Source organism: Pseudomonadota bacterium, assembly GCA_023229365.1.
Lineage (GTDB): Bacteria > Myxococcota_A > Polyangia > JAAYKL01 > JAAYKL01 > JALNZK01.
The window spans coordinates 1-56,088 of record JALNZK010000022.1 but is presented as its reverse complement, the minus strand read 5'-3'; the positions used below and the strand labels follow the sequence as shown (position 1 = coordinate 56,088).

Genomic DNA, 56,088 nt, shown 5'->3' with positions numbered 1-56,088 from the left:
CCGTGTCGGTGTCGGCGTCGGTGTCCGAATCCGAATCCGTGTCCGAATCCGTGTCCGAATCCGTGTCCGAATCCGAATCCGTGTCGCTGTCCGTGTCGCTGTCGGCGTCGCTCGAGCCGCCGCCGCCGTCGTCGGCGCATGCCGCCGAGAGCAGGGTCACTGCGAGAAATGTCATGAGAATCAACCGTTGCGTGTTCATGTTCCGTCTCCTCTTGTGGTGGAAGGTTCGGCCCGCATGAGCAGGCCTGAGCATTGTCAGCTTGAGCTTCAGGTTGAAATCGAGCTCGAGTTTGCAAAGAACGGTGCGGTCGCCGTTCCTCTATAACAGAATTTCACGGCGTTGACAGGGCAAGAATTCTGGCTCTTTCGGTCTCGGCCGGAACGTATGCGGGATCGTGCTCCGCCGGCAGCCTGCCGTAGACCGGATCCTGGAACGCCTTGAGCCGCGCGTCGCTCCTGACCGCGGCGTCGAGGTACACGCCGGGGAACCCGTCTGCCTCACCCCACCACCGCGCGATTCGCCTCGCGCAGGCGGACCGAGAGGATCCGCCCGAGGTAGCGCATCACCTTGAAGCCCGCCCTGGGCTCGGTCGCGAGGTGGGTCACGAGCCGATCGAGCCGGAAGCGAAACGCGTTGCCATCCTCGATCGCGGTGACGCGCGCGGACGTGGGCGCCTCGTCGACCATCGCCATCTCGCCGAGCGCCGCGCCCGTCCCGAGCGCCGCGACCTGCCTCGGCGGCTTCCCTTCGGCGAGCACCTCGACCTTCACCCGACCGGACGCGAGGATGAACAGCGCCTCGCCGGTCCTCCCCTGCTCGATGAGGACGTCGCCCTTCGCGAACGCGACGCGGTCGGCGAGCGTGTGCATCGACTGGAGCTCCTCGAGGGTGAGCTCGCCGAACATCGGCAGCTGGCGCAGCACCTCGAAGTCGACACGCACCGCCGCGACCTCCCGTCGCGGGGCGGACGGCGCCGCCCGGACGGCCCCTTCCTCTCCGGGCAGGACGAGGAGCCGGACGGCGTCGCCCGCTCCCTGCGCCACGCCCCCGGCGCCGAGCAGCTTCATCCCCTCCGTGGCCCCCGGGTGCCTCGGATCGACGCCGAGCACTCCGCCCCACAGCCGGTTCGCCTGGTCCACGCGGCCGCTCCCCGCGAGCAGCAAGGCGAGCCTGTGGTGAACCTCGAGCGTCGTCGCGTCGACGGGGCGGCTGCGCACGACGTCCGCGTAGTGCGCCATCGCGATCTCGGCGTTGCCGGTCCTCTCGAAGAACCGGCCGAGCAAGGCGGACGACTCGGCGAACCACTTCTGCATCCTGTCCACGCGCTGCAGGACCTCGACACCCTTCTCGTATCGCCCGAGCCGCATGTAGAGATGCCCCGCGTGGTAGTAGGCGCCGGCCCGCGCGTAGCACTCCGCGGCGCGCAGGTGCTCGCCGGCCTCGAGGTACAGGGCGGCGGCCTTGTCGAAGGCGAGCGATCGCTCGTACATCTCCGCGGCCTTGCCGGATCTCCCCGCGCGCTGGTACTGCTCGGCCGCGCGCTGCCAGTCGTAAGCCGCCTCGTAGAACCCGGCGGCCAGCCCGTGATCGCCTATCGCCTCCGCGCATTTCGCAGCCCGCCCGACGTCGCGCGCGGCGGCGAACAGCGCGGCGAGCCTGCGCCACAGCTCCTGGCTCGCGCCGATCTCCGCCTCGCGGACAAGGCGATCGCCGACGTCGGCGCCCGACGCCGCGAGCAGCGACGCGGCCCGCTCGGTCTCGCCGCGCCGGACATGGTCGAACACGACCTCGACGACGTTGCCCGAAGGCCTGAACTCGCCGCCGCTGTCTTCCGCGAACTCGAACTCGATCTCGCGCGTGCCGAACGCCGCCATGCGGCCCTCCTTAGCGGTTGCGCCGCGGGAGCGCGCCGAGCGCCTCCCCCGGGACCGTGATGCCGTGCTGCAGGAGGAACCCGAGGTACCTCGACAGCGGGACGAACGCACCCTTGGACGCGGCGGCCAGGATCTCGTCCGGCGGCGCCTGCGCCGCTATCGCCGCGCGCACCTGCTCGGTCGCCACCAGGATCTCGAGCGCCGCGACGCGGCCGATGTACCCCTGGCCGCCGCACCGCTCGCAGCCCTTGGATCGGTACAGCTGCGGCACCTGCTCGCCGATCACCTCGGCGGCCCGCAGGTTCTCGATGATCTGCGGGTAGTACTCGAACGGGACGCGGCAGTGCGGGCAGAGCCGGCGCACGAGCCGCTGGTGGATCACGCCGACCAGCGCGTTGGCGAGCGCGAACGGCTCCAGCCCCATCTCGAACAGGCGCACGACCGCGCTCACGCAGTTGTTCGTGTGGAAGCTCGTGAAGACGAGGCGCCCCGTGAGCCCGGCCTGGAACGCGAGCTTCGCCGTCTCGGCGTCGCGCGTCTCGCCCACGAGGATGATGTCCGGATCCTGGCGCAGGAACGCGCGCAGCGCGGAGGCGAAGTCGAGCCCGGGCGTCGCGCCGATCTCCACCTGGGCGAGGCCGTCCATGTGGAACTCGACCGGATCCTCCACCGTGACGATGTTGAGCTCCGGGTTGCGCCGCTCGAGCAGCGCCGAGTACATCGTCGTCGTCTTGCCCGATCCGGTGGGGCCGGTGACGAGCACGACGCCGTGCGGCGCGTAGAACATCTGGCGCACCGCCTGACGGACCTTCTCCGCGAGCACGAGCTTCTCGAGCTCGACGAGCGACGCGCCGGAGTCGAGGATGCGCATCACGAGCTTCTGGCCGAGCTTCGTCGGGATGAGCGACAAGCGGAGATCGACCGCGCGCCCGCCGGCCTCCATCGAGATGCGCCCCTCCTGCGGCTTGCGCGCCTCGGTGATGTCGAGCTTCGCGAGCACCTTGAACCGCGAGACGAGCGTCTTGTGCGCCTCGGACGGGATCCGCGGCAGCTTCGTCTCGAGGGATCCGTTGATCCGGTACCGCACGAGAGTTCCCTCCCTCGACGGCTCGATGTGGATATCCGAGGCGTCCGACACGATCCCGAGGGAGATGATCTGGTTGACGAGCTTGAGCACCTCGGGGCCGCTCATGGCGCCGGCGCGGTCCGCGTCGTCGGCGTCGGAGAGGAAGCGCAGCGGCAGCTCCGTCTTGCGCGCCTGCGCCGAAGCGCCCTTGTCGGCCGAGCCGAGGCGTCCGAGGAACCGCTCAAAGTCCTCCGCGCTCGCGGCGACGGGGCGCACGCGGACGCCGCGCAGGTAGCGGCGCACCTCGTCGAGCCCGCTCGAGTCGGCCGGGTTCACCGCGGCGAGCACCACCGCGCCTTCCTCAAACGCGACCGGCACGACCTGGGTCCGCCGCGCGACCGCATCCGGCACGAGCGCCGCGAGCTGCGGATCCGGCTCGTACCTCGAGAGCGACACGAACGGGACGTACTGCTTCGCGCTCACCGCGGCGAGCCGCCGCGCGAGCACCTTCGCCAGATCGCGGAGCACCGCCGGCGACTGCGCGATGACGGCGTCGAACACGGCCCGGTCGAGCCTGTGCGCCACGACGTCCACGAGCGCGGTGCACGTCGCGGTCCGCGGCGCGCCCGTGAGCAGCGCGAGCTCGCCGACGCAGTCGCCCGGGCCGATCTGCGCCACCTCCATGCCGAGCCCGAACTCCGGATCTCGCACGAACACGCCGACGCGCCCCGACTCGATCACGTAGAGGGCGTCGCCGGGCTGACCCTGGACCACGAGATCGGCGCCCTTGGCGATCTCCAGCCGCTCGAGCCGGGTCGCGATCTGCTGGATGTGCTGCGCCGGGAGCGAAGAGAATATCTCTGTGGAGCCGAGCATCTCCGCGGGCGTCATCGCGTCACCTCCTTCGGAAACACCGAACGATATCACAAAAATCGGCGTGGGGGGTTGGGCAGGTCGGAAGGATCAGATCAGATCAGACCAGATCAGGAAGGAGAGGAGCCGGACGAGGCCCGAGCGCGGCACGCTCGCCCCCGCGGTCCGGCAGCCGCACCCGCCGTCCCCGGGATCCCAGACCGGGGGCACGCCCGTGTCGGTCTCCGTCTCGGTGTCGGTGTCCGAATCCGAGTCCGAGTCCGAGTCCGAGTCCGAATCCGTGTCCGAGTCCGAATCCGAGTCCGAATCCGTGTCCGAATCCGAATCCGTGTCCGAATCCGTGTCCGAATCCGAATCGACATCCGTGTCCGTGTCCGCGTCCGTGTCCGTGTCCGGCGTCCCGCCGTACACCCGGACCGACGGATCCCCGAACACGTGCCAGGTATTGAACATGTCCACGCCGTCCGAGCCGTACTCGTCCATCATGAGCGACGACCCCGCGAAGCAGAGCGCGCCGAAGCTGAAGTACGCCTCGGCGACCAGGAGATCGTTGAGCTCGTCCTGCGAGGCCATCGGCGGGTTCCACGACTGGTTGACGCTCGACGCGTACATGGCGATGGCGCCCTTCGGGTTTCCCGAGCTCTCGGCGCGCAGCCACGCCTCGGCGAAGCAGGTCCCGCCGGAGAAGTTCCCGTTGACGCACGCCACGCTCACGATGAACGGCAGCATGCCGACGTTCGTGAGCGCGTTGACGTTGGACGTCGAGAACCCGGTGGTGCCCCACGATCCGTCGGAGCCGTGGCCGCAGTAGTTGATGATCCCCCTGCCCTCGTTGACGGCCGCGCTGACCGCGCTCGCGCTCGCGCCGGGATCGTAGATCTCATCGACCTCCGTGTACCCGTAACCGATCAGCTTGTCCTTGATGACGTCGATGTGCTCGTAGTCCATCTCGTCGTCGTCGCCCGGACCCTCGGCCGATCCGATCCCGATCCCCTTCTTGAACCACGCCTCGGCGGTGGCGGGCGCATTCTCGTAATCGATCGTGCGCTCGACCTGCGTGTCGACCTGCGCCGCGGTCTCCGCCGAGAACCGGCCGATCAGGAGATCCGGGTAGTCGTCCGCGCCCGCGACCTTGGCGTAGCTCGGATCCGAGCTGCCGCCGGACGCCGCCGTCGACGTCGGGGTGGCGACCTGCGCCGCGTCGCCAACGAGCAGGACGAACGCGAGGTCGGAGGCCGCGTAACGCTCGGCGATGTACGCCGCGATCGCGGTGCTCGTGTTGCCGATCGTGGAGACGCCCACCGCGGTGGTCGGGATGCCGAGGGCGGTCTTGTGCTCGACGAGCGGCGCGACGTTGGCGAGCCACGCGTCGTGCGCGATGATCAGCATCTCGCCGGCCTCGCCCAGAGGATCGTACTTCGAGAGTTCGCCGTACGTCGCGAAGTTGATGAAGTGATGTTCGTAGATCTTGTCGAAGTCCTCGGACGGCCGCAGCCCGTCGCGCACGAGCGGGTTCACGTCGCACGGCCCGGTCGGCGCGATCAGGACGTCGACGCGCGTGTAGACGCGGAGTGTCCGGGTCACGGGGTTGTACCGGAACGGCCGGACGTCCACCGTCGCCCCGCGCACGTCGCGCATGACGTACGGCGATCCGACGACGACGAGCTGCTCGGGGTAGAAGGCGTCGGTCTCGTACTCCGTGCCGTACTCGTAGGGCACGGACCCCGGATCCACCGTGCGCGGGAGGTTCCCCTTGGACGGCGCGAGATCGACGCCGGCGACGTCCGTGTGCTCCGTGCCGATCACCGTCGCGGCGACGCAGGCGTCGTCGGGGATCGCGATGCTGCGCACCGCGCTCGGGAGATCCGGCGCTCCGGCGGCGAGGATGGGGCGCTCGCGGCCGGCGACGACGCGGTAGGCGTCCGTGCCGTCGGCGTCGACGTAGTCGAGCGAGTAGTCGGCGACCTCGAACCTGAGGAAGAGCCCGTCACCCGTGTCGAGCACCTCGACGGACACGCCGTCCGCAGCCGCGCCGAGCGGCAGGAGGAGGAGCGCGGCGAGGGCCAGCGCGGCGATCCCGGCGTCGTGAAGCGGCAACTGCTCGAGGCGGGTGTTCTCGGACCGGCGCTTGTCCATCTTCGCGGCTCCTTTGTGACGACGTGTTCCTCGCCCCCCGGTTTCTCCCGTTTCTCTATTTGTAGCCTGGAGGCGTCCGCCCGGTTCGAAAAATCTGCCGCGTCGATGCGGTATTCCGAAGATCGCGTACCGCACCACGGCAGTTTTCCATCCGGACAAGCTCAGGAGCGCGGCAGCAAGCCGACGGCACGCCGCAGCCCCAAACCCCTGGCCATTCCGCGCGCTTTGTGTATATTTCCCCTGCCGCGCAGGGCGCGCGGCCAACTCTTTGGGATTGAGCGGATGTTCACCGGGCTCGTACAGGACGTCGGCACCATCGCCCGGCTCGAGCGGCGCGGCGACGAGGCGCGCCTCAAGGTGAAGACCGCCCTTCGAGATTTCAACACAGGAGAGAGCATCGCGGTCGACGGCGCCTGCCTGACGGTCGATGGCTTCGGCGCTTCCGAGTTCACGGCGTTCGCCTCGCGCGAGACGCTCTCGCTGACCGGCCTCGGCTCGCTCTCGCTAGGAACGCGGGTCAACCTCGAGCGCGCGAGCCGTCTGGGCGATCCGATGGGCGGGCACCTTCTGACCGGCCACGTCGACGCGCGGGTCTCGCTCCTCGCGAAGGATCGCGCCGGCGAGGCGGAGCTGTGGACGCTCGCCCTGCCACAGGACGAGAAGCTCGCGCGGCAGATCGCCCGCAAGGGATCGGTCGCGCTCGACGGCGTGAGCCTGACCGTGAACGGCGTGGGCGCGGGCTCGTTCGAGGTGACGCTGATCCCGCACACGCTCGCGTCGACGACCCTCGGCGGCCGCGCGCCGGGAGCGCGGCTCAACCTCGAGACCGACGTGCTCGCCAAGTACGTGGCGCGCCAGCTCGACCGCGAGGGCGGCGGCGGGGTCGACATGGAGCTCCTCGTGCGGAGCGGATTCGTGAGGTAGCGGAGTGATCGAGCAGCTCAAGGCGATCGAGCGGGCGGGGCGCGCCATCGAGGAGATCAAGGCGGGGCGCATGGTGATCCTCGTCGACGACGAGGACCGCGAGAACGAGGGCGACCTCACGATGGCCGCCGAGCTCGTGACGCCCGAGGCGATCACGTTCATGGCGACCAAGGGGTGCGGCCTCATCTGCGTGACGCTCACGGCCGAGCGCGTCGAGGCGCTCGGGCTGCCGATGATGGTGCAGTCGAACCGCTCGCCGCTGCAGACCGCGTTCACCGTGTCGATAGAGGCCGCCGAGGGCGTGACGACCGGCATCAGCGCCGCGGATCGCGCCCACACGATCAAGGTCGCGTCCGATCCCGGGCAGAGCGCCAAGGGGATCGTCAGCCCCGGACACGTGTTCCCGCTGCGCGCCATGCCGGGCGGCGTGCTCCAGCGCACGGGGCAGACCGAGGGCTCGGTGGATCTCGCGCGGCTCGCCGGGCTCACGCCGGCGGGCGTGATCTGCGAGATCATGAAGCCCGACGGCACGATGGCGCGGATGGACGACCTGCGCGGCTTCGCGAAGGAGCACGGGCTGCACATCGTGAGCATCGCGGATCTCATCGAGTACCGCCTCCAGCACGACCGGCTCGTCGAGCGGATCGACACGCGCGAGATGGAGCTCGGCGGCGAGACGCGGCGCGCGGTGTTCCAGGTCCACGCCTACAAGGCCGCCCCGGGCATCCGCCGCCACGAGTACGTCGCCCTCGCGCTCGGCGACGTGGCCGACGGCGATTGGGTCCCGGTGCGCGCGCACGTGTCGACGCTGCTCGAGGACGCGCTCGGCGCGCGGACGCGGAAGGCGAGCCCGACGTTGCGCCGCGTCATCGACAGGATCATCGAACGGGGCCGGGGGGTCGTCCTCTACCTGCCCTCGAACGACACGATCGCCGAGGAGCTCGCGGCCGGGACGAACGGCGCCAAGGCCGTGCCCCGGGACGATCGGGGCGTGCTGCGCGAGTACGGGATCGGCGCGCAGATCCTGCTCGACCTGGGCGTCCGCAAGCTGCAGGTGATCTCCAACAACCCGCGGAAGATGGTCGGCCTCGAGGCGTGGGGCTTCGAGGCGACCTCGCAGATCGGCATGGAGGAGGTGTGATCATGGAAACCAAGCGCAGCGGCGGGCCGGCCGCGATCGAGGGTGTCCTCAACGCGTCGGGGCTGAGGTTCGCCATCGCGATCTCGCGCTTCAACAGCTTCATCGTGGACAGGCTCGTCGAGGGTTGCCTCGACGCGCTCGCGCGCCACGGGTGCGATCTCGACAAGTGCGTGATGGTCAGGGTCCCGGGCTCGTTCGAGCTGCCCGCGGTCGCCCGCAAGCTCGCGGCGCGCAAGAACGTCGACGCCGTCATCGCGCTCGGCGCGGTGATCCGCGGCGACACGCCGCACTTCGACTTCATCGCCGCGGAGGTGACCAAGGGGCTCGCGCAGGTGGCGCTCGAGTCCGGCAAGCCGGTCGCGTACGGCGTCCTCACGACCGACACGCTCGAGCAGGCGATCGAACGCGCCGGCACGAAGGCGGGCAACAAGGGCTACGAAGCGGCGGTTTCCGCGATCGAGATGGCCGACCTGTTCCGCAAGATCTGAGCCGCTCGATGTCCACGCGCCGCCGCGCACGCGAGGTCGTGCTCCAGATGCTGTACCAGCTCGAGGCTTCCGGGCAGGAGCCGCAGCGCGTCGTGGAGTCCTACCGCTCGAGCTTCGGAGAGGGCCCGTTCCCGGACGACTTCGCGCGCGAGACGTTCCTCGACGTGGCCGCCCGTGTCGGCGAGCTCGACGAGATGATCGTGTCGGCGAGCGACAATTGGCGCCTCGTGCGCATGAGCCTCGTCGACAGGAACATCCTGCGGCTCGGCGTGTTCGAGCTCCGCTTCCGCCCCGACACGCCGCCGCGCGTGGCGATCAACGAGGCGGTGGAGCTCGCGAAGCGGTTCGGCACCGAGGACTCGCCCGCGTTCGTGAACGGCGTCCTCGACAGGATCGCGCGCGACCTGAGCAGGCTCACTTGAACGTCGCGTTCGTCACGCCCCGCCTCTCGAAGCTCGCCGACCACGCGGGCGCGCGCTTGGTCCTCTTCACGTTCGAGGAGCGCCACCCGCTCGCCGGCATCACCGGCGCCGTCGACTGGCGCCTGCACGGTCACCTGTCGCGGCTCGTGATCCGAGGCTTCCTCACCGGGAAGGCCGGGGAGAAGCTGCTCGTGCCGCTCGACGACCGGCTGGCGCCGTCGCACCTCGTCGTGCTCGGGCTCGGCCCGCGGGACGCGCTCGACGCCGCGCGGACAGAGGGGGCGCTGCGGCGGATGTTCGACGCGGCGCGCGCGCTCGGCGAGGCGGAGCTCGTCGTCGCCCTGCCCGGCCGCCCGGAGCAGCTCGTCGATCCGGTCGAGGCGATCTCGCTCTTCCTCGCGGTGTACGGGGCGCTGGAGCGCCCGCCGAAGGTCGCGATCGTCGAGGCGGCCGCGGCGCAGAAGGCGATGCTCGCGGTGCTCGAACGGCACCGGCTCAAGCGGAGCATGCCGACGACGTGACCTACCCCCTCGATCCCCCTTCCGAAGCGGAAGGGGGAAGCATCTGTTCTGATCAAAACAGCTGCTCCCCTTCCCGCATCGGGAAGGGGGCGGGGGATGGGTTTCACACTCCGAGGTGCTCGCGGATGGCGCGCGCGACCTCGAGCCTATCGAACAGCCGCTCCACGTAGTCGAGCCGATCCGTCTCGATGACGAGCGTCGGCGAGAGATCGTACCGCGCGAACCACTCCTCGTAGAGGCGGTCGAGCGACGCGAGGTAGGCGCGGGGGATCTTCCGCTCGTACTCGCGCCCGCGCTGGCGGATGCGTCGGACGAGCGTCTTCATGGGGCAGCGCAGGTAGATCATGAGGTCCGGCGGCCGGATCTCGTCGCGCAGCGCCCGGTAGAGCTCCTGGTACGTCGCCCAGTCGCGATCGTCGATGCAGCCCTGGTCGCGGAGGTGCGCGGCGAAGATCTCCGCGTCCTCGTAGATGGTGCGATCCTGCACGATCGGGCGCGGATCGAGCGCCGCCCGGGCGAGCACGTCACGGTGAATCTGGAAGCGGCGCACGAGGAAGAACAGCTGCGAGCTCATCGCCCAGCGCCGCATGTCCGCGTAGAAGTCGGCGAGGTAGGGGTTCTCGTCGTGCGGCTCGAAGAACGGCGCCATCCCGAACTCGAGCTCGAGCCACTCGACGAGGCTCGACTTGCCCGCGCCCATGTTGCCTGCCACGGCGATCACGCGCGGCGCGCGCGAAGTGTCGGGGGGGTCGTGCATGCTCGCGTCGCCCGCGCCCGCGGCGCTCAGTGCGCGTCGTGCGGCGGCGGCGGTGCCGGCTGCCCGCCCTGCGGCTGGTTCGCCATCTTCGCCTTGAGCTGCTCGAGGATCTCGGGGGGGATCGACTGGCCGGCGGCCTCCCGGGCGGCGCCCGCCTGGGCGTGATCCTCGTGCATCCGGGTGTGATCCTCCGCCTCCTTGCGCCGCTTCTCCTCGTCGGCGACCTGCTCGTCGGTCCGCGCGAAGTCCGCGGCCTTCGTCTTGAACCGCGACACGATGTGCGACGCGACGAGGAACACCTGGTCCGAGAGCGAGGTCTTGACGTAGGTTTCGCGCTCCTTCTCGAGCGTCTTGCCGATCAGCACCGTGAACGTCCCCTTCACGCCGTCCTTCGCGGCCTCGAACACGACCCGCATGGCGCCCTCGCCGAGCCCCGAGACGTCGTCGGTCACGGGCGCGTCGACGAAGTCGCGCGCCGAGAGCCCGGTGAGCGCGTTCGCGAGCCCGTCCGCCTTGCGCGTGTCGAAGTTCTGGATCGGATCGCCGACCGGCTCGAACTTCGCGTCCTTTCCGTCGCCCTTCTTCGCCATCTCGAAGACGCCCTCCGGCCCCGTGATCCGGACGCGCACCACCGACCCGCGGTCGAGCTTCGTCACGGTGTGGTCGCGCAGGTTCTTGACCGACTTGTTGAACGTCGTGCGGATCGCGCCCTTCACGCGGTAGACCTCGTCCTTACCCGGCAGCCGCACCATCGTCATGTCGCCGCGCGAGACACCGACGATGAAGCCCGCGAGCTGCTTCTCCCCGTCGAACGCCTTCACCTCGATGCCGAGCGCGTCGTCGACCTCGAGCACCGCGTGCTTCGCCTTGTTGTCGCTGATCACGTCGATCGTCTTCAGCGCGCCGAGCGCCTCGACCATCTTCGCCACGGAGGTCGCGTTCACCGGGTACGCGACGGGCTTCGTCATGCTCCAGACGTCGCCCTCGCGCTCGAGCGTGATGAACTCGTCGTCCATGGGATCCTGTGACGGCTCGTGGCGCTTGATCTCGATCCGGCTCAGGCGCTCCGCGGGCAGCGGCACGAGGGCGCTCTTCGCCGACTGCCTCGCGGCGTCGGGCTCCTCGCGCAGGGCGAGGAACGCGGCCGCGCCGAGGGCGGCCAAGACGACGACGGCGATGATGATCTTACGCATTCGGCTTCGCCTCCTTCGTGGGGCGCCTGCGCACACGGATCCTCCAGCGGACGACCCCGAACAGGATGAACAGGAGCGGCACGCCCACGATGTTTCCCCACTTCGCGATCGCCTTCGCGCTCTCCTCGCCGCGCTCGATGGGCGGGTCGTTGACCGTCTTCATGCGCACGGCGATGAGGTCGTCCTCGTTGGTCATCCAGTCGAGGGCGTTCTGCATGAACATGAAGTTGTTCGCCGCCCGCCGTTGATCGGCGCGGGCGATGTACATGAGCGACTCGTCGAGCGGCAGCCCCGACGTGCCGATCACGATGAGCCGTCCCGGCTCGAGGCTCTCCTTCAGCCGCCGCCCCTCCGGCCCGGCGTCGGGCTTGGGCTCGACGGGCGCCTTCTCGCCCTGGAAGTAGCTCCGGAACCGGCCCGAGATCGCGGCGGCGACCGGCAACCCGCTCTCGAGGTTCGGCGGCTCGGCGATGCCGCACGGATCGACGATCGCGGAGTCGCCGCCCACGGTCCACGAGCTGCCGGACGAGAACGCGAGCTCCGCGGCGTTTCGCGCCTTGTCGGCGGCCGCCTCCTTTGAGACGCGGACCTCGGTCGCGTACGTCATGGTCAGGCTGCCGAGCCGGAAGGTCACCGGGTGCTCGTCGTCGAACGCGGTCACGACCGGCCACGCGGGGTACGGCCGCGGGAGCGGCAGCGGCAAGGGCGGGCACTGCGCCGAGAAGCTCGCGGCCTGGCTGTCGAAGACGAGCGCGCTCCCGAGCTCGACCCCGTACGCCCCGAGCAGCTCGCGCAGCCTGGAGCCGTTGACCTTGGTCTCGTAGGTCGGCGGGAGCATCGGGAGATCCTGCTGTTGCTTCCCCACCACGTCGACGCCGCTCAGGATCACGGCGAGCGACCCTCCGCGGAGAAGGAACTGATCGAGCCTGTAGAGCTCCTTGTCGTCGAGCGGCTGGCTCGCGCCGACGATGACGAGCGCGTCGACGTCCGGCGGCACGTCGACCTCGCCCTTCTTCAGGTCGACCTGCCGGTAGTTGTAGATCTCGAGGTTGTTCCGGATGTTGCGGTACGCGCCGCGGTTCTTCTTCTCCTCGGGCAGGAGCGGCCGCTTCGGGTCCTCCGGCGGAGGCTCGACCTCCGGCTCGCCGTGCCCGACGAGGAAGCCGATCGTCGACTTGCGGCCGACCGCCTTCTTGATGGTCGTCGTGATGAGGTACTCGAGCCCGACCGCCGAGTCCACGGCGCGGATCGCCTCGGTCTCCTGGCCGTAGCTGAGCGAGATGCCGCGGTAGCCCTCCTTGATGGTGGTCTGATCCTTCTCGATGTCGGGGTTCGGCATCTTCTGGATCCCCAGGCTCTTCGCGGTCGCCTCCTCCTCCTCGTCCCCGGTCGGATCCAGGAACTCCACCGTCATCCTGCCGCCCGAGTGCTGGCGGTACTCCTCGAGCACGTCGCGCACGTTTCGCTCGAGCGACGCGAACCGCCCGGGGAGGTTCTTGGTGAAGTACGCCTTCACCACGAGCTTGTCGTCGAGCTGCTCCATGAGCGAGATCGAGGCGCCGGAGAGCGTGAAGACGTCGTCGCGGGTGAGATCCGCCCGCCCGAAGAACCGCACGCCGAGCACGTTGACGAGCACGAGGATGCCCAGCAGCACGAGCAGGAACACCGTGGACTGGCTCTTGAGCTTCGTTTTCTCGCGCATGGCCCTACCTCCACCGCCGCGACTCGAGCGATCGGAACGCCAGGAACAGGCACAACACCGCGAACGAGCAGTAGAAGACGACGTCCCGCGAGTCGATCACGCCGCGCGACGCGTTCCGGAAGTGGTAGTCGAAGCTCAGGTACTCGACGACCGCCGCCGCGGTCGAGGGCAGGAACGTGAGGAACCTGTCGACCATCATGAAGGCCATCGACGCGAACAGCGCGATGACGAACGCGATGATCTGGTTCTCCGTGAAGCTCGACGCGGCGACGCCGATCGCGAGGAGCGCGCCGCCCATGAGCAGGAGCCCCACGTAGCCGCCCCACACCGGGCCCCAGTCGAGCGGCCCGAACGCCGATATCGTGAACGCGTAGGGCAAGGTGAGCGCGAGCGCCACGGCGAGGAGGCTCACCGCGGCCAGGTACTTGCCGAGGATGACGTCCACGTCGCGCACCGGCATGGTGATGAGCAGCTCCAGGGTGCCCGTCCGCCGCTCCTCGGCGAGGAGGCGCATCGTGATCGCGGGCGCGAAGAACGTGAACAGGAACGGCGCGAGCCCGAAGAAGCCGCGCATCGAGACCCGGTCCTGGGCGAAGAACGGGATGAAGAACAGGATCCCGACGAGCGCGAGGAAGACCGTGATGACGAAGTACGCGACGGGCGAGTTGAAGTACGCCTTGAACTCGCGGCGCCAGATGGCCAGCATCGTGCTCATGGCGCCACCTCCTCCTTCCCGGCGGAGCGCCCGGGCTCGTCCGCCGTCGTGAGCCGCCGGAAGATGCTCTCGAGGTCGACGTGCTTGCGCGCGAGGCCGAGCAGCGTCCACCCGTTCGCGACCGCCGTCCGGAAGATCTCCGCGCGGAGGTCCGCCGCGCCCCGGCCGCGCACCGTGACGCGCAGCTCCTCGCCGCCCTCGGCGTTGGCCGCGGCGACCTCCACGACGCCTTCGATCGCGCGCAGCGCGCCCTCGACCGCGCCGAGCCCGCCCGCCTGCGCGGCGATCGCGACGTCGTAGATGGCGCCCCCGCGCTGCCGCTCGAGCTCGTCGAGGCTGCCGTCCGCGACGAGCCTGCCCTGGTGGATGATGACGACGCGATCCGCGGTCATCTGCACCTCCGCGAGGTGGTGCGTCGAGAGGATGACCGTGCGCTCCTTCCCGACGTGCTTGATGAGCGTCCGGATCTCCGCGATCTGGTTCGGATCGAGGCCGGAGGTCGGCTCGTCGAGGATCAGGATCGCCGGGTCGTGGATCATCGCCTGGGCGAGGCCGGCCCGCTGCCGGAACCCCTTGGAGAGCGTGCGGATCTCCTGGTCGACGACGTCGCCGAGACCGCACTGCTCGATCACGCGCCCCGCCGCCGCCCGCCGGGCGGCCTTCGCGAGCCCGCGGATCTCGCCGACGAAATCGAGGTACTCTCTGACGCGCATGTCGCTGTAGAGCGGCGCGTTCTCCGGCAGGTAGCCTATCGCCCGCCTGACCTCAAGCGGGTGCGTGAAGGTGTCGAAGCCCGCCACCGCCGCGCGCCCCGCGGTCGGGGCGATGAAGCAGGTGAGGATCTTCATGGTCGTCGTCTTGCCCGCGCCGTTCGGCCCGAGGAAGCCGAGCACCTCGCCGCGGCGCACGCCGAACGACACGCCGTCCAGGGCGCGGATCGCGCCGTACGACTTGGCGAGATCGTGGACCTCGATCACGGTTTCGGCCGTTATCATGTTGGAAAACCTCTCTTGCACTTGCCCCGCGCGCGAAGGTGGCGCGGACGACCACTTTCGTCAACGAACAAACGAAATGCGCGGGTATTCCCGAAGCGGAAGGGGCCCTCTCCCGCCGCCGTCAGGACGCCCACTCAAGCGACAGCTTCCTCTTGTTCGCGGCGCAGTCGCGCAGGTAGAGGTTGATCAGGTTCTGGTACGGGATCCCGAGCTCGCCCGCCAGCTCCTTGAAGTACTCGATCGACGCCTTATCGAGCCGGATCGTGACCGGCTGCTTGAGCGCCTTGACGTAGGGGTTCTTCTCCCCCTTCATTCTGGAAAAATCGTAGTTTGATCGCATGGAACTCCCATAGATCCCATGATTCCAATGATTCCCATTCCCAGTCCTCAGGTCGGGATGTTGTCGTTGCGGCGCTCGGGGCGGACCTCGACCTTGTTCAGGTTCGACTTGAGGTGGCGGTACAGCTTGGCGCGGGTCTCGCTCGGCTTGATGACCGCGTCGACGTACCCGCGCTCCATGGCGCGGCTCGGGTTCAGGAACTTGGTCTCGTACTCCTCGACCTTGCGCTCCTTGTCCTCGCTCGTCGCGATCTCCTTGGAGAAGAGCACCTCGACCGCGCCCGCGGCACCCATGACGGCGACCTCGGCGGTCGGCCACGCGAGGTTCACGTCCGCGCCGACGTGCTTCGAGCTCATGACGATGTAGGCGCCGCCGTAGGCCTTGCGCAGGATCACCGCGAGCTTCGGCACCGTCGCCTCGCAGTACGCGAACATCAGCTTGGCGCCGTGCGCGATCACGCCGTTGTGCTCCTGGCCCGTGCCGGGCAGGAACCCGGGCACGTCCACGAACGAGATGATCGGGATGTTGAAGGCGTTGCACGTCCGGATGAAGCGCGCGGCCTTGCGCGACGCGTTGACGTCGAGAACGCCGCCCATCATCGCGGGCTGGTTCGCGACGATCCCCACCGAGTAGCCGCCGAGACGCGCGAACCCGACGACGATGTTCTTCGCCCAGTTCTTCTGGATTTCGAAGAAGCTCCCGCGGTCGGCCACGGACAGGAGGATCTTCTTCACGTCGTAGATCTGCCGGGAGGACTCGGGGATGATCGCGTCGAGCTCGCTCGCGTCGCGCTCGATGGGATCCGCGGTCTCGATGTACGGCGGCCGCTCGAGGTAGCTCTGCGGCAGGTAGCCGAGGAGCTCGCGGACCCCGGAGATCGCCTGGATCTCGTCGCTGTACACAAGGTGCGAGATGCCCGTGGTCCGGCCGTGGACGTCCGCGCCGCCGAGCGCCTCCGCCGTCACCTCCTCGAACGTGACCGTCTTCACGACCTTGGGGCCGGTGAGGAACATGTAGCTCTGCTTGCGCACCATGACGACGAAGTCGGTGAGCGCCGGCGAGTAGACGGCGCCCCCTGCGCACGGCCCGAGCACCATCGAGATCTGCGGGCACATCCCCGACGCGAGGACGTTTCGGTGGAAGATCTCGCCGTAGCCGCCGAGCGAGTCGATCCCCTCCTGGATGCGAGCGCCGCCGGAGTCGTTGATCCCGACCAGCGGGGCCTTGGCGCGCATCGCGAGATCCTGGATGCGCGTGATCTTCTTCGCGTGCGCCTCGCCGAGCGAGCCGCCCATGACGGTGCGGTCCTGGGAGAACGCGAACACGATCCTGCCGTTCACCTCACCCGAGCCGGTGATGACCCCGTCGCCAGGGATCCGCTTGTTCTCGAGCCCGAAGTCCGTGGATCTCCCGACCACGCCGGCGCCGATCTCCTCGAACGTGCCCTCGTCGAACAGCATGGCGATGCGCTTGCGCGCCAGGCTGACGTCGTTGGCCTCGGCGACCTCGACGCGGGGCGCGCCGTTCTCCTTCTCGCCCTCTTCGCCCTGCTTCTTCCGCAACTCCGTCGACGGGACATCGAACATCGGGCACCTCCGGATGAAAACGAATACAATGGCCCACCGCGCGTGCCAGCAAGTTTCGAACCATCGTCCTCGGCTATTTCGTGCGCCGCGCAATTATCGACTTTCGCACTTGTTTTCAACACGTTCGTTGATCGCTGCTCGTTCGGCTCGTGTTGCGTCAGGCCCTTCCAAGTGCGGCGCCGCGTTCGCGGTCGGCAAGATCGTTCGCACCTCGTCCCTCGAATTGCGGATTGACAGGGCCGCGACGCGAGGGCTTGATTTCGCCATGACGGGTCGGATCCTGATAACTCTCGCGGCGCTCGCGCTCGCCTGCGGCGCGCCGAAACCCCCGCCGTCGCCACCCGCGCCGCCACCGCCGCCGGTCGACGAGAACCTGCTCGCGCTCGCGCCGGCTGCCTACAGCCAAGTCGCGCGCGTCGATGTCGCGTCGCTCCGCGCCTCGCCGTTGTGGGGGCTGAGCGAGCTCGCGATGACCGACCCGACCTTCGCCGCGCTTCGCGGATTAGCCGAGTCCGATCCGCTGCCCGCGATCGACGAGCTCCTGATCACGGGCGGGAACCCGGACGGCGACGGCGCGGACGAGATCCTCGTCGTCGCCAAGGGGCGGATCGACGCCGAGTCGCTGGCGGCTCGGATCGCCGCGAGCCCGGCGGCGAAAGGCGGCGGCGGGGAGGCGCCGCTCGAGGCCGTCGCGCTGACCAAGCGAACGATCGGCCTCGGGACGAAGGCGATCGTAGCGGAGGCGGCGGCGCTCGCCCGCCGGGAAGGGCGCTCCCTGCTCGAGGACGACGCGTTCGCGGATCTCGCGATCGGCGAGGGCCTCTCGGCCGTGTACCGCTTCCGCCGCGGCACCGAGTCGCTCGCCATCGACAGGCTGCGCGCGGGCCCGTTCAAGGGCTTCGGCTGGAGCCGCAGCGCCGCGTCGGCTGAAGGCACCCTGAGGCTCGGCGAGGGCGCCACGGCGGAGATCGCGTTCGTCCTCGACGATCCCAAGGTCGCCGCGCGGGCCCGACGCGATCTCAAGCGGACGATCCGGCAGCTCGCGGGCAACGCGATCGTCCGCCTCATGGGCGTCGCGGCGCTGCTCGGGCGCATCGCGATCGCCGGCGAGAACGAGCGCGTCGAGATCCGCGCCGAGCTGGACGCGGCGGACGTCGGCCAGCTGCAGACGCTCGTCGAGCGCTTCGCGCAGATCCGCGAGCTGATGTCGGAGAACGGCGACGATGGCCCCGTGGAGCTCGAGCCGCCGATGCTTGAGAGGGACGAATGACGCGCGCCCGCCCGGTCGTCGCCATCGACGGGCCGTCCGGGGCCGGCAAGAGCACCGTCGCGCGGGCGCTCGCCCGGGCGCTCGGCTTCCACTACGTCGACACCGGCGCGCTCTACCGCAGCGTCGCCTACCTCGCGGATCTGCACGGCGTGGCCTGGGACGACGGGGAGCGGCTGGCGGAGCTCGCCGGCGCGCGCGAGTTCTCGTTCGCCGAGGACGGCGGGCTCGTCGTCGACGGCGAGGCCATCGGCGACGCCATCCGCACGCCGCACATGAGCCGCGGCGCGTCCGAGGTCGCGCGGCTCAAGGAGGTCCGGCGGGCGCTCCTCGAGGTCCAGCGCCAGCTCGGACGAGGGGGCGGCGCGGTGCTCGAGGGCAGGGACATCGGCACGGTGGTGTTCCCGGACGCCGAGGTGAAGATCTTCCTCACGGCGACCGCGAAGGAGCGCGCGCGGCGCAGGTTCCTCGAGCTCGAGGCGCGCGGCGAGGCCGTCACCCCCGAACAGGTCGAGCGCGACCAGGCGGAGCGGGACCGCGCCGACAGCGAACGCGAGGCATCGCCGCTCGTGCGGGCCGAGGACGCGTTCGAGCTCGTCTGCGACGGGATGTCCGTGGACGAAGTGGTCGCGGCGATCTCGGCGCGCGTGGCCGCCGTTTTCCTTTGACATCGAAGAAGAAAGACAGTAATTAGCAGCCCGCGTGCCTTCCACAGCCACAACCCGTTGTTATTTCAACGATTTTTTCTCTAGTGGCCGATAGCGGGCACCCGAAAGGAGAATGGCGCACAGCCTACCAGAAGCATGAGCGAGATGAAAACCATGAACCAGAGCAGCGGCACGGACGATTTCGAGGCGCTTCTTTCCGAGCACTTCGAGACCGACAACTCCCTCAAGGAGGGACGCATCGTCAAGGGGCACGTGGTCAAGGTCGGCAAGGACTTCGTCGTCGTCGACATCGGCCACAAGTCCGAAGGCGAGATCCCGATCTCTCAGTTCGCCGACACGACCGGCTCGATCAAGGTCGGCGTCGGGCAGGACGTCGACGTGTTCCTCGAGAACCTCGAGAACGACAGCGGGCTCGTCGAGCTCTCCAAGGAGAAGGCCGACAAGCTGAAGGTGTGGGACGAGATCTCCTCGGCGTGCGAGCGCGACGAGATCATCGAGGGCACCATCAGCCAGCGCGTCAAGGGCGGCCTCTCGGTCACCATCCGCGGCGGCGTGAAGGCGTTCCTGCCGGGCTCACAGGTCGACCTCCGCCCGATCCGGAACCTCGAGCGGCTCATCGGCGAGACGCATAGGTTCAAGGTCATCAAGTTCAACAAGAAACGCGGCAACATCGTGCTCTCGCGGCGCGCCCTCCTCGAGCAGGAACGCGACCAGATGAAGGAGCACACGCTCAAGAACCTGAAGGAAGGCATCGTCGTCGAGGGCATCGTGAAGAACATCACCGAGTACGGCGCCTTCGTCGATCTCGGCGGAATCGACGGCCTCCTCCACATCACGGACATGAGCTGGGGCCGCGTCGGCCACCCGTCCGAGATGCTGAAGGTCGGCGACGCCCTCAACGTGAAGATCCTCAAGTACAACCCCGAGACCGAGCGCGTCTCGCTGGGCCTGAAGCAGACCATGCCGGATCCGTGGGCGCAGGCCGTGAGCAACTATCCTATCGGCCTCAAGGTCAAGGGCAAGGTCGTCTCCATCACCGACTACGGCGCGTTCGTCGAGCTCGAGCAGGGCATCGAGGGGCTCATCCACGTCTCGGAGATGAGCTGGACGAAGCGCGTCAAGCACCCGTCGAAGATGCTCGAGGTCGGTGACGAGGTCGAGTGCGTGGTGCTCGACGTCGACATCGAGGCGCAGCGCATCTCGCTCGGCCTGAAGCAGCTCGAGCCGCGGCCGTGGGACAGGTTCGCGGATCAGTACAAGCCCGGCGACACGGTCAAGGGCAAGATCCGCTCGATCACCGACTACGGCATCTTCATCGGGATCGAGGACGGCATCGACGGCATGGCGCACAAGAGCGACCTGTCGTGGACGCAGCGCATCAACCACCCGTCCGAGCTGTTCCAGAAGGGCGAGGAGGTCGAGGCGGTCATCCTCAGCATCAACTACGAGGAGGAGAAGGTCAGCCTCGGCATCAAGCAGCTGTACGAGGATCCGTGGGAGCGCATCCCGATGGACTACCCGCTCGGCCAGGTGCGCGAGGTCAAGGTCATCAAGATCACCGACTTCGGCGCGTTCGTCGAGCTCGAGCCCGGCATCGAGGGGCTCATCCACGTCTCCGAGATGAGCAACGAGCGCGTCGAGGACCCGCGCAAGGTCGTCACCGAGGCGCAGGTGGTCAAGGCGGAGATCATCACCGTCGACACGCAGGAGCGGAAGATCGGCCTCTCCATGAAGTCGCTCATCGGGCGCGACGCGGAGGCGGATCTCTCGGAGTTCCGCGCCGCCGAGGCCCGCAAGGGCTCGGACAAGGCGACGCTCGGCGATCTCCTCGGCCAGAAGCTCGGCGACATCGCGGGCGGAGACAAGGACGAGTAGGCGCCGCTTCCCTTTCCCCTCCCGTCCTTTCCGTTCTCACTCGTCCACATCGTCCATCGAGTCCACTTCGTCCATCGCCGAGGGCGCTGGTCTGATCGGAGTGGACGGAATGGACCGAATGGACGGAATGGACCGAATGGACGGAATGGACCGAATGGACGGAATGGACAGGAAGGGAAGGACCGGCGGGTTCTTCTACTGGTTCAGGTAGTTGTCGAGGGCGTCCTCGGGCTTGTCCGAGCTCTTCTTGGGCTTCTCCTTGGCCTTCTCCTCTTCCTTGGCCTTGGCTTTGTCCTTCTTCTTCCCCTTCGCGGGCTTCTCCTCGTCGGCCGCGGCCTTGCCCTCGGCCTTCGCCTTCTCCACCTCTTTGTCCGACTTGAACGTGCCGCCCTCGCCGTACTCGGGCTCCCCGCCGCCCTCGCCCTCGGCCATCGGCTGCGGGTTGAGGACGAGGCTGTTCAGCTTCAGGTTGACGCCGACCTCGACCTTCTCGGGCTGGATCCAGAGGATGATCCGGTCGTTGACCTGGACCTTCGTCGCCTCCTTCCATGCGAGCGTGATGCCCTTGTTCTGGTCGCCCACGACCATCGTGATGGAGACGGGCTTCTCCTCGCCCTCGAGGATCGTCACCGTGAAGCCGACCTCGCTGAACTCGGCGCACTCCGGCGGCTGGGGCTTCGGCACGTCGGGAATGATGATGATGTCGCACTTGTCCTTGGCGCTCTCCTTGCGCACCGCGTCCTTGGGCAGCTCCTTCACGCCGACGTAGAGCGGCGTCGCCAGCTTGAAGGTCCACTCCTTCATCTGCCGCTTCTCGGCCGGCGGCACTTCGGCCTCTCCGATGTACTCCCCGGTCGGCGAGTTGAACAACGGCTTGCCGTCCGGATCCATGAGCGGCTGCCCGGCGGCGTCGACGGCCGGCGAGTAGTCGAACAGGGCGTCGGACTCCATGACGACGCTCTTGATGCCGGCGGCCTCGTGGATCGCCGCCTTGAGGGCGTTCCCCACGGGCAGGTTGGCCTCGAACTTGATCGCCTTGACGCCGACCACCGTCGTCGCGAGGTGCTGCCCGTCGGGGAGCCAGCCCGACTTCCCGAAGCACTGCGGATCGTCGACGAAGCGCACGGCGTCCGGCGCGACCTCGATGGCGACGACGTCCTCGAACGACATCGTCCAGCTCTCCGCGATCGCGCGCGAGAGCCCGTCCGGCTGCAGCACCTCGATCATCCACTCGACGATCGCCTTCTTCACGCCCTTGAGGTTGTCGTTCACCGTCTCCTTCAGCACGACGTCCGCCTCGGCGGGCTGCGCGTCCTCGACCGGCTTGAAGCACGGCTTGTCCGGATCGGCGCCCTCCCCCATGACCCAAGGCATCTTGACTTCCAGTGTCGCCTGCTTGAGCGGCGCGAACACCTGGTAGTCGGGTCCTTTCGGAGCGGCTTCGACGGCGGTGGCGGTCGGCTCCTCCTTCTTCTTGCACCCGGTCGCGAACGCGAACGCGACGACGAGCGCGGCGGCGAGCAGTCCGAAGAGACGCGGTTTGGCCCTCATGCTTCCCTCCACTTGTCTGAATTCACGGTCGTTGCCGCGCATATTACCACGTGAAAGGCGTTCGCCAAGGAGAACCGCTTGACCGCGGCCTGGCGCTCTCCGAATATCGCGACCATGACCGGATCGTACGAACCGCTGCTCGATCGCCTCCAGGCCCACGCCACGCGCGACGGCCTGGACGACGCGCGCCTCGCCCGCGAGGAGTTCCACAGGAGGACGGGCGAGTTCGTCGAGGGCGAGCCGTGGTACGAGCTCCGGATGAACATGTTCCTCGACTACTACCTCCTCGACCGGCCATCGACATCGGGGGCGACGCCGGCCGAGGCGTTCCTCCGCGCGCACGGTCACACGCTGGATCCAGCGGATCGGGTCGCGTTCGAGCACCTCACGGTCACCCTGCGGACGGCGTTCCGGCTCAGGCGCATCCGCGGCGCCGAGCTCGAGCTCGACGATCTCGGCGGCGGCGGGCGTTGGCGCGCGATCTGGACGCTGCCGCCTACCGGGCTCGCGGCGGGCGACATCCTCGACGCGCGCATCGTCCTCGTCGACGGCGTCCCGACGACCGGGCGCAGCGCCGTGCTCCACCCGCGGGAGGCGCACGAGGCGATCGGCAAGATCGTCGAGCGCGCGCATGGCGCGGGCATGCCGCCGCGCGCGCTCGTGGATCACCTCGACAAGATGCGGCTGAAGCTCGACAGGTACTCCAACGTCAGGATTCGCCATGTCTACCAGTACCCCGATGACGCGATCATGTAGCCTCGCGGCGATCGCGATCCTCGCCGCCGCGGCCGCGGCGGACGCGCGCGAGCCGGCGTACGCGACGGATCGGCCCCCGGCCCAGCGGGGGGTCGCGCTCGGCCTGTACAGCGAGGATCCGGGCTGGTCCTACGTCGACATGCTCGACGAGATGGCCGCGGTCGGGACGTCGCACGTGGCGATCGTCGTCCCCTACTACATGAAGGACCACAAGTCGTTCTCCATCTACCGGCACCCCCGCTTCTCGGCGCCGATGGCCACGGTCGAGCGCACGATAGGCGACGCGCGGGCGCGCGGGCTCGAGGTCTTCCTCTTCCCTATCCTGCGCCTCGAGGACGAGTCCGGCGGCAACTGGCGCGGCAACCTCGAGCCTGCCGACATCGACGCGTTCTACGCGAGCTACGAGGCGTACATCCTCTCCTTCGCAGAGCTGGCCGAGCGGCTGCGCGTGCCGCTCCTCTCGGTCGGCTCCGAGCTCGCGTCGATGGACGTCGACGCGGCGCGCTGGCGCAAGATCATCGCGGCCGTAAGGCGCGTGTACACGGGCGCCCTCACCTACTCCGCGAACTGGGATCACTATGAGGAGATCGCGTTCTTCGACGCGCTCGACTACGCCGGCGTGACAGGCTATTTCGAGCTCGCGCGGAAGGAGAAGGCGCTCGAGGAGGATCCGCCGATCGAAGCCCTCGTGCACTCGTGGCGCGAGGTCCATAGGAGGCTCATGCGGTGGCAGCATCGGATCGGCAAGCCGATCCTGATCACCGAGGTCGGCTACCTGAGCCAGCGCGGCGCCGCGGCGCGCCCGTGGAACGAGGGCGCGAACGAGGCGCTCGACCTGGACCTCCAAAGGCGCTGCTACGAGTCGTTCCGGCGCGTCTGGGACGGCGAGGACCGCCTCGCCGGCGCGTACTTCTGGAACTGGTTCGGCTGGGGCGGGCCGACGAGCAAGGAGTACACGCCGCGCGCGAAGCCGGCCGCGTTGGAGGTCGGCGCCTGGTACGGCGCGTCGAAAGGTATCGCGACGGGGGTGAAGGGCGATGCCGGGCCGTGACGCGCGCAGGGGCTTTCGCGAGGCGCTCGGCGCGGCGGTCTCGGACGGGCGCCCGCTGATCCTCGACGGCGCGGTCGGCACCCGGCTCGACGACCGCGGGGCGGACACGGGCGCCCCCCTTTGGTCCGGCCGCGCACCGCTCGAGCACACGGCGCTCCTCGAGTCGATACACGCCGAGCACGCCGCGGCCGGCGCCGATCTCCTGACCACGTGCACGTTTCGCACGACTCGATGGACGTTCGCCTCGGCCGGAAGACCCGATGGTCGGTGGCGCGACGCCGCTCGGGCCGCCGTGGAGATCGCCAGGCGCGCCGCCGAGCCGACGGGCGCGTTCGTTGTGGGCTCCATCGGGCCCCTCGAGGACTGCTTCCGGCCGGATCTCGCGCCCGAATCCAGGGAAGCGGAGCGGGAGCACTTCGCGCTGGCGGCGGTGCTCGTCGAAGCCGGCGTGGACGCTCTCCTGCTCGAGACGTTCCCTTCCGCAGCCGAGGTGCTCGCCGCGGCCCGCGCGGCCGCCCGCGCTGGCGAACGAGAGAAGGTTCCGTTCGTCACCAGCGTCGTCACGCGTGCGAACGGCGACCTGTTGTCAGGAGAGCCGCTCGCCGAGACGGCGCGCGCGCTCGTCGGCGGCGGCGCGATCGCCGTCGGCATCAACTGCGTGCCGCCCGCGTTCGTCGACGTGGCGTTGGACGTCCTGCTCGAAGAGAACGCCGCGCCCGTCTCCGTCTACGCCAACCTGGGGCGAGCGGAGGAAAGGCAAGGCTGGGCTGGTGATGCGTACATGAACCCGGATGAGTACGCCGCGCTCGCCCAGGGCTGGGTGAAACGCGGCGTCTCGATCATCGGGAGCTGCTGCGGATCGACGCCGGCGCACACCGCGGCGATCGTTGCGGCTTTGTCGCGAAGGTGATTGAACGGAGCGAGGAATCGATGCACATCATTTGCCTTCTATTCGTAATGCTCGTGAGTGCGTGTAGCAGCCCAGCTGTGACCGCACGCGGCCCTGTGACCGAACCGCCGACACCGAGCAAACAGGCCAAGCCTCAAACGATGAACGGCACGTGCCACGCGGCCGCGCCTAATGGCGGCGTCCAGGCGAAGCTGGACGCGGTCGCAGCCTGCTTCCACAAGGCGGTTCTCGTCCTCAACAGACAACCCAACAAGGGTGAGACGCTGGCCGAGTTTTTTAGCGCATCCAGCTTGATTGGGACTCTTGCGCTGCAACTCCCCGACGGATCCATTTCCGTGGAGGCGGTCGAGACGGAGGAGGACCTCTATGTCGACGGTCACAGCGAATTCATCACCAGGTACAGGTTCACAGCACCAGGACACGAGGAGATGGCCGAGATTTCGATTGTGCGCTCTATGGGCGGCGGGCCGTAGGGAGACAGAGTCGCAGCTCGAACAGGCCATCATGCCGGACACGCAGCCCCTCGGACCGATGGACGCTCGCCGGGTCCGGTGGTACTTTTCGTCCATGAACGCTCAGAACATCGAAGAAGCCGTCGTGCTGCTTGAGATCGAAGAGCTCGACGAGGGCGGATTCGTGGCAACGAGCCCGGACGTCCCAGGGCTCGTCGCGCAGGGCCGCACGCTCGGAGAAACGATCGATATTGCCAAAGATGTCGCACGGAAGATTGCGGAATCGTGCCTCGAGCACGGAGATCCCCTCCCGCTCGTCTTCCAGTCCGCGACGAAGAGCAAATCCCTGTCTTTTAGCGTACCCGTCGCAGTGCCGTAATGGGAGAGCTGGCCGGTTTCAACTACCGCGAAGTCACGCGGCGCCTCAGGGCGCTGGGTTTCGGCTTCGACCGAACGGCGAAGGGTAGTCACGAGATCTGGCGGCACTCGGATGGCCGGCGAACGACCGTGCCGCATCACCCCGGAGACGTTCCAGAGGGCACGCTTCGTGCGATTCTCCGTGCGGCCTCGTTGACCGCGGAACAGTTCTTGTCCACCTGAAGCGCTCGCCCGAATCGACTACATCAACCGTTCTCCTCGAGGAACTTCCCGGCCTCGATCGCGGCCATGCAGCCGGTGCCGGCCGACGTGACCGCCTGCCGGAAGTGCGGGTCCTGGACGTCGCCCGCGGCGAACACGCCCGGGACGCTCGTGCGCGTGGAGCCGGGCGTCGTCGCGATGTAGCCCGCGGCGTCGAGCGCGAGCTGCCCGCCGAGGAGCTCGGTGTTCGGGCGGTGGCCGATCGCGATGAACACGCCGTCGAGCTTCAGCTCCTCCTTCTTCCCGTCCCGAGGATCGGCGAGCCTGAGCCCCGTGACGCCGCCGTCGTCGCCCAGGATCTCGTCCGGCGTGCGGAACCACTTCATCTCGATCTTCGGGTTCGCGAGGACGCGCCCGACCATGACCTTCGAGGCGCGAAGCTCGCCGCGGCGGTGCACGAGGTAGACCTTCGACGCGTGGTTCGTGAGGTAGATCGCCTCCTCGGCCGCCGTGTCGCCGCCGCCGACCACCGCGACCACCTTGCCCCGGAAGAAGAAGCCGTCGCACGTCGCGCACGCGGACACGCCGCGCCCCTTGAACTTCTCCTCGGACGGGGTGTTCAGCCACCGCGCCTCGGCGCCGGTCGCCACGATCAGCGTCTCGGCGAGGAGCTCCCCGCCGCCGCCGAGGGTCACGCGGAACGGCCGCGACGACAGATCCACGGCGCTCACGAGGTCGCTCACGATCTCCGCCCCGACGCGCTCGGCCTGCGCGCGCATCTGCGCCATGAGCTGCGGCCCCTGGATCGGCTCCGCGAACCCCGGGAAGTTCTCGATCTCCGTCGTGATCATGAGCTGCCCGCCGGGCGCGAGCCCCTCCACGACGACCGGCGCGTTTCCGGCCCGCGCCGCGTAGATCGCGGCCGTGTAGCCCGCGGGACCGGCACCTACAACGACGATCCGCCTCGTTCCTTTCGCGCTCACCCGAACCTCCTCGCGTTCATCCGCCCCTGTCGGCGAAGCCTATCTTTTTAGGGTCCTGAATCGGAGCGAAATCGTCTAGAATCATCGGGAACAGAATATACGTCCTATCAAGCTCGGCAGGAACCGGTTCACTGCGAGGTCTCGTTTGGACAAGCTGGACGACAAGCTGTTCTGCACCCTCGTCGAGCAATCGACCGACGTCATCGTCATCCTCGATACGGACGCCGTCGTGCGCTTCGTCTCGCCCTCGGCGCGAAGGAGCCTCGGGTACACCGACAGCCAGCTCGTCGGGAAGGCGGCGCTCGGCCTCATCCACCCCGAGGACCGCGCGCGGGCCGCGGAGGCGATCCGGTTCGTGCTCACGAACCCGAGCGCACCGGTCTCGGTCGAGCTCCGCCTCCTGCGCCGCGGCGGCGGCTTCAGGACGTTCGAGGCGGTCGGCAAGAACCTGGTCGACGATCCGGTGGTCATGGGCCTGGCGGTCACGCTGCGCGACATCACGGACCGGCTGAAGGTCTCGGCGGAGCTGCGCGCCGCCTCACGCATCCGGGACGTGTCGAGCTCACTGCTCAAGCTCGCGCTCGGGGACCTCTCGCTCGACGTGCTGCTGCGCTCCGCGCTCGACATCATCCTCCGCGCGGAGTGCGACTTTCTCGATCGCAGCGGCGCGATCTTCCTCGCGCACCAAGGGACGCGCACGCTCGAGCTCGCCGCGCACGCCGGCATGCCGGAGGAGTTCGCGCGGGACTGCCGCTCGCTGCCGTTCGATAGGTGCTCGTGCGGCGCAGCAATGCGCAAGGCGGAGACCGTCGTGGTCGAGGGCGGCTCGGACGCCGGGAACGGGTGCCCCGGGCACTGCCACGCGAACCGCCTGGCGATCCCGATCATCGCCGGTCAGTCGCCGCTCGGCGTCCTCACCGTCGGCGTCCGCGAGCCGGCCATGCGTTCCCTGCTCGAGCACGAGTTCTGCGACTCGGTGACCGACGCCCTGGCCGGGATGATCCGGCGCGCCCGCGCGGAGGAGGAGCACAAGCGGCTCTCGTCCATCACCCGCGAGAACCCGAACCCCGTGCTCCAGAGCGACGCCGCGGGGCGTATCGTGTACGAGAACCCCGGGGCGAAGAAGATCATGTGGCAGTACTCGACGGACGCCGCGGATCTGGTGCCCAAGAACCACGCGGAGATCGTCGCGAGCGCGCTGACCGGCAGGACCGAGATCACGCGGCGGGGCGAGAGCGTGGTCGGCGGGCGCATCTTCGACTGGTCGTACCACCCATCGGAGGCGCGGGATCGCGTGCACGTCTTCGGCCGGGACGTCACCGACGGGCGGCACACGGAGAAGCGGATCGCGCACGACGCGATGCACGACGACCTGACGGGGCTCCCCAACAGGAACCTGATCGTCGATCGCATCGACAGCGCCATCGGCATGGCGAAGCGGCACGGAGACTACAGCTTCGCGGTGCTGCTCCTCGACCTGGACAGGTTCAAGGTGATCACGGAGAGCCTCGGGCACGCCGCAGGGAACGTCGTCCTTCGCGAGGTGGCCGGACGCCTGCTCGACCGCGCCGGGCCGGGCGACACGATCGGGCGGCTCGGCGGCGACGAGTTCATCGTCGTGCTCGGCGACGCGCGAGACGCGGGCGACGCGATCCGGACGGCGCGCGACGTCATCGACCGCATCGGCGCGTCGATCGACGCGGACGGCCACTCCCTGCAGATCACCGCGAGCGTCGGCATCGTGCTGAGCAAGCCGGAGTACGATCGCGCCGAGGAGATGCTCCGCGACGGCGACACGGCGATGTACCGGGCCAAGTCCGGCGGGAGCGGCGGGCACGCGGTCTTCGACGAAGAGATGCACCGCGAGGCGGTCGAGCGGCTGCGCACACAGACCGACCTCCGGGGGGCGATCGACAACGGCGAGCTCACCGTCCACTACCAGCCGGTGCTGGCGCTCAGGGACCTGCGGGTCCGCGGCTTCGAGGCGCTCGTCCGGTGGCGGCACCCGAAGCTCGGCACGATCCTGCCGGGCAAGTTCATCTCCGTGGCCGAGGAGACCGGCCTCATCGTCCCGCTCGGCGAGCAGGTGCTCAGGACCGCGTGCGAGCAGCTCGCAACGTGGCGCGACTCGAAGCTCCCCCTCGCGTGGGTGGCGGTGAACATCTCGGCGCACCAGTTCCAAAGAAGCGACCTGGTGCCCCAGGTGCTCCGGATCCTCAAGGAGACCGGCGTCCAGGGGCAGCGGTTGCAGCTCGAGATCACCGAGGGGACCGCCGCGCAGAACCCGGAGCGGGCGATGCGGACGATGGCGGCGCTGCAGGAGCATCGGATCCGGTTCGCGCTCGACGACTTCGGCACCGGGTATTCGTCCATGAGCTACCTGAAGCGCTTCCCCATCGACACGGTCAAGATTGATCGGTCGTTCGTAAACGGGCTGCCCGAGAACCAGGACGACGCCGCGATCGCGTCGTCCGTCATCGCCATGTCCCACGCCCTCGGCCTGAAGGTCGTCGCCGAGGGGATCGAGAACGAGCGCCAGGCGCTGCTCCTCAAGTCGCTCCAGTGCGACGAGGTCCAGGGCTTCCTCTACGGGAAGGCGATGCCGGCGGATCGCGCCACCCAGGTGCTCCAGCACGGCTTGTCGATTTCGTAGTCAGGCTCCGGGAGGCAGGGACCGCGGGACGACTACCAGCTCTTGCGGGGACGCCCGCCGCCGCCGCGGCCGTTCGCCTCACGCGGACGCGCCTCGTTCACGGTCAGGTTCCGACCCCCCAGCTCCTTGTTCGCCATCTGCTCGATCGCGGTGCGGGCTTCGTTTTCGTTGCTCATCTCAACGAACCCGAACCCGCGCGACCGGCCGGTCTCACGATCCGTGATCACCTTGGCGGACTCGACGGCCCCGAAGCCTTCGAAAAGGCCGCGAAGCTCCTGGTCATCGGTTGTAAACGGTAGGTTGCCAACGAAGATCCTCATCAATGCGCACTCTCCTGCCCGAGTCCTGTGCATTGGAACCTGCGCTCGGACTCGGGCTCAGCGCTGAGGTTCGACCCCGCTTACGAGCGCGGGGAGAAACCAGATTAGCGAGGCGATAAAAAAAATCAAGGCGAATTGCCCGACGGCGAAACAGATAGATTCCGGCCCGCACCGGGCGCCCCGACTTCCCCTGAGCCAGATATCTAGTGCGCGGCACTTCAGTAACGATTACTGTATCGCCACGTTTCAGAGAACGGAGGAAACGAAGATGAGAACGCTGGGCATGGTCGTCATGGTGCTCTGCTCGATCCTGTTCGTCGCCGCGGCGGGCGGCTGCGACACGGCGCCTACCGATTGGATCCCGACCGGGACGGATACCGACTCGGACACGGATTCCGACGCCGACACCGATTCCGACGCCGATTCCGACACCGACGCCGATTCCGATAGCGACAGCGATTCCGACACCGATTCCGACTCGGACTCCGACACCGACTCCGACTCGGACGCGGACGGGGATCCGTGCGTCGTCACCGTGGAGTTCGGCGGCTACATCTCGTTCGATCTCGACGGCGTCTGCCAGTCCGCGGACGCGGAGTGCGAGGGCGGCACCGCGGACGCGGTCGATCCCGAGGTCGATCCGGGCGGCGACTGCGCGGGCGACAGCGCCGTGTGCTGCATCAACACGGACGTGTGCGAGAACCTGGAGACCCCGATGGGCGCGCTCGCGTGCTCGGCCGAGGCCGGCGAGTACTGCATGCAGATCGGCTGCCCCGAATCCGCCGGCTACTGCTGCGCCAGCTTCTGAGGCTGATCGCTCTGCCGCTCCGCCAACCTTGAACGAAGAACGACTACACCCGCGCGTCTCCCTCGCGAAGCTCGGCGACTACGGGCCAGCCGCGGTCGCACGCGCGATGCGCGAAGTCCTCGAGCCTTTGGGCGGGGCGCGGGCGCTCGTCCCCGAGGGCGCGCGCGTCGTGCTGAAGCCGAACTTCCTGTGGGCGTCGGGGGTCGACCGGGCGGTCTGCACGCACCCCGAGATCATCCGCCAGGCCGCGCGGCTCGCCCGGGAGGCGGGGGCGGCGGCGGTCGTGGTCACCGACAGCCCGGGCGTGGGCACCGCGCGTCGCGCCGCGAAGCGGCTGGGCCTCGAGGACGGGAACGACTTCACGATCGCGGACGCGGACGACGGAGTGGACGCCTCGATCCCCGGCGCCCCGTTCCAGCGGCTCACCCTCTCCCGCCGCGTGCGGGACGCCGACGCGCTCGTCAACCTCCCCAAGGCGAAGACGCACGGGCAGATGGTGCTGACCGGGGCGGTGAAGAACACGTTCGGCGGCGTCGTCGGCCTGGAAAAGGCGCAGTGGCACTACCGCTCGGGCCGTGATCCGCGCGCGTTCGCGCGCCTCCTGGTCCACATCCACGAACTGGTCGCGCCGAAGCTCCACCTCCTGGACGCGGTGATCGGCATGGAGGGGAACGGTCCTGGTTCCGGGACGCCGCGGCGCCTCGGCTGCCTCGTCGCGGCGACGAACGGCCACGCGCTCGACGCGACCCTGTGCCGCATCGTCGACGTCGACCCTGCCAACGTGCCCACGCTCGCGGCGGCCGCGGAGCTCGGCCTCCTCCCCCGCCCAGAGGATATCGAGACCGTCGGCCCGTCGCCGGAGTCGCTGCGCCCGAGCCCGCCGTGGGCGCTCGCGCGGCCGGTTGCGCTCCGCCGGATCGCCGGTCCGACGTGGCTGGCCCCGATGATCGACTCGCTCCTGTCGTTGAAGCCCGCGATCGATCACGCGGCGTGCACGTCGTGCGCGCAGTGCGTCGAGGCCTGCGCCGCCGGCGCGATGTCGCGCGACGGGGATCGCATCGCGATAGACAGGGATCGCTGCATCTCGTGCTTCTGCTGCCAGGAGATGTGCCCTTCCCGGGCGATCTCGGTCCACGCGGGGCCTTTCGCGCGGCTGCTCGGCATCGGCGCTCGGTGACGGCGGAACGGCGCGCTCAGAAGAGGCGCAAGAGGGAGGCGAGCAGCCCCGAGGGCGTGCCCCCGCCGATCGCGGCGCACGTGCACGCCGAGGCGCTCGCCCCGTCCGTCGACGCGTCGAAGTCCGTGTCGGTGCTCGTGTCCGTGTCCGCGTCGGTGTCGGTGTCGGTGTCCGTCCCGCCGTCCGGGACGGGATCGCAGTCCGCGGAGTCGTCGAACATCTCGTCGACGTGGCCTTGCAGGACGCACGCCTCGTCGCAGACCCCGTCGCCCGCCCATCCGCACGGGTCGTCGGTTCCGCAGGCGCACTCGTTGTAGAACTCCTCGACGCACGCCCCGTCGCACGCATCGGTGTCCGTGTCGGTGCCGCCGTCCGTGCCGGCGTCCACGACACCGGCGTCCACGGCGCCGCCGTCGGCCGCGAGCGCCTCCGCTGTCGCGAGCAGGAGAATCGAAACGACGAGCATCGCGCACCGACGGGAAGAATCCATGATCTCCACCTTTCAGAATCCGCTACAGGATCGTCGAGAGGAACGAGCGCTCCCTTTGTGCGCCCGCGAGCCGGCACCCGCAACCTCCGCCGTCGTCGGCGCCCGCGCCCGCGTCGCCGGTGTCCGTGTCGGCGTCCGAGTCCGTGTCGGTGTCGGAGTCGGAATCGCCGCCGCCGTCGATCTCGGTGCAATCCACGGAGTCGTCGAACATCTCGGCCACCACCGAGAGGCAACCGTCGTCGCAGTAGTTGTCCTCCGCCCACTCGCACGGATCGGACGGGGCGCAGTTGCAGGGCGAGTACTCGAAGTCCTCGTCCACTGGCAGGCAGCCGGTCTCCACCCACTCGCTCTCCGCGTTGCACCACATCCACGGCTCCGAGGCGCAGTCCGCCTCGCCGAAGGTGCAGCCGGCGTCCACCCCCGCGTCGAGCCCCCCGTCGGCCGCGGACGCGACGCCGCACACGAGCACGGAGGCGATGGCCGACAATGTGAATCTCCTCATGCGGTCTTCCTTCTCGCGATCCGCGACACGCGCGAACCCCGTCCCCAACCAGAGTGCCCTTATTATCCTTGCTCCAGGGAAAAAAAAACGAATATGTCATGAGGATGACCCTCGAGACGGTCCGGATGCTCCCTCCGGCGTGCGCCGCGCTCGCCGCGCTGCTCCTCACGGCGTGCGGAGGATCGCCGGCTCCCGCGCACGGCTCCGGCCCGAGCGCGGGAGACACCGCGACGGTTCCAGGCTCCGAAATCGACATCCCGCAGATCGGCGAGCCGGCTCCGCAGCCGACCGAGACGATCACGCCGCCGGATCGCACCGAAACCCCGGCTGAGGCGCCGACGGCGCCCGCGGCGGCATCGAAGGGTTCCCACTGCGAGGCGATGCGCGCCGTCAAGAGCGCCCGGCCGCTGTTCGAGAAACCGCCCCTGCCGTGCGAGCGGGCGAACCGCTTGGTGTACCACCGCCGCGGCGGGGGAGGCGCGTGCGGCCCGTCGACCGCGCTCACGGTCGACGCGGCCGGGGCCGTCGAAATCGAAACCGCCGCCGAGGGCGACGCCCCTTCGAACGACGGCGCCTGCCCGTCTCCCCTCTCCGCCCGCGTCGAGCTCTCGCAGGACGACGCGCGACGCCTCATCGCGTCGTCCTGCGCGGCGTTCAACGCGGGATACGAAGTCGAGCGCGGCGTCGGCTGCCGGGCCGCCGCGGTCCGCTTGTACTTCTTCGAGGGCGGGACCAAGCTCGGGGGGACCGCCGCGCTGCCCTGCCCGCCGCACGCGCTGGATCGCGCCGTCGCGGAGCTCGACGCGCTCGCCGAGCAGCTGGACTGACCTAGAGGAGCGACCGCAGGTACTCCATCATCGCGTCCGAGTGCCACGGCCGCTTGCCGTCGAAGCGCGCGATCACCCGCCGCCCGCGATCGAGGACGAACGTCTCGGGGTAGCGCTCCGTGCCGAAGAGCCCGCGGGCGACCCGGTCGTCGGCGTCGAAGAGGATGCGCAGGTCCGTGCCCCGCGGGAAGTAGTGCGCGACGTCGTCCCACTTCCGCTCCACGGCGATCGTGAGCAGCGCCACCTTGCCGATCTCGGAGAGCCGGCGATCCATCTCCGTCAGCTCCGGCACCTCCTCGCGACAGACGGCGCACGTCGACGACCAGATGTTGACGAGCAGGAGATCGACACCGTCGAACTGGCGGAGGCGCACGGCGCGTCCGAACCTGTCCGGCAGCTCGAAGTCGGGGATCTGCCGCGCGCGCCCGGCGCCGTCGGCCACGAAGTCCGGCGAGATCGCCCGCACCTCGAGGCCGTGTCGCCAGGACAGCCCGTCCCGGACGCCGCCGACGTAGAGGTAGAACGCCGCGGCCCCGAGCGCGACGGCGACGCCGATCGCGAGCGCGGTGCGGAAAGGGCTCGGCGCGGGGGGCGCGGCGGCGACCATGCGGACAACCTAGCCCGACCATGGTCACGTGGCAACGCGGATGTGCTAAGAACCCGGCCATGGGACGGCCCTTAAGGCTGCTGATCATCGGGCTCGACGGCGCGGGGCCGGATCTCGTCGCGCGGTTCATCCGCGAGGGACGCATGCCGAACCTGGCGGCGCTCGCCGCCCGCGGGGGCCTCTCCCCGCTGCGCTCCACCTCGCCCGCGACCACCTTCCCCGCGTGGACCAGCTTCCTGACGGGTGCCCCGCCGTCCTTCCACGGGGTCCCGGACTTCACGATCCGGTCGGGCTACCGCGTGCGCTTCACGGTCGCCCGCGATCGGGCGCTGCCGACCCTGTTCGCGCACCTCGAGCGCGCGGGGCTCGCGGTCGGCGCCGCCTGGTTCCCGGTCACCTACCCGCCGGAACGGCTCAGGGGCTTCTCGATCTCCGGGTGGGACTCGCCGGTGACGAGCCGCGGCGACGCCTCGTTCGTGCACCCTAATGGGCTCCACCGCGAGCTCCTCGAGCGGTTCGGGGGCGCGCACCTCGACTTCGCGGCGTTCGACGAGTTCGAGGAGGCGCTCGGGGCGCGGGAGCGGGTGGATGCCCTGGTACGAACGACGCATCGGCGGGCCGAGATCGCGCGCTGGCTCCTCGAGCGGCGCCCGGTCGACGTCGCCGCGTTCCACTTCGGCGCCACGGACACCGTCGCGCACCACTTCTGGGCGCACCACGATCCGGGCTCGCCGCGCCGCCGGGGATCCGTTTCCGAGGGGCTCGAGCGCTCCCTCGCCGACGTCTACGCCGCCGCGGACGGCGCCGTCGGGTCGCTCGTCGAGGCGACCTCCGACGACACGGCGATCGTGGTGCTCTCGGATCACGGCTCGCGCGGGGCCTCCGATGTGGCGATCCACCTGAACCGCGCCCTCGAGCGCGCCGGGCTCCTCGCGTTTACGGACGGCGCGTCGCGCGCCCCGTTCGCCGCCGCGCTGCGTTCGGCGGCCGTCGCCGCGATCCCGCACGGGCTGCGCCGCCGCGCCTTTCGGTTCGCGGGTGGCCTCGCGCCGTCGCTCGCGGAGTCGGCGCTGCGCTTCGGCGGCATCGACTGGCGCCGCACGCGCGCGTTCAGCGAGGAGCTCGCCTACGCGCCGTCGGTGTGGTTGAACCAGCTCGGCCGCGAGCCGCGGGGAACGCTGCGGTACCGTGAACGCGAGGCCGTCGCCCGCGACGTGGAGGCGGCTCTCGAGCGGTTGGCGCTCGTGGACGGTCGCAGGCTGGTCGAGCGCGTCGTTCGCCGCGAGGAGCTGCACGCGGGGCCGCACCGCGCGAGATTCCCCGATCTCGTCGTCGAGCTGCGCGACCTGAACGGTTACGTGCCGGTCTGCCTCCCGTCGCGCGCGTCGGGGCCCGTCGTCGAGCGGCTCGCGGCGCGTGATCTCCTCGGCCGCAAGGGCCGTTCGATGCCGGGCTGTCACGCGCCCGATGGGATCCTGGTCGTCGCGGGCCCCGGCCAGCCCCGGGGCGACCGGCCCGCGTCCATCGAGCAGATCGCGCCGCTCGCCTGTGCGCTCCTCGGGGTCCCTCCCGCGCCCTGGTTCGGGGGAGCTCCGGGCGGCGGGGGCTTCCCGAACCCGCACGACCGGGCCTACACTCTCGCCGAGCAGCGCGCCGTGGCCGCGAGGCTGCAGCGGCTCGGCTACCTGGAGGAGTGACGCGTGAGGCTGCTGCACGTCTTCGGCGGGCCGTTCCCGACCGTCCAGGGTACGCAGGCGCTCGTCGCGACCACGTGCCGCCTGCTCGCGGCCGCGGGCCACGACGTCCACCTGCTGTGCTACGCGCACAGCGCCTTCGATCGGGCCGAGCCGTTCGCGATCCACAGGATCCCGGACGTGCCCTCCTTCTCGTGCGAACGATCGGGGCCGTCGTGGCGCAAGCTCGCGCTCGATCTCTCCTTGGCCGCGGCCTGCGCGCGGCTCTCGGCGCGCCTCGCCCCGGACGTGATCCACGCGCACCACTACGAGGCGCTCTTCGCCGCGGCGCTCGCGGATCCGCTGCGGCGCACGCCCCGCGTGCTCCACCTCCACGCGCTCATGGGGCCCGAGCTGCGCACCTACCTTCGCCCCGCGTTCGACGGCGTCGCGCGGGCGATCGGGCGCCGGATCGACGCCGACGCGCCGCACCTCGCGGATCGAGTCCTCGTGCTCGACGACACGACCCGCGCGGCGGTCTCGGGATCCGGCTTCCCCAAGAGCCGCGTTCGGGTGACCCGCATCCCGGCGTCGCCGCCGCCGGGCTGCGGACCGGCCGTCAGGCGCCCTGGACGCTCCTCCTCGCGCCCGTGCGCCGTCTACTGCGGCAACCTGGACGCGTACCAGGGCGTCGCCGTCCTCGTCGACGCGTACACGGCCTCGCCCCCGCTCAGGGAGGCGCTCGCCCTCGAGATCGTGACGGCGTCCGACGCCCGCGGCCTCGAGGCCGAGATCGCTAGGCGCGGGCTCGAAGAGCACATCCGCGTCGTGCCCCACGGCTCGGTTCGCGAGGCGTGGGATGCGCTCGCGTCCGCCGATCTCGCCGTCGTCCCGCGCAGCGCGTCCGGCGGTCTGTCGGTGAAGCTGGTGAACGCCCTGTCGGCCGGGGTGGCGACCGTCGCGGACGCGACGATCGCGTCGCCGCTCGTGCACGGCGTCGATGCGTGGCTCACGGACATGCGAGAGCCCGAGGCGCTCGCGGCGGATCTGTCGACGCTCGCGGCCGACCCCGAACTGAGGGCCCGGCTCGCGCGAAACGCCGCGCTCGCCGCCGCGCGTCTCCACGCGCCCGCGCGCTACGTCGCCGCGATCGAGGAGACGTACGCCGCGCTCCGCCGCCGGCGTCAGACGAGGAGGGAGGAACGGATGTCCTCGGCGACGCCGACGACCGCATCGCCGAGGTAGCGCCGCACGCCGTTGCAGCGCGCGACGATGGCGATCTGCCCGATCGCCGGCAGCGCGCCGAAGCCGAAGACGAGGCCGTACCAGGGAGACGTCGGCTCGTAGAGCACGAGCCACGGGACCGCGAACCCGACCGTCAGAAACATCCAGATCGGCCAGCACAGGAACATCCAGAGCTGCGAAGCGGCGCGGAAGCGCTCGAGGATCGGAGAGAAGTCGATCCTGAGCCGGAGCCGGCTCTCGTCGCCGAGGTCGTCGAGGCGGCACGCGACCCGCGCCGCGGGACGACCGCCACGCGCCGCCTCCGCCGGCAGGGTGACTATCGCCGTGAGCACGCTCTCGAGCTGCCCGGTGATCGAGGCGACGAAGTGCGGGTTCGTCGCGAGATCCTGCACGAGGCGGTTCGCGACGAGTCGCGCCGGAGCGGAGACGACGCACCGGATGATGCGGCGGGCGGCGGCGGTCCTCGCGCGTCGCCCGAGACGGACATACGACCAGACGCCCAGGAGCCACGCGCCGAAGACGCCGAGCATCGTTGCCGAGGCGACGAGCCGCATGGCGTCCGTGTCCGTCATTTCGCCGTGAACGCGCCGAGCAGCGCGCCGCTCAGGCGCTCCACGAGCGCCTCCGAAAGCTCCGCCTCACCGTCCTGGACGATCCCCACGACCCGCGTCCCGGCGACCTTGAGCGCCACCCGGCGGCCGTCGGCCATCGCGCTCTTGACCGCCTTCCACGGGGCCTCGGCCGCCTCCGGGATCGGCAGCTCCTCTGTCGCGAAGGCGATCCAGGCGCTCCCGCCCTCGGCGTAGCGCACGGTGTAGCCCGAGCCGAGCCCGTCGATGTCGAGCAGGCGCGCCGGCTGCCACGTCTCCGATCGCGCGATCCGATCCTCGGTCGGGAACAGCGCGAGATCGGCGGGCAGCGCGGTCTCGCCGCCGATCCGGGCGAGCAGCGACTCCGCGATCCGGGGGAGGTGCTCCGCGCCCACCGCCGCCATCCCCTCGGGGGTCGCCTGCGGGCTCTCGTCGAGCAAGGTCAAGTGGACGAGGTACTTGTCCTGCCAGACGACGAGATCGCCGTCGCCCATCATCCCGCGCGCCGCGAACGCGGCGGGCAGCCCTTCCCCGGCCCCGGACGGATCGCGCCGCCCTTCGAGGAAGCGCGCGGCCCGGCCGAACGCCCCGCGCGGGGTGCCCATGTCGTAGATCTCGGCCGTCACGGCGAGGCCCGGCTTGGCCGGATCGCGGTACTCGGCCGCGACCATCGCGGCGAGCCCGAACTGCACGTAGACTTCGGCGCCGCCGTTGATCAAGTCGTAGAGATTCTCCGGGCCGAAATAGCGGGGCGCCGCGGCGAGCTTCCAGCTCCCGATCTCCCGGACGAGCTTCTCTCCCGGTCCCTCGAGCACCATCTTCTCGACAGGAGGCGCGGCTGCGGGTGGGGTGTCGGCCGGCGCGACGTCCGTCGACCTCGGCTCCGGCTCCTTCGGCGAACAGCCGGACACCCCGATGAGCACGGCGATTGCAGCCGCCGCGATCGGAGAAGGAAGCGATGTTATCGCGATCTTCCTATTCGGGAAGCTCATGCCGGCGCTCCTTGCGATCAGCGGGGCGGGCCCCGTTTCCCCTCGCGGTCCGACTATGCACTTTTTTCAACGAGGCGAAAAGCGTGCAAAACCATCCCTGCCGAGGCGGCGGTCCGTTGGCGTTCCGAAGGCCGCGCTGTCCTCCGCGAAAACCTCGACAATGTCGAGATAATCATCTATTAATATATGAATTTATTGATAATTCATGAAACGCTTGGCCCATTACCCCGTCGGCGCGCGAGACGATATGCCATTCGGGTACGATTGTTGCTTTCTCTATAAACAACGATGAAGGAGCCGCACGCTATGAGGCACCCGCAGAATAGAGCGTTCACCCTTGTCGAAGTGATGATTGTCGTCGTGATCATCGGGATCTGCGCCGCGATCGTCGCGCCTCAGCTCGTCGATCACAAGCGCAGCTCCAACCTGACGGATCTCGTGAACCTCGTGCAGCAGACCGCCTCCCAGGCGAGGAGCCTCGCGCTCCAGACCCGCCACGGGGCGGTGCTCGAGGTGTCCGGTTCCACCGGCAAGATCTGGGTCAACACGCTCTCGGGGCCGCAGTGCTGGGACTCGATCTCGAAGACCTGCGTGCAGACCGCCGGCCACGCGGTCGTGCCGGAGCTCGACCTCAACGTCGATCCGTACCTGTCGGCCGAGGCTGCGATGTGCGGCGTGCAGGTCCAGGCGCTCACGGGCGCCGACACGGACACTCCCTCATGCAACGACCTGTCGCTCTCCGCGACGTCGGACTTCGCCTTGTGCTACGCGGGCAACGGCGAGCTCTACGTCCGCGTCGGCGAGGACGGCGACACGATCTGCTCGGTGGGCGCGGCCGGGGCCGAGCGCGGCGACTGGTCCCGGGTGTGCGCGTCCACCGGCGACGAGGGAGCGACGAACGGCGCGGTGATCCGGTTCAACCGCTTCGATGGCGGCTCCGGCTCGTGCGCCGGCGGCGACGGCGGAACGGACGACAGCGTCATGGATGTCACGAGGGCGGTGTACCTCCCGATCGGCGGTGCACCGTACAGCAAGGTGGAGATATGAGGAGGACGTCTCGCGGTTTCACGCTCATCGAGGTGCTCATGGCGCTCCTCGTCTTCACGGTCGCGATGCTCGGCCTCGTCGCGCTCCAGCGCGCGTCGGTGTCCGGGGCGAGCATGGGCCGCGAGCACACCGCGGCGGTCAACCTGGCGCGCTACGTGATGACCTGGCTCGAGAACGAGGCCGCGGCGTGGCCGCTCGCCGACACGACCCCGGCGCCCGCGTCGCTGCCTCTCCTCAACCAGGCGCTCGACCTGGCGGACGACGAGGAGGGCGGCGATTGGCTGGCCCTGTCGGACGACGCGGCGGACACGCGGTTCGACACGCACCTCGAGCACAGCGGCACCCCGCTCCATAGCGACGTGGACACGGCGACGTACTGCGTCCACTACCGCGTGAAGCCGCTCGGCAACGTCGACGATCCGGTCGCGTACCAGGTCTGGGTCCGGGTCACGTGGCCGAAGTGGAAGCAGTACGCCGCGGCTGATTGGACCAATTGCGAGGCCCGAAGGACCGCGGATCCGGCGGTGATAGGCGCCTTCAACGTCGTCGAGCTGAGCAACGTGGTGACGCGGGAGTACACGGGCCGCTGGACCCAGGATTCGTAGAAGGGAGGCCGGTCTTGAGAGCCGAGCGCGGGTTCACGTTGATGGAGATGCTCGTGGCGCTGATCATCGGCGCGATCGTCGTGTCGCAGCTCTACATCCTGACCCGCGCCATCGGGCACGACACCACGAAGCAGCAGATGGAGACCGAGGCGATGCAGCGCGCCCGCATCGGCCTCGAGATGCTCTCCGCCGACTTCCAGCGCGCCGGGATGAACACCTCCCCGAACCCGGCACGCGATCCGGACTCGATGGTGGCGAAGGACGAGCTCAGCCAGCACGCGTACTACAGGCCGGCCGTCGTCCACCTGAACCGCGAGGACAACGACGCCACGGACTCGGTCGTGATCGTCGGCAGCTTCGCGTCGTCCAACACCTATCAGGCGTACGTCGACGCGAGCGGATCCAGCGCGGCGGTGTCCATCGTGCAGCCGTTCGAGACGGTGGAGGATTGCGTCACCGAGTTCAACCCGGCCTACGCCTTCCTCCACCTGTTCGCGCCCAACGGGCAGACCGCGGACGCCCGGATCGCGACGGTCGCCTGCGAGGGAAGGGACGACATCGAGGACGAGGACGCGTGCGGCTGCGAGCTCACCCTGGAGGACGGCGAGCTCTTCGCGGACGGTCCGAGCGCCTTCGCGTCGGGGCAGCTCGTGCACGCCGCCGCGAACCAGGCCGCGCTGTTCACCGTGAAGAGCGTCGGCGATCACAACGCCCTGGTCCGGTACTTCGTCGACTTCGACCAGATCACCAACGACGGCTTCTCGGACTGCACGGCGAGCGCCATCCTCGGCGACGATCCGGCTCCGCCGATAGAGGCCTCGCTGAAGATCATCGCGGACTACGTCACCGACTTCCAGGTCTGGTTCCGCAACACCTACCAGGCGACCGGGACCCAGTGGGCCGCGCCGCTGTACTATGATCTGTCCGCCCTGTCCGCAGCGCGGATGCTGCCGTGCGACGAAGCGGAGCTGTTCGTCTCCGGGGCGGCCGGGTGCCTGAGCGCGGAGACCCAGCACCTCGGCTGCATGATCACCGCGGAAACCATCCTCGGGGCGGAGCAGGTGCGCTCGGCCGTGATCCGGCTCGGGGTGCGAACGGAGAAGACGGACCAGGAGGTCATGAAGGTCCCCGCGGACCAGTGCGGGACGTACTGGTCCACCCTGAAGGGCGACGCGAACAATTTCGCCCTCTTCTACAACGTGGCGGCGCCGCCCCTCACCGGCGACGGGGACTGCGCGGACGTCGGCGCGTACAAGGTGCGAACGGTCGTCACCGAGGTGGCGATGCCGAACATCGCGGCGCGGATGGCGTCGTTCAAGGACATAGTGGTCAACCTGGATTGACGGTCGCCGCAAGGCGCGGGAGCTGATGCGAATGGTGCTCGAAGGAAGGAAGGTCGGAGGGCGGCGGCGCGGGGAGGCCGGGTACGTGATGATCATCGTCCTGCTCCTGATCATCATGTTCACGGGCTTCGGGATCCTCGCCATGCGGCACACGCAGGCCGAGCTGCGGTCGTCGGGCGCGTACCTCGACGCCACCCAGGCGGGGGATCTCGTCGAGGGTGCGCTGGCGCTGGTCGCCACGGATCTGCGGGTCTCGTCGGACTACTACGAGTACCAGTTCCTCTCCACGGAGGCCGAGGCGATGGCGGACGGCGGCGTCGACGACGACAGCTACGAGATTCCGCTCAACACGGACCTGTACGGCGTGGAGTCGACGTGCACGGCGACCGGCGCGCCCGCGGGGTGCATCGCGTTCCTGTCCACGCCGGGGCTGTTCCGCGAGATGTACGAGGGCTCGGAGGACGGCGACGTCGACCTGTACGGCGTGGACGTCATGACCGCCGTGAGGCACTACAACCCCGAGGTCGGGCCGTGCCCGCCCGGGTTCTCGTGCTTCGACGATCAGAACTACGGCTGGTACGCGTTCACGGTCGAGGCGACCGCGTCCTACGGCTCACGGACCACGAGCGATGTCCCTTCGCCCCAGTTCGAGCTCGGCCGCGCAGTGGGCAAGGGAAGGATGACGGTCGGACCCGTCAGCGTGTTCGGCAAGTGAAAGAGGTGATCGCATGACGATCGGGAAATGGAATGCGGCGCTGCTCCTGGCCGCCGCCGGGCTCTCCGCTGGGACGCCGGCTCTCGCCCAGATCACGGGCAAGCTGGTCAACCCGAACGTGCTCCTGGTGATCGACTCGTCGCGCAGCATGGACTGGCTCCAGCTCGAGGAGTTCGAGATCCCCCCCGCGACGAGCGAATTCCCGGGCGCCATGGCGCGGGAGGCCGCCGCCCACAACGCGTGCGTCGACGCGAACACCGCGGAGTCGCCGCGGCAGACGTCGTGGCAGCAGCTTCTCGACGTGATGCTCGGATCGATCCCCTCGGACGACTTCCACTGTTTCGTCGAGGAGCCCGAGAGCCGGCCCGGGCTCCAGTACGACACCCTCGCGGACAGGGACAGCATCCCGGCCAACATTTCCGAGTACACGTCCTCCCCGTCCGACCACTTCCGGGCGATCTCGTGCAGCGACGAAGACTGGCACCCGACCTACGGGCAGTGCATCGGCTCGGAGGCGGTCATCGCGGATCTCAGCGGAACCGTCACCGCGTCCGGGCACTGGTGCAAGAACAACTTCGACTACGACGGCGACGGCGAGGAGGAGATCAACTACGACCCCACGACCGGCATCTGCTTCAACTACCACACCCGGGCGAAGGCGCGCTCGGCCAACGGAATACTGGAACGCTACCGCACGCTGGCGCGGTTCGGCATCATGACCTACGACAACAAGCCGTCGCCGCTCTCCACGTCCGGGGAGGCCGATCCCCTGACCGGCGAGGTTCCGGCGCACATCGGGTGGTTCGACTACGGCGCGAGCCGGAAGTGGAATTGCAAGAAGTGGTCCGGTCTGCCGGAGCTGCCCGGCGCCGGCTGCACGTGGAACGCCGGAGCCCGCGCCCGGAACGACAACGCGGTGGGCGGCCTCGCGGTGCTCTCCGACGACATGGAGTCCTCGAACAAGGCCGCGCGCGACGTTCTCGCGACGACGGAGCCCCTCTACTGCTCTCCGGTCGGCGCCCTGCTCGATGACGTCGGGCACTTCTTCGGCAACGAGGTGGGCGCGCTCCCGGCGGGGCGGGGCGGCAGCGATCTGTTCTACAACTGTCGCCCGAAGGTCGTGATCTTCATCAGCGACGGCCAGCCCAACCAGGCGTTCGAGTTCCCGGAGGACTACTGCGCGACGAACCCCCCGCCCGCTCCGGGCGACACGGCGGTCGTGCCCGCGGAACCCTATTCCTGCCCGTGGAACTCCTCGAAGCAGGAGGTGGTCGAGCTCGAGGCGCTGCTCGAAGAGCTCACCTTGCCCACGGCGACCGTGGAGAACATGTACTTCGTGGTCGTCGGCTTCAACGCCGCCAAGAAGGGGGAGGTCTACTGCACGCCGGAGCTGGTGGAGGACGTCGTGACCGGGGAGACGATCTGCGTGCCCGGCGACGAGCGGTGCATCCAGATCGCCACCATCGACGCGGGGGATGACGCCGACTGCACGGCCGACAAGTTCCTCACCCCGAGGCAGTTCCTCAACGAGCTCGCCCTGGCGGGCTGGCCCGAGGACTACACGACCCAGCCGCCGTGGCGCGGCACCACGCCGCTGTCGGACCTGTGCAGCGACGAGACGGTGGACGACTCCTGCGGCGGCGAGGACGGCGACGGCCGCCCGAACGGCGCGATCTTCGTCGACGGCCCGGCGGAGCTGTCCGGCGTGCTCGATCTGATCCTGAGCACGGTCACCTCGTCGACCGCGACGCGCACCGAGGTGGTGACCACGGATCAGGTCAAGGACGACAACTACGACGCCGAGTGGAGCGAGTTCGTGGCGGCGAACGAGGACGGGGAGGCGGTCGCCCAGTTCGAGTTCAACTCGGGCTTCGAGGTGGTCGGCGGGGAGCCCTGGCGGGGGTACCTGTACCGGCAGTCCTACCCGTGCGTGGACGCCGAGGCGCCGGAGGCGGACACCGAGCCGGAGATCGAGACGCTCGACAAGCTCCACCATTGGCTCAATACGCAGGCGACGCGGCACATCTACACGATCACGGACGCCACGCTCGCGAGCGTCAAGCCCAGCTACGGCAACTACTTCCAGACCGGCTTCCCCAAGGGCACGCTCGAGCTGATCAGCGAGGCCTCGGCCGGGATCACCGATTGCGACCTCGGCGGCCCGTCCACGGCCGGCTGCGCGACGTCCAAGAGCATCCTCGCGGCGCTCAAGAAGCACCTGTACGGCGAGGGCGACAGCCTGCGGGCGGAGCACAAGCTCGCGGACATCTACAACTCGACGCCGGCGCTCCTCGCCCCGCCGATGGAGCGGATCTCGGTCGCGTCGTACCAGGCGTTCCAGGAGCTCAAGTACACACCCGTGCTCGGCGGCGACATCGGCACGAAGCACAACGTCCAGCGGCCACCGTTCCTCTACGTCGGGACCAACGACGGCGTCCTGCACTCCTTCGACATCTGGGGCGACGAAAACAACGTGGAGATGTGGGGGTACGTGCCGAACGCCCTGCTCGGCGGCGTCGTGCGCCAGTACCCGATCACCTGGAACCTGCAGTACGACCCGGACGCCCTCACGTGGTCCTACGAGGTCGAGGAGAGCGGCCTGTACCAGCACATCTTCGGCGTCGACGGCTCGCCCGTCGCCGCGGACGTACGGCTCTTCCGGATGCCGCCCGGCACGACCGGCGCGTCGCTCCCGGACAGCCCGGACAACTGGCGCTCCGTGGTCGTAGGCGGGCTCGGAAAGGGCGGCGCCGGCTACTACGCGCTCGACGTCACCAACCCCGAGGACGAGCCGCTGTTCCGGTGGGAGATCTCGGAGCGGTTCCCCGGGAACAACGAGGACTCCGCGTTCGAGGACGGCAGCGGGAAGTTCGTGTTCGGCCTGCCGATCGGCAAGCCGGCCCTGACCTACGTGTACATCAACGACGTGCTGCCCATCGGCACCTCGTCGACCGCGGCGGACCACGAGGTCGCCGTGGCGATCCTGCCCGGCGGCTACAAGAACGACGAGGAGAACGGGCCGGAGGTCTCGACCGGCGTCGCCATCGTCCGCGTCGGCGACGGCAAGCTGATCCGGTACCTGAACCCCGCCGTGGCGGCGGATCTGTGCAGCGAGGACCCGGCCGACGTGACGCCCGCGCAGCTCGTCGGCGAGCCCGCGGTGCCCTACCCGCTCCGGGCGCTCACGGTGAACGACGAGGCGTTCATCGGCGACGACCGCGGCCGGCTCTGGCGGATCGACATGGCGAGCAAGTACCCGAGCGGGAACAGCGCGAACAAGGGCTGGTGCCTCGAGCTGTTCTTCGACACGCTGCTCACCACCCACTTCCCCTACAAGGACTGCATCGCCGGCGCGTGCTCGGACTGCCCCTACACGGCGGACGCCGAGTCGACCTGCGACGAGTACTACGCCGCCGACGGCGACTGGGGCACCGAGGCGTGCACGGGGCAGCCGTGCGAGGACCCGCTCTACCCGTTCCCGCGGATCCCGATCACCAACGCGCCCACCATCGTGCAGGACGAGGACCGGAACAACGTCATCCTGTTCGGCACCGGCCAGATCGACGGCCTCGAGGCGCTCGACCACCACCGGATCTTCTCGCTGACGCAGCGGCTCACCTACGAGATCGCCGAGTCCACCGCCGTGCCCCGGACAGTGGCCCAGCCGCCGACGATCAACTGGTGGCTCGGCGAGCCGATCCCGGGCTCCGACACGCTCGAGCCGGAGGAGATCGCGGATCTCTCCGCGCAGGAGCAGGAGATGCTCGAGGTCGAGATGTCGTTCGTGCAGCTCGGCTCGGCGTTCCCCGCTCTCTTCAACATGGGCGAGAAGATGCTCGGCCGCGTCGCCGTGTTCAACGGGGTCGCGTACTTCACGACGTTCATCCCGGCGATCGTCGACGGCGGCAGCTCCATCGACGCGTGCCTGTCCGGCGGATCGAGGGTCTGGGGCGTGGACTACAACGGGAACGAGTCCGGAAGCGACTGGACCCTGGAAGCCTTCGGCAAGCTGGGCAGCAGCATCGCGTACGAGGAGACCCTGAACGAGCTCCAGTCGGGGCTCAAGGTCGTGCGGCGGCCGTCGTGCAGCGGGCAGGCGCAGTTCCAGCTCGTGACCCAGCGCGCGAACCCGGACGCGGCGGGCACCAAGGACACGACCCAGGACGCCCCGGCGCAGATCTCGTCGCTCTCGGTCACGATCCCGCAGTCGAGCCGCGGGTTCACCAACGTCTCGATCGATTCCTGGTCTCTCGTTTTCAACTGAACTATCATCCGGCCATGATCGCAGCCGCAAAGCTCCTGCGCCCCATCGCCTGCTGCGCCGCCGCGCTCGCGGCCGCGCCGATCGCGTCCTGCGGCGACGACGAGGCCGCGCCGCGCGCCGCCGAGCGGGACGCCGCCCCTTTGGCGACGTCGGCGGAAGAGGACGCGCCCCCCGTCGAGAAGCAGCCCGCGAAGAAGGAGGCGCTCGCCAAGGGCCGGCACGCCGTCTTCGGGCTCCGCATGCCGCAGGGGACGGTCCCGACGGGGAAGCCGATGCCCGGCGTCTACAGGTTCGAGGGGCCGAGCCCCGCCGCGCTCGTCGAGAGGTTCCTGACGACTCAGCTCGAGTCCTTCGACCGGGCCGCGGAGGAGCCGTCGGCCGAGCTCATCAGGAACGCCGTGGTCCGCCACCCGGTGGGCGGCTCCGCGACCGGCCCGCTCGCGATCCGGGTGCACGACAGGCCGGGCGGCGCGGCCGTGGACGTCTGGCTCGAGCAGGAGGTCGCCGGCGGCGCCCCGGCGCCTTCGGCGGGGGGGAACGCCCAGGCCGGCGACGCGTTCGCCGGCGCCCCCTCCGGCGCGGCGAAGAAGCCCGCCGGGAAGAAGTACGCCACCGCGGCCGAACGGCGCCGCGCGACGTTCGAGATGCTCCAGAAGATCGAGCGCAAAGAGCCGATCACGAAGGAAGACCTCGACAACCCGCTGTTCCAGTAAGTAGTATTCCCCGAAACACAGGAGGAACCTGCCGATGCGATCGTGTCTCGTCGCGTTCCCGCTCGCCCTCGCGGCGGCCGTCGCCGCCTGCGGCCCCGGCGTCGTCATCCCGCAGACCCCCGAGGGGCCCGGCCCGACCGGCTCGCTCGTCGCGGAGGAGACCCTCGGGGAGGACGCGCTGCTCGTCGCGCTCCCGTCGGACGACAACACGCTCGTCGGCAAGGTCCACGTCGCGACCTACGGCGCCGACAGCCAGTCCGCGGAGGCGGCCTTCCAGGCGAACCCGTGCCGAGAGCACCTCCAGATCCAGCGCTTCCCGGCCTCGCGCAAGCTCCGCGACATCCGGCGCTTCAGCACGGACGTCAACAGCTCGGCGCTCCTCAAGGTCGTGAAGATCGGCGTCTCCGTCTCCAACGTCACCGATTACCAGTACGAGTTCAACGTCACCGAGAAGATGGTCGCCGACGACACGATCGCCTACGCCGAGTGCTGCGCGAGATCGCGGGGCGGGTGCGGCGAGCACTTCGTCCGCGAGCTCTACTACGGGGAGGGCGTCTACCGCCTGCTGCGCTCCACGAGCGGCGCCGCGAGCGTCGGCGTGCCGATGATCGTCGACGTGGGCGGCGGGGCGTCCTACGCGGTGCTCGGCGAGCAGTCCTTCCGCGGCTACTTCGCGTACAAGATCAAGCAGACGCCGGCTGCGCCGCCGCCGCCGTCCGAGGATCGCGTCGCCACGATCGCGACGGGCGCGGTGGCGGACCTGAACCTGCCGGCGACCCTGGAGGGCGCGGCGCTCCTGGAGCAGCAGGGCCCGCTCGTGCTCATCACGACGAAGTCGACGGAGCGCACCCGGGGAGACCAGCTCAAGGCGATCGGCGAGGCGCGGCAGCAGCAGCGGAAGGCGCTCAAGAACCTGCTCGCCGGGCCGCCCTACAACACGCCGCCCGCCGCGCTCAACGACCGCGTCGAGCGGGTCTACGACCTCGGGCAGGAGGTCGACGCGTCGCAGGACGGCGCGGGCGACTGGCTGCTCAAGATGAGCTACGCGATCCGGTGACCACGCCCTCTCCCGAGGGGGCGGTGAAAGGAGGACGGATTCCGATGAACAGAGCGAAGAGAGCGTGGCTGGCCGTCGCCGTCGCCGCCGTCGGGGCGCTGGCGGCCAGCGGCTGCGGCCCGCAGCCGTACAAGTTCGCGGACTACGAGTCGTTCGTCCGGCCCGGCATCGACCCGGCGAGCTACAGGCGCGCGGCGGTGCTCTACGTCGGCTACGCGTCCGGCTCGTCGGTGCTCCAGAAGGACGCCGCGGCGGCGAGCGTCGCCGCTCAGAAGGGCTCCCTCGGGACCGAGCAGGACGCGGCCGACGTCATCCTCTACTCGAACGCGCTCATCAACGCCCTCGCCTCGCGCGGCGTCCAGATGGTCGAGCGCAACAAGGTCAACGACCTCGTGCGCGAGCAGGGGCTCATCCAGCAGGAGCTTCTCGATCTCTCGGACGTCGAGAAGATCCGCCGCCTGGGCAAGCTGCTCAAGGTCGATCTGCTCGTGCGCGGCACGCTGATCGCCGAGCGCGGCGGCTGGAACATGACGCCGAACCTCGAGCTCTACTACATCGGGCTCACGGGGCTGAGCGTCACGGGCGTGGACACGCGCACCGGACAGGTCGTCTGGGTCGACACGATGTACCTGGCGCAGCGGATCACGCCGCGGCTGCTCGCCAAGCAGCCGGAGATGACCAGCACCTCGAACGTGATCGCGATCGTCGACGAGATGGTCGCGCGGTTCCTGCCGACGGGAGGTGCGCGATGAAGACGCCGAAGATGCTCGTGCTGTCCGTCGCGGCGGCGCTCGTGAGCGCGTGCCTCGGCGGCTGCTTCATGGGGCCGAAGGAGACGATGACGTCCGTCGTCCAGGCCAACCGCTACGGCCAGTTCGCGATCGTCCCGGGCCAGAAGGTCGCCGTGCTCACCTTCACCGGCTACAAGGGGAGCGGCCTCGCGGATCTCGTCACCATCGAGTTCCTCCGCCACGGCGTGGACGTCGTGGAGCGGAACATGCTCGACCGCGTCGTCGCCGAGGTGCGCCGCACGGAGGCCGGCATGTACAACGCCGATCTCTCCGACCTGGAGATCCTGCGCCAGATCGGGAAGATCACCGAGGCCGACTTCGTCGTCTACGGCGACGCCGACGCGGTGGATCCGGACACCCTCCGCTACCTCCGGGACGACTTCGGGAAGCTGACGCCGCGCTTCTTCCTCTCCTACGCCCAGATCTCGCTGCGCGCCTTCTCCACGAAGACCGGCGAGGTGACGTGGTGGGGCACGACCGAGGCCACGGTCCAGGCGCCGTGGGGCAACGAGGTCCGGCTCATGGATCACCTGCGCATGGCGGCCCGGCGGGCGGTCGACTCGATGATGGGCCCCGGCATCAACCAGTACTCGAAGCGGGCCGTCCGGAACGAGATCCCCGCGGTGGTCGCGCCGCTCGTCCCGTACGGGACTCCGCCGCCGGCGGCCGCCGCGCCCGTCGCGCCGCCCCCGGAGCCGGCCGTCGTCGCCCCGGCCGCGGCCGAGCCCCCGAAGAACTGCACCAAGGACAAGGACTGCCCGGGCGACCTCGTCTGTGCGGGCGGGGTCTGCAAGGCCGAGTAGCCCTCAGAACCTCTCCGCCAACCCGTCGGCGAGGAGCATCCCCTCGCGCGTGGGGACGAGGCGGCGCCCCGAGATCCGGGCGTGCCCGTCGTGGATCAGCGACGACGAGAACGCGGCGGTCCGCTCCGCGCCGGCGAGCCTGTCGAGCTCGTCGAGATCGATCCCGTCCGCCCACCGCAGGCCGAGCATGACGAGCTCCCGGGCGCGCGCCGCGTCGTCGACGGGGTCCGACACCGCGCCCTGGCCGATCCCGCCTCCGTCCGCCGGGAAACGTCTCGCGAGCGCGGCCTCGACGTACTCCCCGACGTCCGCAGTGTTCGCGTAGCGCAGCCTTCCTTCGGCCGTCCTCGCGTGCCCGCAAGCGCCGCTGCCGAGCCCCGCGTACTCGCCGCCGCGCCAATAGCTCTCGTTGTGGCGACAGCGGTGCCCGGACTTCGCGTAGCTCGAGACCTCGTACCTCTCGAGGCCGAGCCCGGCGAGCGCCGCGCCGACCGCGTCCCAGAGCGCGACGAGCGCCTCCTCGCCCGGGAGGCCGAGATCGCCCGCCGCGGCCCGCCGCCCGAGGGGAGTCCGCGGCGACACGGTGAGCTCGTACGCCGAGACGTGTTCGGCCCCGAGCTCGACGAGGGCGCGCGCCTCGGCCGCCGCCCCCTCCGGCGTGTGCCCGGGCGTCCCGTAGATCAGGTCCGCGCTCACCGAGCGTGCGCCCGACTCCCTGGCGAGCCGCAGGGATCGGATCGCCTCGTCGACGCCGTGCCTGCGCCCGAGCCAGCGCAGCCGCGCGCCGTCGGTCGCCTGGACGCCTATCGAGAAGCGCGTGGCGCCCGCGGCGACGAGCGCCTCGAACCAGCCCGCGTCGGCGTCGCCCGGGTTCGCCTCGACGGTCACCTCCGCGCCGAGCGCGACGGGGAGCGCGCGGAGGATCCCGGCGATCCAGGCAGCCGGCAGGAGCGACGGCGTGCCGCCGCCGAGGTACACCGTCTCGAACGGGCCCGCCCCGCCGGGCATCGACATCCGCCACCGCAGCTCGGCCGCGAGCGCGCGGGCATACGCGGCCTCCGGGATCTCGGCGGCGTCGTTCGAGGTGAAGTCGCAGTAGGGGCACCGTCCGCGGCAGAACGGCAGGTGGACGTAGACGCTCGCTACCACTTGGCCTGGGCGAGCAGCGCGAACCCGAGCTGGTTGGTCACGTTCTTCTTTTCCCACTCGCGGGTGTTGTCCTCGCCGATCTTGGACTTGTTCTTGTCGAGCGTGTAGCGCAGCTCGCCGACGAACGCGAGGAACTGCGCGACGTCCCACTTCAGCGTGGCCTTGAACGAGAGGATGTCGAACGGCTCCTGTCCGGAGGGCAGGATCTCCATGTCCTCGACGCTCCTGTACACCGAGTTGTGCTCGACGCCTTCGGAGTCGGTGATCGAGTACACGGCCGGCCGCTTGTACGCGAAGATGAGCCCCGGCGTCAGGCGCGACGTCTCGAAGAAGTAGTCCGCGCCCACGGCGAAGAACCACTCGGGCCGGGCGTCCGCGCCGCCCGGGAACCCGTGGTACGGGAACACGCCCGGGATGTCGAACACGACGTACGCGAGATCGCGGTGCACGAAGTCGGCGTGGAACCGCGCCCGGGCCAGGCGGAGCTTTCCACTCACGGCCGCCGCGGACGACGGCACGTACTCCGAGGAGTTCGCGTCGTCGAACTTGATGAGCGACTGCGCGACGAGCGTGTACTCGCCCGAGAGCGAGAACGCGAAGCCGCCGTCGTAGGCCTGCGTCGCGCCGATGATCTGGGCCGCGTCCGGCGTCACCTTGTAGAGCCGGAAGTCGACCGAGTCCTGGATCGGCAGGCCGTGGTGCAGGACGATCCGCGCCGAGCCGCCGAACGCGTCCATCGTCTTCCCGCCGATGCCCGTGGCGTCCTCGGCGTCGCCGTCCTCGCTCGTGTCCGTGTAGCTCTGCGGCGGGAACGCGCCGCGCTGGAAGTAGCCGCCGCTCCCGTCGAAGCTCAGCCATTTCGTGATCCCGACCCCGAACCCGCCGAGCGCGCCGTAGTAGGTCTGCCGCTCGTCGATCGCCTGGTTGAGGAGCTGCGCGGTCTTGACGCCGGCGTACACGTACCCCTCGTGCGTCCCGCCGACCGCGAAGTCGTACCTGAGCCGCGCGCCGGGGACGAGCCCGGGGTTGTTCGGGAAGATCCGCTCGCCGCCCCAGGTGATGTCGTACGTGTAGCCGAGCAGCATGCGCTGGGAGTCGACCGGGAACAGGGTCAGCGAGACGTTGTCGCCGTCGAAGTCGTCGCGCTCCGTGTAGAGGTTCAGCTTGAGGTAGCTGCCGTCGTCGCCGATCTGCGTGTCGTCGATGCCGATCGCCATCTCGAGCACGAGCGCCGCCTCGGCGTCGAGCCTGTGGAAGTACGACGGCATGCGCTTGTACAGCACGAGCTGGGTCTCGTTCTCGCGGCCCCGCTTCTCGCTGTCGAGCCCCTCGTAGAACTGCTCGTCGTCCACGTTGAAGAAGCCCGGCTGCGGAGATCGGTCCTCCGGCCCCGCGAGCGTGTTGTCGTCCGTGAACACGAAGGTGAGGCGCGTGTCCATGAACTTGCCGCCGAACCACCTGTCCCACTCCGACGGCTCGCTCTTCGGCGGCGGGGGAGGAGGAGGAGGCGGCGGCGCGGGCGGCGGCGGCGGCGGCGCGGGCGGCGGCTCCGGCGTGGGCGCGGGTAACGGCTCCGGCGCAGGCGCGGGTGGCGGCTCGGCCGGCTGCATCGCCTCGGGCGGAGCCGGCGCCGCGGGATCGACCGGCGGCGGGGGCGGGGGCGGCGGCGGCTCGTACTGCGCTGCGGCGATCCCGCTCCACGCGAGCGCGAGCGCGAAGGCGCCCGATGCGAGAAGGGCTCGACGCATCACTCCACCAAATCAGCGAGCGTGCGCGGCTCGAGAATGAAATTCGAGTACGTGTAGTACATCGTCCCGGTGATCGACGTGAAAGTGTCGCCGACCGTGTACTCGAGCCAATCGGTGAAGAACAGCGAGCCGACCCACAGCGAGTCGTCGACGATGAAGTTGCCGTACGCGTCGGCCTCGGCATCCGTGACCGCCAGGTCGCTCACGGTCACGAGCACGCCCTCGTACGCCTCGGCGTCCGCGCCGCCGGTGGCGATCGTCGCCGGATCGGAGATCGCGACCGGCGCCGGCACGGTCCCGGCGTCGAGGTAGGTCACGTCCGAGCCGCCGTTGATGGACACCTCCGAGAAGTCGTAGAACTCGGTGTAGGTGCCTGTGATCGTGACGAGGTCGCCGACGGAGATCGAGACCGGATCGTCGATCGGCTCCCAGACGTGGACGTAGATCCCCGAGTACTGCCCGCCCGCGGCCTCCTCGACGAAGAAGCCGGAGCCGTCGTAGATGAGCGGGCTCGTGACCACGACGTCGGTCAGGATCACGCCCGTGTCCTCGTCCACGTCGCCCTGCTGGATCTCGTAGATCGTCACGTCCGCGTCGCTGTCGGAATCGGTGTCGGTGTCGCCGCCCGAGAACCCGACGTAGTCGGCGGCGTCGCGCGGCGAGAGCTTGTGCTCGTCGTAGCCGAACTCGAGGATGCCGTGGATCGCCTCGAACGTGTCGCCGTCCGCCACCGTGACGTTGCCGGTGGACGGGCCGCCGCCCTCGACGAAGAAGGTGTCGGCGACGAGCAGCGCGTCCGCCACCTGGAACTGGCCGTACCCCATGTCCTCGTCCGTGACGGTCACGTCCTCGACGCTGACGAGCACGCTCTCGTACGACTCGGCGTCCGCGCCGCCGGTGCACACGCCGGAGGGCGCGACGACCGCGGGCGCCGGGACGTCGGCCGTGCCGGTGACCACGAGATCCGTCGCCTGGGAGACGACGATCTCGGACAGCCCGTAGAACTCCTGGTACTGCCCGGTCACGGTGACGACGTCGCCGCGCGCGGCCGAGACCTCCAGCGTCACGTCGCTGTACAGGTACAGGATGATGCCCGACCACGGCCCGCCCTCGGGCTCCTCGACGTAGATCGTCCCGCTGCCGTCCTCGGAGTCGATCAGGGTCGGCGCCGTCACGATCACGCCGGCGAGGGTCACGACCTCGTTGACCGGCACCTCGCCTTGGCGGACGTCGTAGATCGAGGTGTCGGCGTCCGAGTCGCCGTCCGTGTCCGTATCGCTGTCGGTGTCGCCATCGGAGCCGCCGCCGTTGTCGGTCGCGCCGCAGGCCGTGAACCACGTGCCGGCCGCGGCCGCGAGCGCCGCGAGCAGCACCAAAGTCATCGTCGATCGTCTCATTTTCGTCCTCCTCGAATGCGGGCCCCCGCGACGCCTCAGTCGGCGCCCGCGGCGGCGATGTCCTCTTCCGAACGCACGTAGATCATCCACGACGGATCCGCCGACGAGTGGAAGCGCAGGTTGCCCCTGACGAGCGGCAGCGTCTCGCCGACGTGCTCCTCCGGATCGAAGTCGGCGGCCGTGAACGCGCTGACCACGTTGATCTTGCCGTCCCCACCGCCGCAGTCCGCGGCCGGATCCACGAGCACGGCCCACTGGCCGTAGGTGTAGAAGCCCTCGCCGAGCGGGCACACGACCGCGTCCTGCACCTCGACGAGCGCGCTCTCGTACATCTCCAGGGTGTCGCTGTCGTCCACGTTCGCCGCGTCGATGACCACCGGCGCCGGCACCTCGGCCGTGCCGTCCGCCTTCCACGACGGGAACGAGAGCTCGGTGAACCCGAAGAACTCGTCGTTGGTGCCGCTCAGGCTCCCGAGGCGGTCTCCGACCTCGACCTCGGGCCTCGAGAAGTTGTAGACGTAAATCGACGCGTACGAGAGGCCGGGCTCGGTCGTGTCGGTGACGTAGCAGCCGTCGTTCGTCACGCCGGTCACGACCACCGTCCGGCCCTCCAGATCGACGATGACGAACTCGCCGGCGAGCGCCGAGGTCAGCCACGTCTGGAGGACGGGATCCGGGGTCACCTCCTGCACGTTGCGGATCGTGGGGTTCACCGCCCGGATCTCCTGCGAGAGCCCGGTCGCGTAGTTCCCCGGAGAGTCGTCGGTCCCCGTGTGCTCCACCCAGACGTTCGCGACGTTGTGCACGTCGTAGAGCCGGACGGGAACACCGCGCGCGACGCCGCCCGTCATCTCGAGCCACTCGGCCTGGTCCTCCGCGAGCTTCCCGCGGGGCTCGATCTTGAGGTGGAGCGTCCCCGCGAACGCGGTGTCCGGCGCGCCGTCGCGCCCGATCGCGTCGACGTCGACGGTCAACGCGAACGGCGCGTGCGAGAACGGCAGCGGCTCCTCCTCCGAGCCGATCCCGCCGTCGACGATCCGCACCTCGAAGCTGAGCGGGCCGTCGTCGACGCTCGCGATCCGCTTCTCGCAGCCGATCGCGGCCGCCGCGACGGCGAACAGGATCAGGAGGCCGTGTCGACACTCGCCCATGCCGCCCTCAGTATGTCGGCCGGATGCGGCCGTCCTCGACCGCGATGCCGGACTCGCAGCCGCCGGGGCCCTCGACCTCGCACTCGGGGAGCACGGGGTGGTGGAGCATGAAGCTCGTCACCGCGTCGCGGAGCGAGATCCCCGTGTCCTCCTTGGTCGTGTTGATCTTCAGCATCTCGAAGCCCGAGCCGCCCCACGCCATGTAGTTGTTCGTCGCGAGCTCGTAGAAGAGGTGCGGCTCGACCTTCGTCCCGCCGATCATGACGTTCTCGGCCTTGCCGTTCCGGCAGTTCATGTCGAACGTCACGCCCGAGACCTGGATCTGCGCCGCGCAGCCGCGCCCCGCGCTCCGCGCGGTGGAGTAGTCGAGCAGCGCCTGGACCTCGACGCCGCTGAGCACCATCTTCGTGATGGTGTTCTCGAACGGCAGCACGTTGAACATCGTCTCCACCGTCACGTCGCCCTCGAGGATGTCGGTCCGGATGCCGAGCGAGTTCGTGACGCAGAAGTCGGTCTCCACGTACTTCCGGCGCTGCATCGCCTCGCACACGAGGTTGCCGAGCATGCTGTCCCCGCCGTTCGCGCCGAACCGCGA

53 protein-coding genes are annotated in these 56,088 nt (G+C 69.4%); 29 read left to right on the top strand and 24 right to left on the bottom strand.

The genetic code is table 11. From position 1 onward, the window contains the following. Positions 1–332: 332 nt before the first annotated feature. The 4 genes from M0R80_12390 to M0R80_12375 all read right to left on the bottom strand — a co-directional run bounded on the left by M0R80_12390 (position 333) and on the right by M0R80_12375 (position 5,950). Positions 333–479 carry a hypothetical protein gene (locus tag M0R80_12390; GenBank protein MCK9460429.1) on the bottom strand — a complete coding sequence of 49 codons (147 nt, stop codon included), beginning with the start codon at positions 477–479 and terminating at the stop codon, positions 333–335. Between the two features lie 19 nt (positions 480–498). Next, positions 499–1,875, bottom strand: a complete 1,377-nt coding sequence (locus M0R80_12385; protein ID MCK9460428.1) for a cyclic nucleotide-binding domain-containing protein — start codon at positions 1,873–1,875, stop codon at positions 499–501. Positions 1,876–1,885: 10 nt separating this feature from the next. Then, positions 1,886–3,832 (bottom strand): Flp pilus assembly complex ATPase component TadA, encoded by a 1,947-nt coding sequence (tadA, locus tag M0R80_12380; protein MCK9460427.1) that lies wholly within the window; start codon positions 3,830–3,832, stop codon positions 1,886–1,888. A 72-nt stretch (positions 3,833–3,904) separates the two neighbouring features. After that, positions 3,905–5,950: a C25 family cysteine peptidase gene (locus M0R80_12375; protein ID MCK9460426.1), complete on the bottom strand. Its 2,046-nt coding sequence runs from the start codon at positions 5,948–5,950 to the stop codon at positions 3,905–3,907. Between the two features lie 282 nt (positions 5,951–6,232). Between M0R80_12375 and M0R80_12370 the strand changes: the two genes are divergently transcribed. The 5 genes from M0R80_12370 to M0R80_12350 are packed head-to-tail and all read left to right on the top strand — an operon-like array spanning position 6,233 to position 9,446. Next, positions 6,233–6,874, top strand: a complete 642-nt coding sequence (locus M0R80_12370; GenBank protein ID MCK9460425.1) for a riboflavin synthase — start codon at positions 6,233–6,235, stop codon at positions 6,872–6,874. A 4-nt stretch (positions 6,875–6,878) separates the two neighbouring features. After that, positions 6,879–8,015, top strand: coding sequence for a 3,4-dihydroxy-2-butanone-4-phosphate synthase (gene ribB, locus M0R80_12365; protein MCK9460424.1), 1,137 nt, complete (start codon positions 6,879–6,881; stop codon positions 8,013–8,015). A gap of 2 nt (positions 8,016–8,017) precedes the next feature. Then, positions 8,018–8,503 (top strand): 6,7-dimethyl-8-ribityllumazine synthase, encoded by a 486-nt coding sequence (ribE, locus tag M0R80_12360; protein MCK9460423.1) that lies wholly within the window; start codon positions 8,018–8,020, stop codon positions 8,501–8,503. 8 nt (positions 8,504–8,511) lie between these two features. Then, positions 8,512–8,925 carry a transcription antitermination factor NusB gene (gene nusB, locus M0R80_12355; GenBank protein ID MCK9460422.1) on the top strand — a complete coding sequence of 138 codons (414 nt, stop codon included), beginning with the start codon at positions 8,512–8,514 and terminating at the stop codon, positions 8,923–8,925. Next, positions 8,922–9,446: a hypothetical protein gene (locus tag M0R80_12350; GenBank protein MCK9460421.1), complete on the top strand. Its 525-nt coding sequence runs from the start codon at positions 8,922–8,924 to the stop codon at positions 9,444–9,446. Before nusB ends, M0R80_12350 begins: the two co-directional genes overlap by 4 nt. Positions 9,447–9,549: 103 nt before the next feature. Here the strand turns inward: M0R80_12350 and M0R80_12345 are convergent, their stop codons facing one another. The 7 genes from M0R80_12345 to M0R80_12315 form a co-directional block, all read right to left on the bottom strand. Further along, positions 9,550–10,203, bottom strand: coding sequence for a deoxynucleoside kinase (locus M0R80_12345; protein MCK9460420.1), 654 nt, complete (start codon positions 10,201–10,203; stop codon positions 9,550–9,552). 26 nt (positions 10,204–10,229) lie between these two features. Continuing rightward, positions 10,230–11,396, bottom strand: coding sequence for a DUF4340 domain-containing protein (locus M0R80_12340; protein MCK9460419.1), 1,167 nt, complete (start codon positions 11,394–11,396; stop codon positions 10,230–10,232). Continuing rightward, positions 11,389–13,098: a GldG family protein gene (locus M0R80_12335; protein MCK9460418.1), complete on the bottom strand. Its 1,710-nt coding sequence runs from the start codon at positions 13,096–13,098 to the stop codon at positions 11,389–11,391. The genes M0R80_12340 and M0R80_12335 overlap by 8 nt, the downstream gene beginning before the upstream one ends. 4 nt (positions 13,099–13,102) lie before the next feature. Further along, positions 13,103–13,813 carry an ABC transporter permease gene (locus tag M0R80_12330; protein ID MCK9460417.1) on the bottom strand — a complete coding sequence of 237 codons (711 nt, stop codon included), beginning with the start codon at positions 13,811–13,813 and terminating at the stop codon, positions 13,103–13,105. Then, positions 13,810–14,808, bottom strand: coding sequence for an ATP-binding cassette domain-containing protein (locus tag M0R80_12325; GenBank protein ID MCK9460416.1), 999 nt, complete (start codon positions 14,806–14,808; stop codon positions 13,810–13,812). Before M0R80_12325 ends, M0R80_12330 begins: the two co-directional genes overlap by 4 nt. A gap of 121 nt (positions 14,809–14,929) precedes the next feature. Beyond that, complete coding sequence (locus M0R80_12320; protein ID MCK9460415.1) at positions 14,930–15,148, bottom strand: BrnA antitoxin family protein; 219 nt, start codon at positions 15,146–15,148, stop codon at positions 14,930–14,932. Between the two features lie 47 nt (positions 15,149–15,195). Further along, on the bottom strand, positions 15,196–16,734 hold the full coding sequence (locus M0R80_12315) for an acyl-CoA carboxylase subunit beta (protein ID MCK9460414.1): 1,539 nt from the start codon (positions 16,732–16,734) through the stop codon (positions 15,196–15,198). A 265-nt stretch (positions 16,735–16,999) separates the two neighbouring features. Between M0R80_12315 and M0R80_12310 the strand changes: the two genes are divergently transcribed. The 3 genes from M0R80_12310 (at position 17,000) to M0R80_12300 (ending at position 20,544) form a co-directional block, all read left to right on the top strand. Then, a complete protein-coding gene (locus tag M0R80_12310) occupies positions 17,000–18,004 on the top strand; it encodes a hypothetical protein (GenBank protein MCK9460413.1) in 1,005 nt (334 codons plus the stop codon). Beyond that, complete coding sequence (cmk, locus tag M0R80_12305) at positions 18,001–18,669, top strand: (d)CMP kinase (protein ID MCK9460412.1); 669 nt, start codon at positions 18,001–18,003, stop codon at positions 18,667–18,669. The genes M0R80_12310 and cmk overlap by 4 nt, the downstream gene beginning before the upstream one ends. A 135-nt stretch (positions 18,670–18,804) precedes the next feature. After that, positions 18,805–20,544, top strand: a complete 1,740-nt coding sequence (locus M0R80_12300) for a 30S ribosomal protein S1 (GenBank protein ID MCK9460411.1) — start codon at positions 18,805–18,807, stop codon at positions 20,542–20,544. 195 nt (positions 20,545–20,739) lie between these two features. Here the strand turns inward: M0R80_12300 and M0R80_12295 are convergent, their stop codons facing one another. Continuing rightward, entirely contained in the window at positions 20,740–22,095 is a 1,356-nt protein-coding gene (locus tag M0R80_12295; GenBank protein MCK9460410.1) for a hypothetical protein, read from the bottom strand. Positions 22,096–22,209: 114 nt separating this feature from the next. Here M0R80_12295 and M0R80_12290 point away from each other — a divergent pair, with 114 nt between their 5' ends. From M0R80_12290 to M0R80_12265, 6 genes are all read left to right on the top strand, one after another. Then, positions 22,210–22,851: a hypothetical protein gene (locus M0R80_12290; protein ID MCK9460409.1), complete on the top strand. Its 642-nt coding sequence runs from the start codon at positions 22,210–22,212 to the stop codon at positions 22,849–22,851. Then, positions 22,835–23,902 (top strand): hypothetical protein, encoded by a 1,068-nt coding sequence (locus M0R80_12285; protein MCK9460408.1) that lies wholly within the window; start codon positions 22,835–22,837, stop codon positions 23,900–23,902. The genes M0R80_12290 and M0R80_12285 overlap by 17 nt, the downstream gene beginning before the upstream one ends. Beyond that, positions 23,889–24,812 carry a homocysteine S-methyltransferase family protein gene (locus tag M0R80_12280; GenBank protein MCK9460407.1) on the top strand — a complete coding sequence of 308 codons (924 nt, stop codon included), beginning with the start codon at positions 23,889–23,891 and terminating at the stop codon, positions 24,810–24,812. The genes M0R80_12285 and M0R80_12280 overlap by 14 nt, the downstream gene beginning before the upstream one ends. Before the next feature lie 140 nt (positions 24,813–24,952). Further along, positions 24,953–25,285, top strand: coding sequence for a hypothetical protein (locus M0R80_12275; protein ID MCK9460406.1), 333 nt, complete (start codon positions 24,953–24,955; stop codon positions 25,283–25,285). Between the two features lie 94 nt (positions 25,286–25,379). Continuing rightward, complete coding sequence (locus M0R80_12270; GenBank protein ID MCK9460405.1) at positions 25,380–25,643, top strand: type II toxin-antitoxin system HicB family antitoxin; 264 nt, start codon at positions 25,380–25,382, stop codon at positions 25,641–25,643. After that, complete coding sequence (locus tag M0R80_12265) at positions 25,643–25,864, top strand: type II toxin-antitoxin system HicA family toxin (GenBank protein ID MCK9460404.1); 222 nt, start codon at positions 25,643–25,645, stop codon at positions 25,862–25,864. Before M0R80_12270 ends, M0R80_12265 begins: the two co-directional genes overlap by 1 nt. A 23-nt stretch (positions 25,865–25,887) precedes the next feature. Here M0R80_12265 and trxB read toward each other — a convergent pair whose 3' ends face one another. After that, positions 25,888–26,826, bottom strand: coding sequence for a thioredoxin-disulfide reductase (gene trxB / locus M0R80_12260; GenBank protein MCK9460403.1), 939 nt, complete (start codon positions 26,824–26,826; stop codon positions 25,888–25,890). Between the two features lie 145 nt (positions 26,827–26,971). Here trxB and M0R80_12255 point away from each other — a divergent pair, with 145 nt between their 5' ends. Next, positions 26,972–29,479, top strand: coding sequence for an EAL domain-containing protein (locus M0R80_12255; protein ID MCK9460402.1), 2,508 nt, complete (start codon positions 26,972–26,974; stop codon positions 29,477–29,479). Positions 29,480–29,511: 32 nt separating this feature from the next. On the opposite strand, the gene M0R80_12250 is transcribed toward M0R80_12255, so the two are convergent. Next, positions 29,512–29,799 carry an RNA-binding protein gene (locus tag M0R80_12250; GenBank protein MCK9460401.1) on the bottom strand — a complete coding sequence of 96 codons (288 nt, stop codon included), beginning with the start codon at positions 29,797–29,799 and terminating at the stop codon, positions 29,512–29,514. Between the two features lie 268 nt (positions 29,800–30,067). Here M0R80_12250 and M0R80_12245 point away from each other — a divergent pair, with 268 nt between their 5' ends. Together M0R80_12245 and M0R80_12240 are read left to right on the top strand one after the other, a co-directional pair. Next, positions 30,068–30,607 carry a hypothetical protein gene (locus M0R80_12245; protein MCK9460400.1) on the top strand — a complete coding sequence of 180 codons (540 nt, stop codon included), beginning with the start codon at positions 30,068–30,070 and terminating at the stop codon, positions 30,605–30,607. Between the two features lie 28 nt (positions 30,608–30,635). Beyond that, a complete protein-coding gene (locus M0R80_12240; protein ID MCK9460399.1) occupies positions 30,636–31,784 on the top strand; it encodes a DUF362 domain-containing protein in 1,149 nt (382 codons plus the stop codon). Between the two features lie 16 nt (positions 31,785–31,800). Here M0R80_12240 and M0R80_12235 read toward each other — a convergent pair whose 3' ends face one another. Next, a complete protein-coding gene (locus tag M0R80_12235; protein ID MCK9460398.1) occupies positions 31,801–32,274 on the bottom strand; it encodes a hypothetical protein in 474 nt (157 codons plus the stop codon). 22 nt (positions 32,275–32,296) lie between these two features. Beyond that, complete coding sequence (locus M0R80_12230) at positions 32,297–32,776, bottom strand: hypothetical protein (GenBank protein ID MCK9460397.1); 480 nt, start codon at positions 32,774–32,776, stop codon at positions 32,297–32,299. A gap of 104 nt (positions 32,777–32,880) precedes the next feature. Between M0R80_12230 and M0R80_12225 the strand changes: the two genes are divergently transcribed. Beyond that, positions 32,881–33,603, top strand: coding sequence for a hypothetical protein (locus M0R80_12225; GenBank protein ID MCK9460396.1), 723 nt, complete (start codon positions 32,881–32,883; stop codon positions 33,601–33,603). Between the two features lies 1 nt (position 33,604). Here M0R80_12225 and M0R80_12220 read toward each other — a convergent pair whose 3' ends face one another. After that, positions 33,605–34,210 (bottom strand): TlpA family protein disulfide reductase, encoded by a 606-nt coding sequence (locus tag M0R80_12220; protein MCK9460395.1) that lies wholly within the window; start codon positions 34,208–34,210, stop codon positions 33,605–33,607. A 59-nt stretch (positions 34,211–34,269) separates the two neighbouring features. Between M0R80_12220 and M0R80_12215 the strand changes: the two genes are divergently transcribed. Both M0R80_12215 and M0R80_12210 read left to right on the top strand, forming a co-directional pair. After that, complete coding sequence (locus M0R80_12215) at positions 34,270–35,907, top strand: alkaline phosphatase family protein (protein MCK9460394.1); 1,638 nt, start codon at positions 34,270–34,272, stop codon at positions 35,905–35,907. Positions 35,908–35,910: 3 nt separating this feature from the next. Beyond that, a complete protein-coding gene (locus M0R80_12210; GenBank protein MCK9460393.1) occupies positions 35,911–37,128 on the top strand; it encodes a glycosyltransferase family 4 protein in 1,218 nt (405 codons plus the stop codon). On the opposite strand, the gene M0R80_12205 is transcribed toward M0R80_12210, so the two are convergent. Together M0R80_12205 and M0R80_12200 are read right to left on the bottom strand one after the other, a co-directional pair. Further along, positions 37,068–37,700, bottom strand: a complete 633-nt coding sequence (locus M0R80_12205; protein ID MCK9460392.1) for a hypothetical protein — start codon at positions 37,698–37,700, stop codon at positions 37,068–37,070. The two genes, M0R80_12210 and M0R80_12205, sit on opposite strands and share 61 nt — an antisense overlap. Beyond that, the gene (locus M0R80_12200; GenBank protein MCK9460391.1) at positions 37,697–38,710 is read right to left on the bottom strand and encodes a hypothetical protein; all 1,014 of its coding nucleotides are present in this window, start codon (positions 38,708–38,710) and stop codon (positions 37,697–37,699) included. Before M0R80_12200 ends, M0R80_12205 begins: the two co-directional genes overlap by 4 nt. Positions 38,711–39,058: 348 nt before the next feature. Between M0R80_12200 and M0R80_12195 the strand changes: the two genes are divergently transcribed. Genes M0R80_12195 through M0R80_12155 form a run of 9 tightly spaced genes read left to right on the top strand, consistent with a single transcriptional unit; the run spans position 39,059 to position 50,048 of the window. After that, the gene (locus M0R80_12195) at positions 39,059–39,757 is read left to right on the top strand and encodes a hypothetical protein (GenBank protein ID MCK9460390.1); all 699 of its coding nucleotides are present in this window, start codon (positions 39,059–39,061) and stop codon (positions 39,755–39,757) included. Next, positions 39,754–40,362, top strand: a complete 609-nt coding sequence (locus tag M0R80_12190; protein MCK9460389.1) for a prepilin-type N-terminal cleavage/methylation domain-containing protein — start codon at positions 39,754–39,756, stop codon at positions 40,360–40,362. Before M0R80_12195 ends, M0R80_12190 begins: the two co-directional genes overlap by 4 nt. Positions 40,363–40,376: 14 nt before the next feature. Further along, a complete protein-coding gene (locus tag M0R80_12185; protein MCK9460388.1) occupies positions 40,377–41,705 on the top strand; it encodes a type II secretion system GspH family protein in 1,329 nt (442 codons plus the stop codon). A 31-nt stretch (positions 41,706–41,736) separates the two neighbouring features. After that, positions 41,737–42,420, top strand: a complete 684-nt coding sequence (locus tag M0R80_12180; protein MCK9460387.1) for a hypothetical protein — start codon at positions 41,737–41,739, stop codon at positions 42,418–42,420. Positions 42,421–42,433: 13 nt separating this feature from the next. Then, positions 42,434–46,684, top strand: coding sequence for a PilC/PilY family type IV pilus protein (locus M0R80_12175; protein MCK9460386.1), 4,251 nt, complete (start codon positions 42,434–42,436; stop codon positions 46,682–46,684). Between the two features lie 14 nt (positions 46,685–46,698). Next, positions 46,699–47,397 (top strand): hypothetical protein, encoded by a 699-nt coding sequence (locus tag M0R80_12170; GenBank protein ID MCK9460385.1) that lies wholly within the window; start codon positions 46,699–46,701, stop codon positions 47,395–47,397. Between the two features lie 34 nt (positions 47,398–47,431). Further along, positions 47,432–48,454 carry a hypothetical protein gene (locus M0R80_12165; GenBank protein ID MCK9460384.1) on the top strand — a complete coding sequence of 341 codons (1,023 nt, stop codon included), beginning with the start codon at positions 47,432–47,434 and terminating at the stop codon, positions 48,452–48,454. A 44-nt stretch (positions 48,455–48,498) separates the two neighbouring features. After that, entirely contained in the window at positions 48,499–49,206 is a 708-nt protein-coding gene (locus M0R80_12160) for a CsgG/HfaB family protein (GenBank protein ID MCK9460383.1), read from the top strand. Further along, positions 49,203–50,048 (top strand): CsgG/HfaB family protein, encoded by an 846-nt coding sequence (locus M0R80_12155; protein ID MCK9460382.1) that lies wholly within the window; start codon positions 49,203–49,205, stop codon positions 50,046–50,048. The genes M0R80_12160 and M0R80_12155 overlap by 4 nt, the downstream gene beginning before the upstream one ends. 3 nt (positions 50,049–50,051) lie before the next feature. On the opposite strand, the gene hemW is transcribed toward M0R80_12155, so the two are convergent. The 5 genes from hemW to M0R80_12130 all read right to left on the bottom strand — a co-directional run. Then, entirely contained in the window at positions 50,052–51,197 is a 1,146-nt protein-coding gene (gene hemW / locus M0R80_12150; GenBank protein ID MCK9460381.1) for a radical SAM family heme chaperone HemW, read from the bottom strand. Next, a complete protein-coding gene (locus M0R80_12145; GenBank protein ID MCK9460380.1) occupies positions 51,191–52,945 on the bottom strand; it encodes a hypothetical protein in 1,755 nt (584 codons plus the stop codon). The genes hemW and M0R80_12145 overlap by 7 nt, the downstream gene beginning before the upstream one ends. Then, a complete protein-coding gene (locus M0R80_12140; protein MCK9460379.1) occupies positions 52,945–54,342 on the bottom strand; it encodes a hypothetical protein in 1,398 nt (465 codons plus the stop codon). The genes M0R80_12145 and M0R80_12140 overlap by 1 nt, the downstream gene beginning before the upstream one ends. A 35-nt stretch (positions 54,343–54,377) precedes the next feature. Next, the gene (locus M0R80_12135) at positions 54,378–55,493 is read right to left on the bottom strand and encodes a hypothetical protein (protein MCK9460378.1); all 1,116 of its coding nucleotides are present in this window, start codon (positions 55,491–55,493) and stop codon (positions 54,378–54,380) included. Positions 55,494–55,500: 7 nt separating this feature from the next. Next, positions 55,501–56,088: 5'-nucleotidase C-terminal domain-containing protein (locus M0R80_12130; GenBank protein MCK9460377.1), on the bottom strand; the 588-nt coding region annotated here is incomplete at its 5' end.

Coding starts and splice junctions, on each gene's coding strand:
- M0R80_12265 (MCK9460404.1), top strand. CDS start 25,643: ATGGGAGAGCTGGCCGGTTTCAACTACCGCGAAGTCACGCGGCGCCTC.
- M0R80_12250 (MCK9460401.1), bottom strand. CDS start 29,799: ATGAGGATCTTCGTTGGCAACCTACCGTTTACAACCGATGACCAGGAG.
- M0R80_12180 (MCK9460387.1), top strand. CDS start 41,737: ATGGTGCTCGAAGGAAGGAAGGTCGGAGGGCGGCGGCGCGGGGAGGCC.
- M0R80_12195 (MCK9460390.1), top strand. CDS start 39,059: ATGATTGTCGTCGTGATCATCGGGATCTGCGCCGCGATCGTCGCGCCT.
- M0R80_12375 (MCK9460426.1), bottom strand. CDS start 5,950: ATGGACAAGCGCCGGTCCGAGAACACCCGCCTCGAGCAGTTGCCGCTT.
- M0R80_12165 (MCK9460384.1), top strand. CDS start 47,432: ATGCGATCGTGTCTCGTCGCGTTCCCGCTCGCCCTCGCGGCGGCCGTC.
- M0R80_12215 (MCK9460394.1), top strand. CDS start 34,270: ATGGGACGGCCCTTAAGGCTGCTGATCATCGGGCTCGACGGCGCGGGG.
- M0R80_12340 (MCK9460419.1), bottom strand. CDS start 11,396: ATGCGTAAGATCATCATCGCCGTCGTCGTCTTGGCCGCCCTCGGCGCG.
- M0R80_12230 (MCK9460397.1), bottom strand. CDS start 32,776: ATGAGGAGATTCACATTGTCGGCCATCGCCTCCGTGCTCGTGTGCGGC.
- M0R80_12205 (MCK9460392.1), bottom strand. CDS start 37,700: ATGACGGACACGGACGCCATGCGGCTCGTCGCCTCGGCAACGATGCTC.
- M0R80_12225 (MCK9460396.1), top strand. CDS start 32,881: ATGACCCTCGAGACGGTCCGGATGCTCCCTCCGGCGTGCGCCGCGCTC.
- M0R80_12335 (MCK9460418.1), bottom strand. CDS start 13,098: ATGCGCGAGAAAACGAAGCTCAAGAGCCAGTCCACGGTGTTCCTGCTC.
- ribE (MCK9460423.1), top strand. CDS start 8,018: ATGGAAACCAAGCGCAGCGGCGGGCCGGCCGCGATCGAGGGTGTCCTC.
- M0R80_12270 (MCK9460405.1), top strand. CDS start 25,380: ATGAACGCTCAGAACATCGAAGAAGCCGTCGTGCTGCTTGAGATCGAA.
- M0R80_12295 (MCK9460410.1), bottom strand. CDS start 22,095: ATGAGGGCCAAACCGCGTCTCTTCGGACTGCTCGCCGCCGCGCTCGTC.
- M0R80_12145 (MCK9460380.1), bottom strand. CDS start 52,945: ATGCGTCGAGCCCTTCTCGCATCGGGCGCCTTCGCGCTCGCGCTCGCG.
- M0R80_12345 (MCK9460420.1), bottom strand. CDS start 10,203: ATGCACGACCCCCCCGACACTTCGCGCGCGCCGCGCGTGATCGCCGTG.
- M0R80_12310 (MCK9460413.1), top strand. CDS start 17,000: ATGACGGGTCGGATCCTGATAACTCTCGCGGCGCTCGCGCTCGCCTGC.
- M0R80_12300 (MCK9460411.1), top strand. CDS start 18,805: ATGAGCGAGATGAAAACCATGAACCAGAGCAGCGGCACGGACGATTTC.
- M0R80_12235 (MCK9460398.1), bottom strand. CDS start 32,274: ATGGATTCTTCCCGTCGGTGCGCGATGCTCGTCGTTTCGATTCTCCTG.
- M0R80_12140 (MCK9460379.1), bottom strand. CDS start 54,342: ATGAGACGATCGACGATGACTTTGGTGCTGCTCGCGGCGCTCGCGGCC.
- M0R80_12315 (MCK9460414.1), bottom strand. CDS start 16,734: ATGTTCGATGTCCCGTCGACGGAGTTGCGGAAGAAGCAGGGCGAAGAG.
- M0R80_12170 (MCK9460385.1), top strand. CDS start 46,699: ATGATCGCAGCCGCAAAGCTCCTGCGCCCCATCGCCTGCTGCGCCGCC.
- M0R80_12385 (MCK9460428.1), bottom strand. CDS start 1,875: ATGGCGGCGTTCGGCACGCGCGAGATCGAGTTCGAGTTCGCGGAAGAC.
- M0R80_12190 (MCK9460389.1), top strand. CDS start 39,754: ATGAGGAGGACGTCTCGCGGTTTCACGCTCATCGAGGTGCTCATGGCG.
- M0R80_12330 (MCK9460417.1), bottom strand. CDS start 13,813: ATGAGCACGATGCTGGCCATCTGGCGCCGCGAGTTCAAGGCGTACTTC.
- M0R80_12325 (MCK9460416.1), bottom strand. CDS start 14,808: ATGATAACGGCCGAAACCGTGATCGAGGTCCACGATCTCGCCAAGTCG.
- M0R80_12285 (MCK9460408.1), top strand. CDS start 22,835: ATGACGCGATCATGTAGCCTCGCGGCGATCGCGATCCTCGCCGCCGCG.
- tadA (MCK9460427.1), bottom strand. CDS start 3,832: ATGACGCCCGCGGAGATGCTCGGCTCCACAGAGATATTCTCTTCGCTC.
- M0R80_12370 (MCK9460425.1), top strand. CDS start 6,233: ATGTTCACCGGGCTCGTACAGGACGTCGGCACCATCGCCCGGCTCGAG.
- M0R80_12220 (MCK9460395.1), bottom strand. CDS start 34,210: ATGGTCGCCGCCGCGCCCCCCGCGCCGAGCCCTTTCCGCACCGCGCTC.
- M0R80_12135 (MCK9460378.1), bottom strand. CDS start 55,493: ATGGGCGAGTGTCGACACGGCCTCCTGATCCTGTTCGCCGTCGCGGCG.
- cmk (MCK9460412.1), top strand. CDS start 18,001: ATGACGCGCGCCCGCCCGGTCGTCGCCATCGACGGGCCGTCCGGGGCC.
- nusB (MCK9460422.1), top strand. CDS start 8,512: ATGTCCACGCGCCGCCGCGCACGCGAGGTCGTGCTCCAGATGCTGTAC.
- M0R80_12200 (MCK9460391.1), bottom strand. CDS start 38,710: ATGAGCTTCCCGAATAGGAAGATCGCGATAACATCGCTTCCTTCTCCG.
- M0R80_12175 (MCK9460386.1), top strand. CDS start 42,434: ATGACGATCGGGAAATGGAATGCGGCGCTGCTCCTGGCCGCCGCCGGG.
- M0R80_12320 (MCK9460415.1), bottom strand. CDS start 15,148: ATGCGATCAAACTACGATTTTTCCAGAATGAAGGGGGAGAAGAACCCC.
- M0R80_12155 (MCK9460382.1), top strand. CDS start 49,203: ATGAAGACGCCGAAGATGCTCGTGCTGTCCGTCGCGGCGGCGCTCGTG.
- M0R80_12275 (MCK9460406.1), top strand. CDS start 24,953: ATGAACGGCACGTGCCACGCGGCCGCGCCTAATGGCGGCGTCCAGGCG.
- M0R80_12290 (MCK9460409.1), top strand. CDS start 22,210: ATGACCGGATCGTACGAACCGCTGCTCGATCGCCTCCAGGCCCACGCC.
- M0R80_12245 (MCK9460400.1), top strand. CDS start 30,068: ATGAGAACGCTGGGCATGGTCGTCATGGTGCTCTGCTCGATCCTGTTC.
- M0R80_12280 (MCK9460407.1), top strand. CDS start 23,889: ATGCCGGGCCGTGACGCGCGCAGGGGCTTTCGCGAGGCGCTCGGCGCG.
- M0R80_12160 (MCK9460383.1), top strand. CDS start 48,499: ATGAACAGAGCGAAGAGAGCGTGGCTGGCCGTCGCCGTCGCCGCCGTC.